The organism is Hymenobacter oligotrophus (assembly GCF_003574965.1).
Lineage (GTDB): Bacteria > Bacteroidota > Bacteroidia > Cytophagales > Hymenobacteraceae > Solirubrum > Solirubrum oligotrophum.
In genome coordinates, this window is record NZ_CP032317.1 from 4055110 (window position 1) to 4103907 (window position 48798).

Below are 48798 nucleotides of genomic sequence, written 5' to 3' on the forward strand. Positions count from 1 at the left end.
TGGTAGTGGAAAATGATGTGGAAAAGCCCTGAACGCCTTAACACGTCCAAGGCCGTTTGGTTCAAGCCAGTGCGCAAACGTACGACAGCAACGGGGGCCAACGAAAACTGACTTTTGTCAGGAAGTGGCGGCGGTGTGCGGCTGCTCGGGTGTTGCCCTAGGTGAAAAACGTTCGCTAAGCCATTACCAGTTCGCGCACTGGGTTCCAGGCTTCGGCTTCGGGCAGGGGCGCCGCAATGTCCATTTCCTGCTGCGTAACGGGGTGCTTAAAGCGAAGGCGCCGCGCGTGCAGCGCAATGCTGAGGTCGGGCAGGGGGGCCATGGCGCCGTACTTCACGTCGCCGGTAATGGGCGTGCCCAAGCCGGTAGAGAGCTGCACCCGAATTTGGTGCGGCCGGCCCGTAATGGGATTTACTTCTATCAGGTAGCGGTGGCCCACCTGCGCCAGCACTTTATAATGCAACTCGGCCCGCTGGCCTTGCGTGTGCTTTTGTGGATACGCCTTGGTTACGTTGCGCATAGGGTCTTTCACCAGCCAATGCACCAAGGTGCCCTCGGGCTGCTGCGGTGCCTTGCCTACCAATGCCCAATAGGTTTTGTGCATGTAGTTGTCGCGAAACATCTCGTTCAGGCGGCTCAGGGCTTTGCTGGTTTTGGCCAACACCACCACGCCCGTTACGGGCCGATCGAGGCGGTGACACACGCCCACAAAGGCGTTGCCGGGCTTTTTGTACTTCAGGCGCAGGTATTCGGCAGCTTTCGACGAGAGCGGTTCGTCGCCCGTTTCGTCGCCTTGCACCAGTGTGCCGGCGGTTTTGTTGAGCACCAGCAGGTGGTTGTCTTCGAACAGAATTTCCTTCTGCTCCGACCAAATGGCGGGTCTATTCACAAGTGGAATCCAAGAAATGTAAGTAAGCGTTGGGGCGGGCTCGGAATAATTCAACACGCTGCAAATACCGCTCCGCAAAACAAGAGCCGGCTGCCGCGCCTACCAACGATCTGCACAAATAAACGACAGAGTTTGGAAACGGATGCGGTATTGTAAATTAAAAGAGAAGCTAAACGCCGCTACCGCGGCGCGGCGGGCAGTGCCTAGGTAGCAACGGCCCAGGCACCCCGCGGCAGCGGCGCCGAAGTTTGGGTTAGTAGGCTTCTTTCTCGTTCGGGAAGTCGCGGCTTTTTACATCGCCGATGTACTGCGTAACGGCTTGGTGCATCAGGTCGCCGAGCTCGGCGTAGCGGCGCAAAAAGCGCGGCTTAAATTCTTGCGTAATGCCCAGCATATCGTGCACCACCAGCACTTGGCCATCTACCTCGGGGCCGGCGCCAATGCCAATAACCGGAATGGTGAGTTGCTCGGCTACTTGCTTAGCTAGGGCCGACGGAATTTTCTCAAGCACCAAGGCAAAGCAACCCAACTCCTCGAGCAGCTTAGCGTCGTCGAGCAGTTTCTGGGCTTCGGCTTCTTCTTTGGCGCGCACGGTGTAGGTGCCAAACTTGTAAATGCTTTGCGGCGTGAGCCCTAGGTGCCCCATCACCGGAATGCCGGCCGTGAGGATGCGGATGATGCTGTCCTTGATTTCGGCGCCGCCTTCGAGCTTTACGCCGTGCCCGCCCGACTCCTTCATGATGCGGATGGCCGAGCGCAGCGCTTCCGAAGAGTTGCCTTGGTACGAGCCGAACGGCATATCTACCACCACAAACGCGCGGCCCACCGCCCGCACCACCGAGGCCGCGTGGTAAATCATTTGGTCGAGTGTAATGGGCAGCGTGGTTTCGTGGCCCGCCATTACGTTGGAAGCCGAGTCGCCCACGAGCAGCACATCGATGCCGGCGCCATCGAGTATTTTGGCCATCGAGTAATCGTACGCCGTGAGCATCGAAATTCGCTCGCCGCGCTGCTTCATGGCCAGCAGCTGGTGCGTGGTTACGCGTTTGATTTCCTTGTGCTGCGACATGGTTTTTGGGTCTTGGGAGCTTAGGGTCTTGGGGGCTTGGGCCGGGGCAAAAAAAGCCGGCAGCTCTACGCCTGTGGGTGAGGACGCAAAGCTGCCGATTTTATTTCAACCAATTCCGAATGTCCAATCCCAACTCCTGAGTCTTTAGAACAATCCAAGCCACTAAGACCCCAAGACCCCAGAACCTACCGATTCAGGAAGGTGCGGTTGCGGTTCAGTTTCAAATCCTGCAGCAAGGCCGATTTGGCCCCGATGGTGACGCTAAAGCCCTGGATTTGCCCCACCGGCGTCCAGGTGCCCGTAATCTGCCAGCAGTGCAAATCGCGGAAGAAGTTGAGCTGCGTGAGGGTGATTTTGTTTGATACAAAATCGTAGCCCGAGTTGTAGCTAAAGCGCATTTTGTCGGTGAGCTTGATTTCGCCGCTCACCGTCATGGCCACGGTGGCCCACGCGCGGGGCCGGGGTTGGTCGGGGCGGCTCAGCCTAGGTCCGGGGTCTTGGTACAAGGCACCCAGCGAGGCATTCAGCGTCCACGGAATCGAGAAATCGAGGTAATCGATGTAAGAATCGGGCTGGTTGGGGTTGCCCAGCACGGGGTCGTTGGTGGGGGCCATGCGCTGCTGGCGGTTGCCGGGCTGGCCCGGCCGGCGGTTGCTGTCGAACTGGTACGTGAGCTGCACCGCGGCATTATCGAGGCGGGCCAGGCGCTTGGTTTCAAACAAATACCGGTCGATGAGGCGGCCGGTGGAGTCGCGCTGATAGAAATTGAACGACGACGACACGAGCAAGTTCAGCTTTTGGGCTACCTGCGTGCGGAAGCTGGCCGAAAGCGGAGCCAGCCGCAGCGAGTCGGCCGCGAAGTTGTAACCCGAGTTCAAATCGAAGCCGTCGATCAGGCTTACTTTCTTGTAAGGCTGGTTGCCGGTGGTATCCTGCTTGTTGCGCACCTTCATTTCAACCTGGTTTTGCACTCCAAAGCTGATTTGGCTGACGCGCCCGCCCGACGGCACCGCAAACGGGAAACCCGCGTAGCGCGAGAAATTGCGCGTCCCAAACAACTGGCCCGAGGAATTGCGCAAATCGCCAAGCGTAACCTCGTTGAACAGCCGCTTGCTGCCCTGGTAGTTGGGCGAACCGGTAAAGTTGATGCTCGGCGCCAACCGGTGCCGGATGGCCTGAATTTTACCGCCCGGCTTAAAGTTGACCGTGCCGTAGAGGTTGGTCGAAAGCGAAGCCCCATACGAGAGGTTGTGCACCACGTTGAACCCGCGTACCGTGTCGATGCGGACGGCCCGGGCTGCGGGCACGTACTTGTACTCCAGCTGCTTGTTGAACCAAGTTTGGCCGTAGTTGACGGTGGGGGTGAAGGAGAAATGCTTCAGCACCGAAAACTGACCTAGGGTGACGTCGAAGCGGTGTTGCACGGCCGTTTGCGCGTTGCGCAAAAAAGGCCGCAGGTTGTCGAAGCGCACCGGAATGGTGCGCGACTGCGCCTCGCCGCCCAGCAGCGGAATGCCAGCTTCGAGCACCCGGGCCTGCTCCACGTTGGTCAGGCGGTTTTGCCCCGTCATTTGGTAGGCCACCGCAAACTGCTCGTAAACGGCGCCGCGCGTGGGCAAGCCAAACAAGCGGTACAGGTTTTGGCGCTGCACGCCCACCGTTACGTCGGGCAGTGTTAGGTTAACGGTGCCGGTAATGGTGTTCAGGTCCTGCGCTGCCTGCACCGCGTAATTGATGGGCAGGTTGCGCAGCTGTTTCTGGTAGCTGACGGTGGAGTTGAAGGCCGGCGTTAGGTAATTACGCACGTCCAGCGTATTCTGCTGGTTAAACTCGGGGCTGCCCGTGCGCACGTTGGCCGAAAAACGGCCGCCGCCTGGGCGTGGGGTAGGCGTATGCGTCCAGGACAACCAAAACGTGCGCGGCTTAAAGTTGCGCCGAATGTTGGGGTCGGTATTCACCGATTCGGAGCGGAGCAACTGCCCGGCCGGCCGGCGCGAGTAGCTGAAGTCGAGGCGGCCGTCGTAGCGGTAGCGCTTGCGGTAGGTGAGGTCGGTGTTTACGCCCCAACCGCCAAACGCCACGCCGCTGCCCGAGTACACGTTGCCCGTTACGCGCAGCCCTAGGTACTGGTTGATGGCCCAATAATAACCACCGTTTGTGAGGTAAAAGCCGCGGTCGACGGCCTGCCCGAAAGTGGGAATGATGAAACCCGAAGCCCGGCTTTTGCCCGGGCTGGGGAAGTAGCCGAATAAGAAACCTAGGGGCGTGGGTATGTCGCCGATAACCAGGTTGAACGGGCCGGTAACCACCTGCTTGCGCGGCACCACCTTCATCTTGCTGGCGTTGATGAAGAAGTGCGGATGCTCGAGGTTGCAGGTGGTGTAGCGGCCACGCAGGCCGTAAATCTCGTTCAGCTCGTTTTTCTTCACCACATCGGCATGGATGTAGCCTTCGCCCTGCTGGGTTATGGCTTCCGATATCTTGCCTTTGCGGGTTTTGAAGTTGTAAGCAATGCGCCCGGCCTGGTAGGTTTCGGCCGCGTCTTTAAACACGGGTTTGTCGCGCACGCGGCCCGTCGAGTCCTTCAGCCCCTCGGCTGTCAGAATGTTCTGGTTGTAATCGACGGTGATGACGCCGGCTTTCAACGACATGTCGCCGTAATCGACGTTGGCCTTGTCGTAGAGCGTGGCCTTTTTCTCCTGTACGTTGAAGCGGATGGAGTCTTTGGCCTGGTACTTTACGGTCGTTTCGATGTCGCCCTTACGGGTTACCACGCGCACCGTATCGAGCGTGCGGCGAATGGTATCGGGCCGAACGGCCGCGGGCGTGGTGCGGCCGGGCCGCTGCTGCGCCCACGCCGCCGGCAAGCTCAGCGAGCAAAGCAGCAACAGCAAACCCAACAACAGCAGCCAGGGCTGCGCGCGGCGGTTGCGGCATAGCGTTTGATAATGCGCCCCAATAAGAGTCACGTAGAGCAGAATTGCTTTATTTTGTGGCTTAAGTGTGCAAAAGTAGCGGGTAGCTGCCCCATCTAACGAACTCTGTGCGGAATATTGTCCTTCTCGGTACGGCGCTGCTGGCGCTATTAGCCGGTCCGGCGGCCAGCGTGCAGCAGGTGCCTGGCCAGCCAACTGATACGACGCGGGCCACAACTACGGCCAACGTTTTTCGGCTGCGCACGGTGGTGCTCGATGCCGGCCACGGCGGCAAAGACCGGGGCTGCGCCGGGCAATCGGCGCGCGAAGCCGATGTCTCCCTGAAAATTGTGCTGGAGCTAGGTCGGCAGATCGAAGAAAACATGCCGGAGGTGCGGGTGATTTACACGCGCAAAACCGACGAGTTTGTGGAGCTGGCCGACCGCGCGGGCATTGCCAACAAGCACAACGCCGACCTGTTCATCTCGGTGCACTGCAACGCCGGCCCCTCCGCCGCCCGCGGCACCGAGGTCTGGACAATGGGCGCGCACAAAACGGAAGCCAACCTGGCCACGGCCAAACGCGAAAACGCCGTAATTCTGCAAGAAGACAATTATAAGGAGCGCTACGCTGGCTTCGACCCCAGCTCACCGCAAAGCCACATTTTGTTTTCCCTTTACCAAAGCGCCCACATCGACAACAGCCTGCGTTTCGCGGCCAAGGTCGATCATGAGTTTCGCACTTCGGTGGGGCGGCCTTCGCGCGGGGTAAAGCAGGCCGGGTTTCTGGTGCTCTGGAAAAGCACCATGCCGTCGGTGCTCATCGAGGCCGGCTTTCTTACCAATCCCACCGAGGAACGATATCTGAACGATAAAGCCGGCCAAACGTATATGGCTTCGGGTATCTACCGGGCGTTCCGCAAGTACAAGCAAGAGCTGGAAGCCGGCAGTGCCGGCAATTAAATGGCCGCTGCTTGCCATCTTGCGCCGCCGGCGCGCCGGCAGTCCGCATTATCTCTCTTCCTTCCCGCCATCTCCGTGTCCAAAGAAGCCAAAGTTGCACTGTTGGCCGTCGTTGCCCTCGTGGCACTATTCATCGGCTTTCGATTTCTGAAAGGCAGCAACGTATTCTCTAACGACCGCACTTTCTACGCCACCTACGACAACGTCGATGGTTTGCACCTGTCGGCGCCCGTCATGCTCAACGGCATCCAGGTGGGCCAGGTAAAAAACCTGGAGTTACAACCCGAGAAGAACAACCGGATTCGGGTGGCCATCGAAATTCAGCAGCGCGTCGAGGTGGGCGACTCCACCGTGGCCAGCCTGTCGGGCTCGCTCCTAGGTTCGAAAACCATTACGCTGCTGCAGGGCCGCAACACCAAGGTGTACGAGGGCGGCCAGGAGCTGCGCTCGTACCACGCGGCCAGCCTCACCGATGCGTTTCAGGCCAAAGCCCTGCCGGTGCTGGGCACCGTGGACAGCACGCTCATCAAGGTAAACCAGTTTTTGAGCAAAGAAGCCCGCCTGAGCTTGCAGCAAACCCTGCAAAACACGCAGGCCTCGACGGAGGCCATGAAGAACCTGCTGGTGATGAACCAGCGCAACATCAACCAGATTACCGCCAACATGGCCGAGCTTACCCGTTCGCTGAACGTGACGGAGCGCAAGTTCGACCGGCTGGCTACCAACCTGGCCCTGATTACCGACACGCTGAAAAACGCGCCCATGGCCGGCACGGTGCGCAAGCTGAACACCACCGTAACGGAGGCGCAAGCCGCCATGAAGCAGCTGAACCAGTCGCTTACCAGCACCAAAGGCTCCCTGGGTAAGCTGATGAACGACGACTCGCTCTACACCAACCTCAACAAAACGGCCGCCAGCTCCAACGCCTTGCTGGTCGATCTGAAAGCCAATCCCAAGCGCTACGTGCATTTCTCGGTGTTTGGCGGAGGCGGTAAGGAGAAAAAGACCAAGCAAAAAACCGAAACCGAGCAAAAGCCCGACGGCACCGTGGAGCGCGAAACCAAAACCGTAACGCAGCAGCAAGTTGCTCCGGTTGACACGGCCGTGAAGCCCTAGGTGCCGCTGGCCCATGGCCACCCTTGGAGGCAGCCCTTGCGCCAGCCGTTGCTTGATGCCACAAACAAAAAACCTAACGGGCTACGAACGCTCGTTAGGTTTTTTGTTTTCCTACCTTTGAAAGCGGCCTGCGCAAACGGCCCATTCGCCCCATCTGCATTCCCACTTACCGCCCGTGAATCAACCCGCTACTCCCCAGCCCGACCAGAAGATCAACCTGGAGTTCAACAAGAACGAAGACAGCAACAAGCAACTCGTGTTTCAGCTAAGCCAGCGCCTGAAAAAGGTGCACCTTGGCGGCGGCGAAAAGCGCATTGCAGCCCACAAAGCCAAAGGCAAGCTAACGGCCCGCGAACGTATTGAGTACCTCATCGACGAAGGCTCGGCTACGGTAGAGATTGGCGCGTTTGCCGGCGAAGGCATGTACCCCGAAGAGGGCGGCTGCCCCTCGGGCGGCGTGGTGGTGGTAATAGGCTACGTGCAAGGCCGCCAGTGCGTGATTGTGGCCAACGACGCCACCGTGAAAGCTGGCGCGTGGTTTCCCATCACGGCTAAGAAAAACCTGCGCGCCCAGGAAATTAGCATTGAGAACAAGCTACCGATCATTTACCTCGTCGACTCGGCGGGCGTGTACCTGCCCATGCAGGACGAAATTTTCCCCGATAAAGAGCACTTCGGCCGCATCTTCCGCAACAACGCCGTGATGAGCTCCATGGGCATCGTGCAGATTGCCGCCATCATGGGCCCGTGCGTGGCCGGTGGTGCCTACCTGCCCATCATGTCCGACGAGGCCATGATTGTAGATGGCACCGGCTCGGTGTTCCTAGCGGGTTCGTACCTCGTGAAATCGGCCATCGGCGAGAGCATCGACAACGAAACCTTAGGTGGCGCTACTACCCACTCCGAGATTTCGGGCGTGACGGACTACAAGTTCGCCAACGACCAGGAGTGCCTCGACCACATCCGCAACATCTTCGACAAAATGGGCGCCACGCCCACGGCCGGCTTCGACCGCAAAGCTCCCGCCGTGCCGGCCGAGAACCCCAAGGAGATTTACGGCCTGCTGCCCTCCGACCGCGTGAAGCCCTACGACATGATGGACATCATCAAGCGTTTGGTGGATAACTCGGAGTTCGAGCCCTACAAAGACCTATACGGCCAGTCGCTCATCTGCGGGCTGGCGCGCATCGATGGTTGGGCTGTGGGCATTGTGGCCAACCAGCGCAAAATCGTGAAGACGAAAAAGGGCGCCATGCAAATGGGCGGCGTTATCTACTCCGACTCGGCCGACAAAGCAGCGCGCTTCATCATGAACTGCAACCAGAAGCGCATTCCGTTGGTGTTCCTGCACGATGTGTCGGGCTTCATGGTGGGCTCGCAGTCGGAGCACGGCGGCATTATCAAGGACGGCGCCAAGATGGTGAATGCCATGTCGAATTCGGTGGTGCCCAAGTTTTCCGTCATCCTGGGCAACAGCTACGGCGCCGGCAACTACGCCATGTGCGGCAAAGCCTACGACCCGCGCCTGATTGTGGCCTGGCCCACCGCCCAGCTAGCCGTAATGAGCGGTGCCGCTGCGGCCAACACGCTGCTGCAAATTCAGGTAGCCGCCGCCGAAGGCAAAGGCGAAAAGCTGACCGAAGAGGCCAAGAAGGAAATGTTCGACAAGATCAAGGCTCGCTACGACGAGCAGCTCTCGCCGTACTATGCCGCCGCCCGCCTGTGGGTTGATGCCGTGATTGACCCATTGGAAACCCGTAAAGTGATTTCGGAAGGTATCCGGATGGCCAACCACGCGCCCGTTGAGAAACCCTACAACGTGGGTGTGATTCAGGTGTGATGTGGAGCCATTTCTTATTGGTTCTATCGATTCCTGTTTGGCTGGGCTCATGCTCTGTCAAGCAGGAATCGACCGTTAAAGAGGTATCGGAACCTAGTATAAAGCCGCCTTTGCCTCCGCCGCCGCCAGATGGCATCTGGGATCGAGTAGATTCTGTAGCGAGCAGGGAGGCTGGATACGTCTACCCAGCATACCAATTGATGCGTAGTGGAGATTACCCTCGGCTAACACTGCCTTGTGGTTTGCGCTTTCGGAGCACATTCAATGATGTCACTACTATTGGGATGCGCGCGCACAAGAACAAGCAGGTCTTTTACTTTTCCCGCGATAATGACCCACGGCACTTTGATGAGAAGCAAAAGAAGATGGTCGACATCGTCATTGACGACGAGTGGCAGGACATAGTGTTTTTCGAAGTTCCTGTAGGTAAGCCGCACTTTCGGTACGTGGATAAGCAACTTCTGAGTGCTAAGCTTATAGATGGCACGAGTTGCTTCTGCGCTGCTGAGGATATGATTACAGCTAATATCCGTAAGGGCGTACTAGAAGGTTGGCGTTTGAATGATACAACTTGGCAAATCAGGATCGATGCCTCCTATCGTAAATCCGATCAGGATTCGACTTGGACAGTTAAGATAAAAGTGAACCAACGCTTCTCTGTGGCTAAGCCGGATACTAGCATCTGGCACTATAGATGCAAAGAGGATAGGTGATACTCTTCGCTTAGGGTTGCTCCTCCAACCTTAGTGCGTCCGCTAACCTAGGGCGCGCGTATAGCCATCTTCAAACCCTTGAAGAAGATGGCGAAGAAAAGCGTAGCCGAATGGCTGGTTGATGCCTTGGAAGCCGCAGGCGTGCGGCGCGTTGTGCGTTGCGGAAATTGCTGTGCGCCCGATGACCAAGTGCTGCGGGTAGCTGGCTTCTAACCCGACTGAAGTTACGTTGAGGGCCCTAGGTGTGGCACGTTGACAATAGCCACACCAGGCTACGCGTGCTGCGCGGCGCGAGGCAGCAACCACCTAGGCGCGCCTAGCCACTGCAAGCGGCTAACTTTTCGCCTAATTCGCCGTCTATTTCTACATTATCTTTACCGACCGTAAACCGCCGCGCTAAGCGGGCCAGGGTTGGTTTAGCGCCCCGATTTGGATGACGAATAAAGAAATCAAAGCCCTTATCTCGCTGCTCGACGACGCCGAAATCCGGCCCCAGATTGAAGAGCGCATCCACGAGCTGGGGGAGAGCGTGATACCGTTTCTGGAGGAGGCCTGGGAGGAAAGCCTCGATTCGCAGCAGCAAACGCGGCTGGAGGAGCTCATCCACGACCTGCAATTTTCGGGTTTGCAGGAGCGCCTGCGCGTGTGGCGCGACTCGGGCGGCGAAAACCTGCTCGAGGGCATGTGGCTCATCAACTCGTACCAATATCCCGATGCCGACCTGCAGGCGCTGAACCGCGCCATTGAGCAGCTGCGCTACGAAACCTGGACGATGCTGCGGGCCGAAATGACGGCTATTGAGCAGGCGCGGGCCCTCAACCATGTGCTGTTTCGGGTGCACCGGTTTGCGGCCAATACCCAAAACTTTCATGCGCCGGCCAACTCCATGCTGCATTTGGTGCTGGAGTCGAGGCGGGGCAACCCGCTTACGCTGTGCGTGATTTACCTGCTGGTGGCGCAGCGCTTGGGGCTGCCCGTGTTCGGCGTGAACTTGCCCAACCTGTTCATCCTCACGTTTCGGCCTGAGCAAGCCGAAGAGCAGCCGTTTTACATCAACTGCTATAACCGCGGCTTAATCCTGACGCGCACCGACATTGAGCATTACGTGGCGCAGCTCAACCTGCCGCCCAACGAAATCTTCTTCGAGCCCTGCTCGCACCTCGATATTGTGCGCCGCGCCCTGCGCAACCTCGCCGTGAGCTTCGAGAAGATGCAGGAGCCGCACAAAGCCAACGAGGTAAACAAGCTGCTGGCTATCCTGACCGGCGACGACACGCCTACGGCCTCGCCCAACGAGGAAGCCGACGACGAATCGGGCCAAGAATAGACGTTTGATGAACTCAACAAAAAGGCCCGCCGCGGTATTGTCCGAGGCGGGCCTTTTGGTGTTGCGGGCCAGCAGCACCTAGGGCGCCGGTGCTTAGTTCTTCTTGATTAGGCAACCCGAAGCGCGCTTTTCGGCGATGGGCGCGTTGTGGCCGGCCAGTACCGCGTCGAGGGCGTTTTTGAGGTAACGGTCTTTGGCATACGATTCCATCTGCGGGTTGTCGTCGATGGCGCCGCGGTAGCGCACCACAAACCCACCAGCAGCCGGCTGCAGCACCACCGCCTCGGGCGTCTTGCTGACGCCGAGCAAAGCGGCGGTTTTCAGGCCTTCGTCGGTGAGGTACTGCAATTCGGGGCCGGCCGAGGTTTTCACCTTCAGCTTGTCCGCGTCGAGAGCCTCGGCCGTTTGCTCGATGTTGATAGGCGCTGTTACGAACAAGAACTCTACGCCCCGGCTGGCATAGCTGCTGCTCAGGGCACCTAGGCGGTTTTGATACAGGCGCGAGAAAGGGCAGGCCGGGTTGGTGAACACCACCACCACGGCTTTGCTGCTGGCCAGGGAGCTAAGGTTGAGGCTGGTGTTGTTGGCCTTCGTGAGGGAGAAGTCGGTAACCAGCGCCGTTTGGGCGCGGGCCGTGGTGGCCAGTGCGGCCGCGGTAAGCAGCAGGGCGGCAGTTAGCAGGGTAAGGCGTCGGAACGACATATGACAGAGGGAAGGATTCGAGAGGTTTTACAAAGCCACGCACCACGTCAGTACGCAATCATTAGCAAGGCGCTCGTAGCGGAGCAGGTGTTGCGAGGGGGCCTCGTGGGGCGGGAGCAAGTGCCCAGTAAGCGTGCCCTGCGCTTGCAAGGCAAAGGGCTCGAGCTGAATGTGCTCCTTGAATAAAAGGCGGCGGCGGCTGTGCAGTTTGTAAAGGGTTTCTTTGGCGCTCCAGTATAGGCTGTGCTTGGTTTCGTCGGGGCCGGCATCGAGGCGCTCGGCTTCGCTCAAAAACTTGGTAGCCAGTTGGCGTGCTTTGGGCCGCACTTGTTCAACATCTATGCCAACTCGTCCCTGGGGCGTGAGCAGGGCTGCCACCCACTCGCCCGAGTGCGACAGTGATATGCCCGCGCCGGGTAGCCCCGCTACCAGCGGCTGGCCCGTGCCGGCGTCGGTACGCACCAGGGTGGGGGCGTCGGTAAGCTCGCGCAGCAGCTCGTGGGCCAGGGCGCGGCCGGCCAGCCACTGGCGCGGGCGCTCCGGGTCGCGGCCCGCAGGCAGCCAGGCCGCGTATTCGCCGGGCAGGCGCGTTAGCAGCTCGTCGGCGGGCTCGGTAAGGCGCCACAAGCCCAGCAAAGCAGCATCGGGGGTGGCGGTGAGGCTATGAAGCGGCACAGGTGGTAGGGTAGGAGCGCACGAAAGCAAGCGAATTCGGAGGCAATTACGGTGTAGGCGGGCACTTGGCCGTACTTTCGCGCTGCCAAATTGTGCCGCCCTAGGTGGCAACCCGCTTGCTCATGAACATCACCCAGCGCCCCCAGGTGCAGAAACTGGCCCAGCTTACCGGCCACCGCGACTGTGTGTACGCCCTGGCCGGGCACGCGGCCGAGCGCACGTTTTTCTCGTCGGGCGCCGATGGCATGGTGGCCAGCTGGAGCATCGACGCGCCCGAGCAGGACGGCCAGCTAATTGCCAAGGTAGAAAACTCGGTGTACGCCCTGCACCATGAACCCAGCCGGCAACTGCTCATTGTGGGCCACAACTACCAAGGCGTGCAGGTGATTAACCTGGCCGATAAAGCCCTGCTGCACGCCACGGCGCTGCCCCCGGCGCCCATCTTCGATTTTGCTTACTCGGCCCAGCGGCAACGGCTGTTTGTGGCCCTCGGCGATGGTACGCTGGCCGTGCTGCGCACCACCGATTTTGGCCTGGAGCACCTCGTGCGCCTTTCCGACAAAAGCCTGCGTTGCCTGAGCCTTAACGAAACCCTCGGTGAGCTGGCAGTGGGCGGCTCCGACCACCGCCTGCGCATCCTCGATGCCGATACGCTGCAGCTTAAGCATACCCTCACGGCCGCTACCAACTCGGTATTTACAGCGGCTTATCACCCCACAAGCAGCCTGCTGTACTCGGCCGGGCGCGATGCCCACTTGCGCGTGTACGATGCCACTCAAGGCTACGCCGAAGTGCACACGGTGGTAGCGCATTTGTTTGCCATCAACCACCTCACCTTCAGCCCCGATGCCCGCATGCTGGCCACCTGCAGTATGGATAAAAGCATTAAGCTGTGGGACGCCGATACCTGCCGCTTGCTGCGCGTATTGGATAAAGCCCGCCACGCCGGGCACGGCACCTCGGTAAACCGGCTGTTTTGGTCGGGGCGGCAGAATAGGTTAGTTTCGTGTAGCGACGACCGCAGCCTGGCCGTGTGGCAGGTTGAAATGAGTAGCCAGTGAGCAGAAGTGGGGTTGAACAGGCAATAAACGCCCTAGGTAGTCAGCCCGCAATCAGCATCCGCAACCACGCAATACCAACTACTCAGTACCCAGTACCTAGTACCTTTTCATGAAAATTACCGCTCTCGATATCCGCCAGAAAACGTTTGAGCGCGCCTTTCGGGGTGTTGATAAAGACGAGGTAGAAGGCTTCCTGCTCACGCTTTCGCAGCAGTGGGAGCGGATGACCGACGAAAACCGCGAGCTGCGCCGCCAGCTTGAGCAAGCCCAGCACGATGTGCAGCGCATGCGCGAAGTGGAAACCTCGCTGTACCGCACCCTCAAAACCGCCGAAGACACCAGCACCAACATGGTGGAACAGGCGCAAAAATCGGCCGACCAAAAGCTGCGCGAAGCCCAGGGCATGGCCGAACAGATTTTGGCCGAAGCCCGGCAAAAGGCCCGCTCGGTGGTAGACGACGCCTACCAGCAGGCCGAGCAGGCCCTGGCCGACATGCAGGGCGAGGTAAACCACCTAGGGCAGGAGCACCAACGCCTCGAGGGCTTGTACGATACCCTCGTGCGTGACTTGCAGCAACTCACCGGCAGCGTGCAGGAAAAGGTAGACCAAGCCAAGCAGCGCCCCCGCGGTGCCGTGGCCGCTATCCTTTCGAAGGCCGCAAGCGTAAAGGTTAAACGCGAGGAACCCACCTCGCCCGCAACCGAACCTGCCATGTACGTGTCCGCCCCTTCCGCTTCATCTGCCGCCTACATTCCGTCGGCTGCCCCCGCCACGGGTGGCAGCGCGTTCGACGGCGGCGGCGCACCCACCAGCCGCCCCATTGGCCCGCAGCCCGGCCGCCAAAACCAGCCCGGCGAGCCGGCCCACGCGCCCGGCCCCGAAATCGATCCGATGCGCCCGAGCGAAAACCCGGGCATCTCGGAGCCTTCGCGCATCAGCGTGCCCGATCCGGTGCGCGTGCCCTCGCCCGATGCGCCGCGCATCGAGCCCACCGCCCCCGACATTCAGCCCATCGGCCCCGGCAGCCCCGAAATCACGCAGCCTTCGCCGGCTACGCACCCGGGCATGGCCGCCGTTGCCGAAACCGAGAAGTCGTTTTTCGATGAAATTTAGCGCGCAAAGCCGCTAGCAGAAGGCCTGCCTCACGGGGCAGGCTTTTTTGTTTCCTTTGCGGCAGCACGCGGCACCTAGGGGCGGGCCTTGCGGACGTTTAATTAACCCTAGGTACCAAGGCGGGCGGGAGCCAAAACACCCCAACCCGCCAACTCACCAACTGAAACCGCCGAACCCATGGGCCTTATTGCGCTTGAAGGACTGGAGTTTTTTGCCTTCCACGGCTACTACGACGAAGAACAGAAAATCGGAAACAAGTACGGGGTAGACCTGCGCGTGCGCACCAACTTGTACCGCGCCGGCAGCACCGACCACCTTTCCGAAACCGTGAACTACGAGGTACTCTACCGCATGGTGGCCGAAGAAATGCAAGCCCCGGCCCGCCTGCTCGAGCACCTGGCCCACCGCATCATCGACCGCATTTTGCACGAGTTTGGCCACGTACGCTGGGTTGAGGTCAGCGTATCCAAGTTCAACCCACCGGTGGGCGGCATTTGCCAGCGCGCCCGCGTTACGCTCAAGCGCAAGCGCCCCGCTCCAGCTCTGTAAGCTCGGGTATGCCCAAGTAAGTATTGCCCGGCTGGCCACTTCGGCCGGCCGGGCTTTTTTGTGCGGCACAAGTTGCACTGCAAGCAGTCGGTTTCATTTTGCCGAAAATACCGCCGTACCGGCTTGGCGCTCAAGCATCCTGCGGTGGTAATTAGCGTCTGTCGGCAAGACGAACGAAATAATTCGTAGCATTTGCTTGACTTCTACGATGTGTTTCGTATATGTTTGTTACGAAACGTTTCGTAACGACGCACCCGAGCAATGAGTAAGAAGAACATACCGCGCCCGACGGAATCGGAGCTGGAAATTTTGCAGGTGCTGTGGCAGCATGGCCCCAACACCGTGCGCTTTGTAAACGACGAACTGAGCAAGCGCCGCGACGTGGGCTACACCACCACGCTGAAGCTGCTGCAGCTGATGCACGAAAAAGGCATCGTAACCCGCGACGACTCGAGCCGCACCCACGTGTACCGCGCCGCCTTGCGCGAGCAAGAAACCCAAGGCATGCTCATCGACCGCCTGCTCGATGCCGCCTTTGGTGGCTCGGCCCTGAAGCTGGTGCAGCAGGCCCTCGGCAACCGCCAAACCAGCCGCGAGGAGCTCGATCAAATCCGCAACTTGCTCGACAGCATCGACAACCAAACCCCAACCACCGACCCCGATGAATTGGCTTGAGAACTTGCTAACGCCTGCGTTGGTGCGGGCTGTGGGCTACACCATTCTGCACTCGTTGTGGCAGGGAGCGGTGGTGGCCATTGCGCTGGCCGGCTTGCTGCTGCTGCTGCGCCGCCACTCGCCGCAGGTGCGCTACGGTGCCACGGCCGCCGCCCTCGGGCTGGTGGTGCTGCTGGCCGCCGTTACGTTTGTGCGCTACTACCTCACCGCCCTGCCCGGGGCTAGCACCGGCCCCGTTACGGCCGTGGTAATGGTATCGGATGCAGTGGGGGCGCAAAGCAACGCCAACGGCGCCGCCATACTGGCGCAGGAGGGCCCGCTAAGCGCCAAAGTGGTGCTGCGCTACCTCGAGCAACACCTGCCGCTGCTGGTAACGCTGTGGTTTATGGGCTTGCTCACGATGACCCTGCGCATGCTCGGCGGCCTAGCCTACGTGCAGCGCCTGCGCCACTACGGCACGCAGCCCCTAGGTCTGGCCTGGCAAAACCGCCTGGCCAACCTGGCCGAGCGCGCCGGTCTGAAGCGCCCGGTAGCCCTCATGGAGTCGTCGATGGTGCGCGTGCCGATGGTTATTGGCCACCTGCGCCCGGTAATTCTGCTGCCCCTAGGTGCCGTGGCCGGGGTATCGACGCTGCAGCTCGAAGCTATTTTGGCCCACGAGCTGGCCCACGTAGTGCGCCGCGACTACCTCGTGAACCTGCTGCAATCGGTGGCCGAAATCTTGTTGTTCTACCATCCGGCGGTGTGGTTCCTGACGGCCACGCTGCGCTCGGAGCGCGAAAACTGCTGCGACGACGTGGCCGCCTCGCTTTGCGGCGACCCGCTGGTGCTGGCCCGCGCCCTGGCTGCGCTGGCCGAGCTGGGTCTTGAACGGGCCGTAGCCCCGCGCCTGACGATGGCAGCCGTGGGGCCCAAGGGCTCGTTGCTGGGCCGGGTGCGCCGCCTGGTGCAAGGCCGCACGGCGCCCACTTTCTCCGAAGGTTTCATGGCTGCCTGCGTGGTAATGGCGGGCTTGGTATTGCTGTCGGTTACGGCGGCTGCCGCCCTGGCCAACCCGCGCTTAGCTGCTGAGGCGCCGCGCCTGCTGCGCTCAGCCGTGCTCAAGCCCTTTATGCCTGCCGCCCAGGTTGCGTTGCCCCCCGTGGAGGCATGCCCCGACGACGCTGCTTTGCCCGCCGTGACGGCTGTAAACGACGACGATGACGACGACAAACGCAAGCGCAAAAACAAACGCCGCGCCGACACGCGCGTGGTGGTGGTTGATCGTAACCTCGAAACCCGCGGCCGCCGCGGCGAGCCGGGCACCGTGGTGATTGAGAAAGACAAAAAAGGCCGCCTGAAAGAGCTTTACGTGAACGGACAGCGTGTGGAAACCGGCGACGACGACCGCCGCGGGGGCAAAGCCAAGCCCAACGAAGAGGTGCGCGTAATTCAGCTACCGGCCACCGCCCACGGCCGCCACTTTACGCCGGGTACCTACGAGTTCCGCTTCGAAAACGGCTTCGACGAGAAGAAGCTCCGCACCCAGCTGCGCCACCTCGAGCTAAGCAACCTGCCCTCCGAGGGCGAACTGCGCGTGATTTCGCGCGATGCGCTGGTATCGGCCGAGCGTGCCCTGGCCAAAGCCCGCCTGAGCGGCGACCTGAGCGACGAGGAGCGCGACCGGATTGAGGACGAACTTGACCGCCTGCGCGAGCACCGCGACGAGCTGCGCGAACGCGACGCCGAGCAGCGCGCCCGCGAAGCCGAAGTGCACGCCCGCTACAACGAGGAGCGCGTACGCATCAGCGAAGAACGCGTGCGGGTAAACGAAGAGCGCGCCCGCGAGCGGGAAGCCCGTGCTCGGGAGCGAGAGGCCGAAGCCCGCGAACGGGAACGGAAGTACCGCGAGGGCGAAGAGGCATTCATCAAGGAGCTCAGCAAAGAAGGCCTGATCAGCGACGCTAACTCGTTTCAGCTGCTGCTGAACAACACGCGCATGGTGGTAAACGGCAAGGAGCAGTCCGAGAGCGTGCGCCGCAAGTTTCTGGACTTGTGGGCCAAGCACACCGGTCGCACCATGACGGGTTCTACCTCGCTGTCTATCAACCGAAGCGCGGGCAACTCCAATATCTGGATTTCATCGAGCGACGGCGGCGCAACGCCGCCGGTGCCGCCCGCACCGCCTGCCCCGCCGCGTGCACCCCGGCCCCCCCGGGCCGGCGTGGTAGCCCCGCGGCCGCCGCAGCCTCCTTTGGCACCTAGGGCGCCGCGCGGCCCGCGCCGCAGCACAATGGTAAACGGCGTCGATCTGGGCCAAGAGCTCCGCAAAGACAACCTGATTGCCGATGCCGACCGCAGCTACGAGTTTCGCTTGAACAACAACGAAATGGTGGTGAACGGCAAAAAACAATCGGCCGACACCGCCACCAAATACCGCAAACTGCTGGGCGGCGACAAAGGCGGCAAAGTCGACATTAACATTGTGTTGAAAGAAGACTGATTTGCCGGAGCTTTGGTTGTGCCTTTTGGGCGCACAGGCCGAGCCTTAAAGGCCAAAACCGGGCGGGGTAGCTACCCCGCCCGGTTTGTTTGTAGCCCTGGCACCAAGGGTGCGCCAAGCGGCCCAGGTGGCATCACATAAATATGTGGGTGGGTGCAGGCAACTGTACGGGCCAAAAACGCATCTATTAGCCCAATCTGCCATTTACCGTTTCCCTTCTGTGCTGCCGTTGCCTATGCTTACTCGTACGCTATTGCTTTGTTTATTGGCTTTGTGGATGCAGTCGGCGAGGGCGCAAACGCCGGCCCCAGCGGCGCCCGCAGCAGCCAAGCCCGGCAAGCAGTTGCAGGCACTGCGCATTGCCGAGCCCGTGAAGCTCGACGGCCTGCTCGACGAGCCGGCTTGGCAGCAAGCTCCGGTGGCCTCTGATTTCGTGGAAAACCAACCCACACCCGGCCGCCCCGAAAAGCACAAAACCGAGGTGCGCGTGCTCTACGACGACCAGCACTTGTACATCGGCGCCGTGATGCACGACATCTCGCCCGACTCGATTTTGCGCGAGCTCAGCCAGCGCGACGACATCAACAACTCCGACTGGTTTGGGGTATTTCTCGACACGTACCACGACAAGCAGAACGGCTACGGCTTTATCGTAACCTCGGGCGGGGTGCAGCTCGATGCGCGCTACTCGCCCGCCAACGGCGAAGACGGCAACTGGAACGCCGTGTGGGACTCGCGCACCGCCATTCGGGGCACCGATTGGGTAGCCGAGCTGCGCATTCCGTACTCGGCCATCCGGTTCGCGCCCGCTACGGGCGGCGTGGCGCCGGTGTGGGGCCTCAACTTTGCGCGCCAACGCCAGATAACGCGCCAAAAGTTTTTCTGGAACGAGCTGCGGCCCGAAGTAGACGGCTTCGTGAACCAGTGGGGCACCCTGCACGACCTGCGCGACATCAAGCCGCCCCTGCGCCTCTCGCTCACGCCCTACGTGTCGGGCTACGTGAACGACAACCCCCTGAACGCGGAGGGGCAACGGCGCACCACGACTTCGTTCAACGGCGGGGCCGACGTGAAGTGGGGCATCAACGAGAGCTTCACCTTGGACGCGACGTTGGTGCCGGACTTCGGGCAGGTGCAGAGCGACAACCAGGTGCTGAACCTGTCGCCCTTCGAGGTACAATTCGCCGAAAACCGGCAGTTTTTCACTGAAGGTACCGAGCTCTTCAACAAAGGCAACTTGTTTTACTCGCGCCGGGTGGGGGCCACGCCCATCGGCTTTTACCAGGTGCAAGCGGGCGAGAACGAGAAGATCATCCGCAACCCGGCCGAGACGCGCCTGCTCAACGCCACCAAGGTGTCGGGGCGCACGCGCAAGGGCCTGGGCGTCGGCGTGTTCAACGCCCTAAGCAACGACGTGTACGCCACGCTGCGCCACGAGGAAACCGGTGCCGAGCGTACCGTGAAAACCCAGCCCTTCAGCAACTACAACATTACGGTGCTGGATCAGTCGCTGAAAAACAACTCCTACGTTTCGCTCATCAACACCAACGTTACGCGCTGGGGCCAAACCTACGACGCCAACGTCACGGGCGGGCTGTTCCGCTTCGCCAACAAAAGCAACTCGTACGCCGTGGATGGCCGCGTGGTGTACTCGCGGCGCCGCGGCAACCGCTTCGGCTCCGACGAACAAATCGACGACCGCGACGGATTTAAATACGCGCTGAGCGTAGGCAAAATCAGCGGCGCCTTTACCTGGAATCTAAGCCACGGCATCGAGTCGGACCGCTATAACCCCAACGACCTGGGCATTTTGTTCGGCAACAACAAAATCTCGCAGGAGCTGCAGCTGCGCTACAACAAGTTTAAGCCCTTCTGGAAGGTCAACAACCTCTCGACTTACCTGGGCACCTACTACGGGTTGTTGTTTTCGCCGACCCGTTATCAGGCCGTAAACGTGTATGGCGGCGCCAATACCACCTTCACCAAGCACTTCATCAGCACGGGCTTTTACTTCGAGCTGTACCCCGTCACGCGCGATTACTTCGAGCCCCGCCAGTACCCGCTGGGCCGCTACTTCGTGAGACGGCCGGCTAACGCAGTGGTGGGGGGCTACGTTTCGTCGGACTACCGGAAAAAGCTGGCGCTGGACCTGAATGCCAACCTGGTGCCCTATGCCGAAGACGACCGGTTGCCGCGTCCGCGGCGGTTCGATGTCAGTTTTGGCCTCTCGCCGCGCTACCGCGTCAACAACCAACTGAACTTCCGCTACAGCCTCGACTGGAACCTGAACCACAACCAGATCGGCTACGTGAACGGCGGCATGAGCACCAGCGAGCCGCTCGATCAGCCTTTCCTGGGGCAGGTAATCCTGGGCCGACGGAATGTGGTAACGGTATCGAACGTGCTGCAAACGGCCTACACCTTCACCAACCGCATGTCGCTGACAGTGCGTACGCGCCACTACATCAGCAACGTGCGCTACCGCGACTTTGCCCGCCTCTCGCCCGGCGGCGACGAGGAGCTGGTGGACTACCGCCGCAACCGCGACAACACGTACAACGCCTTCAACATCGATGCGGTGTACTCGTGGTGGTTTGCGCCCGGCTCGCAGGTGAGCGTGGTGTGGAAGAACGCCGGCTCCACCTTCCTGCAGGCCGAGAAAGCCACCCCGCTGTACTTCGACAACCTCAGCAACACCATCAACACCCCGCACAACAACTCCATTTCCATCAAGGTGTTGTACTTCCTCGACTACTTGGCCCTGCGCCCCAGGCGCGGTTAGCGCTTGCCCTTGCCGATGAAAGCCCAACGCCTAGGTGCCGTGGCCTTGCTCGTGCGCGACTACGACGAAGCCATTGCGTTTTACACCCAAGTCCTAGGTTTCGAGCTGATCGAAGACACCGACCAGGGCAACGGCAAGCGCTGGGTGCTGGTAGCCCCGCCCAACGCTGCGCCGGGCACCTGCCTGCTGCTGGCCAAGGCCGAAGGCGAAGCGCAACTGCAAGCCGTAGGCAACCAGAGCGGCGGCCGGGTGTTCCTGTTTCTGTACACCGATGACTTTTGGCGCGACTACCGCGCCATGCGCGAGCGGGGCGTGCATTTTTTGGAGGAGCCGCGCACCGAAGCCTACGGCACCGTGGCCGTATTCCGCGACTATTACGGCAACAAGTGGGACTTGCTGGAGCCCCGCGCTGCCCAGTAGCCCTAGGTCGTTACAGGTCCAACAGCTCGTCGGCAGCAGCAAAGGCCGATTTTTCGCCGCGCATTACTTGCTCGCGAATTGCGCCTAGGTGCTGCTGCACCGCGGGGCGGGCATAGAAGCGTTCTTCCAAGGCCTCGCGGATGCTGTGGTGCAGCCACTGCAGGTTTTGCTCCTGGCGGCGGCGCTCGAAGTAGCCGTTGCCGCGCGCATGCTCGAGGTACCTCTGAAGCTCCTCCCACACGCCGGGCACGCCTTCGCCGGTGAGGGCCGAGCAGGTGCGCACCACCGGCGCCCAGCCCGAGCTACCCAGCGGAAACAGGTGCAACGCGCCTTGGTATTCGCGGCGGGCGCGCTTGGCGGCCAGCTCGTTGCCCGAGTCGGCTTTGGTGATGACGACGGCATCGGCCATTTCCATGATGCCGCGCTTTACGCCCTGCAGCTCGTCGCCGGCGCCGGCCAGCATCAGCAGCAAAAAGAAATCGACCATGCCGTGCACAGCCGTTTCGCTCTGGCCCACGCCCACGGTTTCAACGAAAATGACATCGTAGCCGGCGGCTTCGCACAGCAGCAGGGCCTCGCGAGTAGCCCGTGCCACGCCACCTAGGGAACGGCCCGCCGGCGAAGGGCGGATGTACGCATTGGCGTGTGCCGAGAGGTGCTGCATGCGGGTTTTGTCGCCCAGAATGCTGCCGCCGCTGCGCTGGCTGGTGGGGTCGATGGCCAGCACGGCCAGGCGCAAACCCAGCTGCTCTACCACGTACATGCCCAGCGCCTCGATGAAGGTGCTTTTGCCCACGCCCGGCACGCCCGTAATGCCGATGCGCACCGAGCGGCCCGTGCGCGGCAGCACGGCCCCAAGTACTTGCTGGGCCAGCGCGTGGTCGGAGGCCAAGGTGCTTTCGACGAGCGTAATGGCGCGGCTAAGCACGAGCCGGTCGCCGGCAAGCAGGCCTTCGGTGTATTGTTCGGCGGTAAGGCGTCGGGCCAAAGCGGAAGGGCTAGGTAGGCAGTCAGGAAAACCAAAGCCGCAGCACGAAGCAGCGGCTTTGGGTGGCTAAAAATACTTACTCGTAGGCTACGGCAAGGGGGCGCTTGGTTAGCTTGTAAACAAACCGGGCCGAGCGTTGTGTGCTCGGCCCGGTGCGTTAAGGCTTTTGGAAGTAAATCTGCATGAAGTTGGGCAGCCCCAGCTTGCCGCGCCGGCCGCCGAGCTTGATGCCATCGTCGGTGTACTTGCTGGCTTTGCCCATGGCGTTGGGGTTCTCAATTACACCTAGGAAAGGGTTGTCTTCGCGGGCCACGTAAATGCGGCCATCGGGGCCGAGCTGCAGCGAGCCGATTTTGCGGTTGGCCGAGTTGCCCACGGCGGTTTTGGTGCCGCTGGCCAAATCTACCTGCCACACTTGGGCGTTGCCGCCGCCGTTGCCGTTGCTGGTGGCGTACACCTTGGAGCCATCGGGCGAAAACTCCACGCCGTAAGCTTCCTCGAAGGGGCCATACGACTTGGGGTTGCTCACCTTGCCGGTAGCATTGTCAAAATCGAACACCTGCACGCGGTTGGCCTCGCGCCAAATAGCCACGGCCAGTTTGCGGCCGTCCGGCGAAAACTTCATGCAGCCAATGGCATTTCGGCCGGGGCCGGCGTGCATGGCCCCCACGTTGCTGAGGTTGGGCTTGGTAATCACGCCATCGGGCGTAACGAGGTAGCTCACGAAGGCATTGGAGTTCCAGCGGTGGCCCACCACCCAAATGTCGCGGCCGTTGCGGTGGCGCACGGCGGCCAGCTTTTCGGCCACCGGCGAAATCAGCAGCATGTTGCTGCGCTTCACGTCGCCGAGGCCGCCTTCGGCCGTCATATCAACCACGGAGTAGCGCATGCCGTTGGAGCTGCCCTCGGCGCCGGTGGTGAAGATGTAGAACACGTTGCCGCTGCCGGGGTCGGGCACGATGAGCGCGCTCTGGCTGCTCGATTTGCTGCCCATCAGGTTTTTGCCGTTCAGCATGGGCTCGTGCTGGCGGTTCCAGACGGTAACGCCGTTGGTGTAGAACAGCAGTTGTCCGCGCGAGGTAGTGGCCACCGACGAGCCCTCGTAGGTGCTCAGCTTGCCATCGAGCAGGGGAGTGGGTGCTCCCTGCCGGAAATCGAGGCCGGCCTCTTGACCAAAGTACCAGATAGAAGATTGCTGTTGGGCCTGCGCACTCAAGGCCCCAAGCAGTAGTAAGAAGAGCGGAAACAGTCGAAAACGCATGTGCATTTGCCACGGCCCAACCGGATTGTTAGCGGTTGGGCTTGGCCGGCTAATAACGCAAAAGCGTGCCAAACTGATGCGTCACAGGACCTCTGTGAGGCAAGGCCCTCTCCCGTGCAGAGGGAGTACCAACGCGGCGCAACAGTCAGCAACGATTCCGTTCAACGATTGCGGCGGCTGCGGCTCGCGCCTTCGCCGCCGCGCCCTAGGTGTGTAGCGCGGAAATCCGTTCTGCGACGCGCCCCGGGCGCGTATGTGGGCTTGCGCGGTTACGGATACGCGCCCGGGGCGCGTCGCGGAACGGATTTCCGCGCTACTGCTTTGTGGCCGCTTCTGCCTAGTTCGTCTGGATCTTCGGCACGCTTAAGAAAGGGGGTATGCCCCGTGGGGGGCTTGTGAGGCCACTTACACCGCCCAATCTCCTGCCAGCAACCTAGGGAGCAGCGGCCGCACAATGCGGTAGCTCAGGCCCCAAAGTTTATGCTCGCCGATGCGGATAAACGAGATGGGCATGGGGCGTGGCCAACCTTCGAGCTGCCAATGCTCGGTGGCGTGGTGGGCCGGGTTGGCAAGGTCGGCTACGCGTACTTCCAGTACCTCTTCTACTTCGCGCTCTAGCCAGCGCCACACCGCGGGGCGCGTAATGCGGGCCAAGAAAGGCGCCACCTGGTAGCCCGTGGTAATGGTGCTGATGACGGGCAATTCGGCCAGTACCTCAATGGCCGAAGCGGGCAGGTGCACTTCCTCTTCGGTTTCGCGCAGGGCGGTGTGCAGCAGCGAGGTATCGGTGGGGTCGTGCTTGCCGCCCGGAAAGGCCAGCTGTCCGCCGTGCACGCCGTAGTTGCTACGGCGCACCAGCACCAGGTGCAGTTCGCCTTCGGCGTCGCGGTACACGGGCACGAGCACGGCAGCGGGGCACAAGGTGGCGGTTGAGGTGGGTTCGGGCATGAGGCAATTGGCGGCTGAGTAATCTAGGGCAGCGCGCTAAATACGCTCCAGGTTTTCCACGGTTCGGTCGCCCTGCACGTTGCCGGTGTTCAGGGTGCCGGCGGGTTCAAACAACAGCAGGTGCACTTCTTCGTCGGCTACGGGGCGGTGCTCCACGCCGCGCGGCACCACCAAAAACTCGCCCGGTTCCAGCCAAATGGGCGCTTGCCCCTGCAGCTCCATGCACAACCGGCCTTTAATCACCAGAAACAACTCGTCTTCGTGCTCGTGGTGGTGCCACACAAAGGGGCCCTGCAGCTTGGCCAGCTTTACGTGTTGGCCGTTTAGCTCGCCCACAATTTTGGGGCGCCATTGCTCCTGAAACAAGCTAAGTTTCTCTTGCAGGTTTACTTTTTGCAGCGTCATGCGGTGTCAAACGATATGGTACGACGGTGGAATGGTTGGCGCCCGTTGGACACACGCCAACGGTTGCACGGGTTTGTGGGGCGTTTGCCGGCTGGCGTACCTAGGGCAATTGCCGTAGTTTACAGCCTAAACGGTTTGCCCAATCCTCCGTTCCGCTGCCATGCAAGTTCCCGCTTTAGCCCACGGGCCCGATCCGGCCGCAATCTATCCGATGCCCGGCCAGCAGCGATTGGTGTTTCTGAAAAACATCATCAACGACCCGCGCATCGAGGTAGGCGAGTACACGTACTACGACGACTTCCGCGACCCGCACCGTTTCCTGGAAAACGTGCTTTACCACTTCCCCTTCAGCCAGGACAAGCTGCGCATTGGGCGGTTTTGCATGATAGCCAGCGGGGCGAAGTTTGTGATGAACGGCGGCAACCACCGCACCGATGTGTTCACCGCGTATCCGTTCCCGATTTTCGGGCAGGGCTGGGAGCAGGCATTCGGGCCCGATAAATGGCCCAGCAAAGGCGACCTGGTAGTGGGCCACGACGTGTGGATTGGCCACGACGCCCTGCTGATGCCCGGCGTGCAGGTGGGCAACGGGGCCATAATTGCCACGCGCGCCGTGGTAACGCGCGATGTGCCGCCCTACGCCGTGGTGGCGGGCAACCCAGCTGCCGTAGTACGCATGCGTTTTGATGCCGACACCATTGCCCGGCTGGAGCAAGTGGCGTGGTGGAACTGGGATGCCGCCAAAATAACCCGCAACCTAGCCGCCATTTGCTCGCGCGACCTAGCTGCGCTGGAACGCGCCGCGTAACCCGGTTAGCGCAGCACGTAGCTGCCTTGCTCCGTTACCGCCACCGCGGGCACCGTACGGTTGGCCTCGAAATAGCGGTAGGCGGGCGCCAGGCTCTGCCAAAAAGCGTAGTGCGGGCTGTTGCGCCGCGTTTGCAGGGCCTCGTCGGTCAGCTCGAAGGGAAAGATGTGCACCGGCAGCTCGGCCTGCCCGGCGGCGCGCGCCTCCACGGCCAGCACGTACAGCTCCTCCACCAGCGCATCGGTAATGGGCAGGCAGCCGATGGTAACATCGGAGCCGTGGATGAAGATGTCGCCGCCGGGGTTGGGGGCGGCGTGGGCGAGGTCGGCGGCGTTGGGGTAGTCTAAGCCGAGCGAGAGGTGGTACAGGCTCTGCGGGTTGAACCGATCGACGGTGTAAAAGCCTTCGGGCACCTGCCCGTCGCCGGCGCGGCGCTTAGGACCTAGGGTGCCCGAGGTGCCGGCTAAGTAGTAGCTCCGCAGCATCTGAAAGCGGCCTTCGCCCTGGTTGCGGGCCCACACCTCCAGGCGGCGTCCAATTTTAAACGCGCGCAAGTACAACTCGAGCCGCTCGGGTTGCAGGTGCAAGCGGTGCAAATCGGCCTGCAGCCTGGGCCAGCAGTTGGTGTAGGCGGTGCGCACCCGCGGGTAGCGGTTTTGCTCGGTCCGGAACGTAGGAGCGGTAGAAGGCACAAAGCCGAGTATCGGCAAGAGCAGCAGGCACAGCAATAAGCGCATTGGTGGGAGCGGAGAGGCAGATTCGGAACCTCAACGTTACCACGCTTGCGCTTAGTATTCAAATATTGTAATGTACCTAGACTGATTGCGGCTGCCGCCTGACATTGCCCAAAAGCTACCTGGGGCCGGGCAGGGTTTGCCACGTTACCTCCGCTACGGCATCGGTTTTGGTGGAGAGATACTTGTTGTAAAGTGCCTCGGCCTGGCCGTGGTCGAGCACGGCGTCGCCTTCGGAGCGCAGCACCAGCAGCGGGGCGTTGGCGCCCAGGCCCAAGCCCTGCGACAGCGCCTGGTGCAGCTCGGGCGGGGTGGCGGCGTCGTGAAGTTTTACAACGGTAATGGTTTGGCCGTCTTGCTCAATTTGCGTGTACACGCCGGTTGGGCTGGTCGAGAACGTGCCGCCGGGGCCTACTGGGTAGTCTTGATCTGATTGCATAAACGTGCGGTGCGGGTAACTACTGCGCTGTACGCAGAACCGCCGTTGCGCGGCCGAACTGCCCTAGGTGGCAACGGCCGAGGTAAAGTATCTGTGGGCCGCGCGGCTGCGTAAAGGTTTTGGGTTTGCCGGGTGCCCGTAGCACCTAGGCGAGCTTGTGCGCACCCAACCATCTGCCCGCTATGAAAACCCTTTTGTTTGCGCTGCTGCTGAGCTTGTCGGCCTGCACCGCTACCAACGTCGAGTCGGTAAACGAAGCGCCCGGCGTAAACTTTGCGGCCTACCGTACCTACAACTTCTTGGATGTATCGGCCCGCAACGAAGCGGCTTTTCAGAGCCCGCTTAACGGGGTGGAGGAGCTTAAAAGCGCCATTGCCGCGCAGCTGGAGCGCCGCGGCTACCAACGCGCCGAGCAACCCGATGTGTGGGTGAACATTGGTATTGTAACCCAACAGCGCGTGCAAACCCGCGAAACCACCATCCGCGACGCGCCCGTGTACTTGGGACAGCGGCGCTACGCGTGGCGCAGCCAAGAGGTGCCCGTGCGCGAGTACACGGAAGGCACCGCCACCGTAGAGCTGGTTGACGCCGCCCGCAACGAGCAGGTGTGGGAAGGCGCCGTTGCCGGCGTGCTCACCGACAAACCCGAAACCCTCAGCAAGCGCATCGACGAGGCCATTGCCGAGTTGTTTGAGCGCTACCCCGTGAAACCGCAGCAGCCCTAGGTCGCCGCGTAGGCCCGCCGCCATTGCCTACGTCGTTTTCGGGGCCCGGCGCGCGCGTGGAGTGTAGCGCGCAATGTTTGGGTGGGAGGCCACGGTGCCAGAGTTACCGCTCCCCGGCTAGCGCTGTGGTGGGCAAGCTCGGCTACATCGCAATTGGGCAGGGTGCGTATGTGAGCAAACCGGCCCATTGGCCCTAGGTGCCAGCAGCCCGGCAGGGCAGGGGCAGCCTAGGCAGGGCGCGTATCCACGGCAAACGATCCTTCCCGATGAACGTTAAGCTTAAACCGCTCGATCAGCAAACCATTGTGATTACCGGCGCCAGCAGCGGCATTGGCCGCGCTACGGCCTTGCAGGCCGCCGCCAAAGGCGCCAAAGTGGTGCTAGCCGCCCGCAGCGAGGACGAGTTGCGCAAAGTGGAGCAAGAAATTACCAGCAAAGGCGGCCAGGCGCTGGTGGTGCCGACCGACGTAGCCAACCGCGGCGATATTTGCCGGCTGGCCGACCGCGCCATCGACTACTTCGGCGGCTTCGATACGTGGGTGAACGACGCGGGCATTTCTATCTGGGGCCGCCTCGACGAAGTGAGCGACTACGACCACCGCCGCCTGTTCGAAACCAACTTTTGGGGCGTCAGCAACGGTTCGCTCGAGGCCGTCAAGTACCTGCGGCGGCACGGCGGGGCGCTCATCAACGTGGGCAGCGTGGCCTCCGATGTAGCCATACCGCTGCAAGGCATGTACTGCGCCAGCAAGCACGCCATCAAGGGTTTTACCGATGCCCTGCGCATGGAGCTGGAAGAAGTAGGCGCCCCCGTGTCGGTAACGCTTATCAAGCCAGCGGCCATCAACACGCCGTTTCCGCAGCACGCCCGCAACTACATGGAGAAAGAGCCCAAGCTGCCCCCGCCCGTGTACGAGCCCGAAGAAGTGGCCGCCGCCATTTTGCACGCCGCTACGCACTCCGAGCGCGACATTTACGTGGGCGGCGGAGGCAAGCTGATGAGCACCCTCAACAAGCACCTGCCCCGCGCCATGGACCGCCTCAGCGAAACCCTGATGGTGGAGCAGCAAAAACGCAACGAGCGGCCGCGCAAGCCGCAAGGCTCGTTGCACCAGCCCAGCCACGGCGGCCCCGTGCGCGGCGACCACCCCGGCTACGTAATGAAAACCAGCCTGTACACCCGCGCCACCATGCACCCCTGGGCTGCGGGTGCCCTTATGGCATTGGTAGGCGCCGCCACGGTGGCGCTGCTGGGTGGCAAGCGCAGCAAAAGCACCGCAGCAACAACCCCAACCACTGCCCGCGCCGGCCTAGCGCCTAGCCTCTTTAATCACCCACCCGTGCCGGCAGCCCAAAGCCCAGGGCCAAGCACAGTGGGCACAACTAACCAAGCCGGCGGAGGCATATAACGGGTAGGTGTTGCCGAGGGCGGATGCGCTGGAACATGTGTTGAGCTGAACGCGTGCCACCAATTTGTGCGCTGCCACAGCCGGGCCGCACCTGCTAAAGCAACAGTTCCGGCGCGCAGGCCAGCATCATTCTGCCGCGGGCGCCGTATGGTGGGCTACTCCGTTCAACCCACACCTGCCGCTATGTCCTTTACCTCTGCCCAACCCGAAGACCTTCTTATCGATGCTGCCCGCCGCGGCGACGTAGCCCAAATTCGGGAGCTGTTGGCCACCGGCCTCGATGTCAACCTGCAAAACGGCAAGGGTTTCACGCCGCTGATTGTAGCCTCGTACGACGGCCACCTCGAGGCCACCCAAGTACTGCTCGAGGCCGGCGCCAACCCCAACGTGCAGGATGTAAGCGGCAACACCGCCCTCATGGGCGTGTCGTTTAAGGGCTACCCCGAAATTGCCCACTTGCTAATTGCCAACGGCGCCGACCTAAACCAGCAAAACGGCAACGGCGGTACGGCCCTGATGTTTGCCACTTTGTTTGGCCGGCACAACATCGTGCCGGTGCTGCTGGAAGCCGGTGCCGACACCCACATCCGCGACGTGCGCGGCCTTTCGGCCCGCGACTTAGCCGTGCAGCAAGGCAACGAGCAAGCCCTGCAACTGCTGCCCGAGTAGGCGCCTCTAGGTGCCCGCCGCTGCCGGTAGCAAACCAGCCCCCGGCACCCACCCTGCAGGGTGGGTGCCGGGGGCTGGCCCTAGGTGCGCCTGCGCAGTTTTGCGCCAAATAGGCAATGCCGCACGGTGTAAGCCTTGGGCAGTGATTTATTGCACCGAAACGGCATGGGTAAGCACCTGCCGGCCGTGCTCCACGCGCAGGATATACATGCCCACCGGCAGTTGCGCCGTGCTGAAGGTGGTTTCGGTAATTGCCCCGGCCGGCAGCAATGTTTGCTCGGCCACCTGCCGGCCCACCAGGTTCAGCAGCACAGCGCGTGCGGCCGGGCCGGTGTGGCCCTCGAGGCGCAACGTAAACTGCTCGCGAGTGGGGTTGGGGTACACGCTGCACGCCCTGATGGGCGCCGCAGGAGTTTCGGCAACGGGCGGCGTGCTGCGGTCGTCGTGGTGGCCGTAGCGGGCCAAGTAACCGCTGGTAAAGGTGCTCTGGAGCGTGGTGTTGCCGAACTGGCACGTGCCCGTGAACACGCCCGTCATGTACACATTCTCGCGGGCATCGAGGGCGAGCATACCAGTCGAGCTGGTGCCGGGGCCGCCCACCAGCACCGGGCGCATGGGTTGGCCGCTGGGTTGCAGCTGCACCCAAAACGCCTGGTTGGTGCCTTCCGACGACAGGTTCAGGATACCCGATACAAATACTTTGCCCGTGCGCGGGCTCACGGCCAGGTCGCCGTCGTAGTCGTCGGAGGGGCCACCTAGGGCGGTGGCCCAAGCCACGCGCCCGTCGCGGTTGTAGCGCACCACGGCCACATCGGTGCCGCCGTGGCTGGTGGCGGTTTTGTTGCCGAAAGTGCGGCTTCCCGAAAACCAGCCCGTTAGGTACACGTTGCCTTGGCGGTCGGCGGCCAGGCTGTTGCCGTCGCCGAAGGCGGCCGGCGCCTGCAACCATTGCAACTGGCCGCGGCGGGTATCAAATTTGGCCAAAAACAACGATTGGCTATTGTTGGCCGGAATGCTTTGCCCGGCTAGCTGCATGCCGCCGATGTGGTTACCGCTCACGTAACAGTTACCAAAGTTGTCAAGCGCTATGGCCCGGCCTACGTTACCGCCAAAGTCGGCCGCGCTCTGCCACATGTGCGCCCAGCGCACAGTGCCCTGGGGCGTGTAGCTGGCCAGGTAGGTTTGGCGCTGGCGGTTGGCAAACGTAAAATTGCCAATGTGCACTTGGCTGCCGCTGGCAGTGCCCGTGAGGTAAGCGTTGCCCATCACGTCGAGGGCCACGGCCCAGGCCGAGCAAGTGCTGTACAGCTCCGTACCCGAAGCACTGATTTGCTGCACCCATTGCACCTGCCCTGCAGCGTTGCATTTCAATAAAAAACCTGCCTCGCCGCTTGCAGGTGTTTGCGAGGTAATTTGCTGGTTGCGGCCGTAGCTGAGCGTGCCCTGAAAACTACCGGCCACGTAGCTGTTGCCCCGGGCATCGACTTGCACGCGGTAACCTAGGGCAAGGGCGCTGCTGGGCAGCTGCGTGGCCCACACCACCTCGCCCGAAGGTCGGCACTTGGCCACGTACAGGCTTAGCCCGCCCGGCGCGGTAAGCTGGGTGCTGCCGAGGCGCAGCGTGCCGCTCACGCGGCCGGTTAGGTACACGTCGCCGTTAACGTCGGTCGCCACGTCCATCACGGCGTTTATGTCGGAAAAGGCTTGCACCCATTGCAGGTTGCCGTTGGGTTGGGCCTGAGCTCCAACCCCAACCAATAAGCACAAGGCGAGTAGCAGTTGTTTCATACTTGAAATAGGATAACGAGATGAAAAATGGATGGCGCAAAGCCTGCGGTGCGGGCAACTTAGCTCCCCTGTACCCGCACGGAAACGAGCCCTAGAAATGCGGCTCCGTATTAATTGAAACACACTCAGCCAACCAATGCAGCCTCGGCTTCAATAGCCCGCTGCCCACTAACCGCTGCGCACACCGTATAGAGCAGCTAGTAACACAATTCGCATACTAAAGCTAACAGCAGTTGGCATCAATGCAAGAAAAAATTGAAACGCTGTACCGCGCTAAGTTTCATTGTTGCGTAATAGATTTATAATTGGGTGGCTTAATATTCTGTAAATAAGTAGTTTAATCGGTTATATGCAGGATTTTAAGTATTCATGAGCTGGTGCGTGTATAAAGCAACTTGCTTCAACAGCCAGCATTGGGCAACTAGCGCCACCGGCAACCAGCAATGCGAACTGAGTAGCATACTGCGCTGAATTTTCTGGCTGTGGGGCTTACCTCAGGTAGCGCTTTTGCGAGCGGAAGGCCGAGCCGCTGATGCTGCCTTCGCAAACATGCCTTTACTACCCCCGCACCATGCCCAGGTGGTATTCTGGGTAGCGCAGCCGCATGCATTGCTGGCTGGTTTGCTACGGGCGTTAAGCAACAACAGCTCCTGTTTCCTAGGTGGTTGGGGCGGCCGTTGCGCTTGGGAGTCGGCGTGGTGCAGAGTTTCGCTTGCTTTGCCAAAGCACACCTTTTAAGCATAACATGCTGACAATTAATGCGAATGCAGCCGTTTGCATGAGGCTCTGCCTGTGCCTTGCAGCCTAGGTGCACCTAGGGGTTAAATAACCACTCCACCACTTGCCAGAAAAAATTTTTACTGAATCACAAACAAAGGACGCGTACTATCGTTTGTGATAGTAAAGCTATCATACACAACACAACTGCTTTCATGATGTAACAATCCCCAGCCCAAACCTTGCAGCCAACGAGTGCCCGGCGCGGGGCGGACCGCGCAGCTTATTCGTTCACCTCAACCCTTTCCACAGTCATGAAAATCTTGTTGTTGCTTCGTTCGATGCTCACGCGCCAACGCCTGCAGGCTGCCAACCCGTTGCTGCCTCGTAGCGCCCAAGCCACTCGCCACCACTTGCTGCAGCGCCGCGTGGTGGGGCTGCGCACGCGGCTCCGCCGCCCGGGCGGGCCGGCCTTTCTGGCGGGCCGCCTGCTGCTGATGTTGCCGCTGCTGGCCACGTTGCTGAGCAGCTGCACCGTGGTGCGGCAGGGCGAAGTGGGCGTACGCCGCCGCCTAGGCAAAGTCGACGAGCAAGTGGTGTACGCAGGCCCCAAGGTGTTCAACCCGTTTATCAGCACCATCATTAAGGTGCCCACCACCACCCAAAACCTCGAAATCCGCTCGAATCTGCCCTCAAAGGAAGGCCTCACGGTGGGCTCCGAAATTTCCATTCTGTACCGCGTGCAGGGTGCCGAGGTGCCCAACATGCTCGAAAACGTAGGCCTGCAGTACGCCGATGTGCTCTTGCTGCCGGTGTTTCGCTCGGCGGCGGCCGACGTGTGCGCCCGCTACTACGCCAAGGACATGCACAGCGCCGAGCGGGCTACCATCGAGCGGGCCATTCGGGAGCAAATGAGCGCCACGCTCGAAAAACGCGGCTTTGTAATTGAAAACGTGCTGCTGAAAAACATTACGCTGCCCGGCGGCCTGGCCAAAGCCATTGAAGATAAGCTGGAAGCCGAGCAAGACGCCCAGCGCATGGATTTCCTGAAGCAACGCGAAACCAAGGACGCCGAGCGCCGCGTGATTGAAGCCGAGGGGCAGCAGCGCATTGCCATTGTGCGGGCCGAGGGCGAGCGGCAGGCGGCCATCATCCGGGCGCAGGGCCAGGCCGATGCCATGCGCATCGAGGCCGAAGCCGTGCGCACCACCAACCGCCTCATCAACCAGGGCCTTACCAAGGAAGTGCTGCGCTACAAAGGCATCGAGGCATTTCGCGAACTGTCGAAGTCGCAGAACGCCAAAACCATCATTTCGGGCAACGACCTGCCCGTGATTAACACCCTTGCACAGTAGTGACGACCCGCAATTTGACCGCCGCTACCCTATTAGGCCGCCCAGCGCGTAGGCTGGCCGCCTGCCTGTTGGGCCTGCTGCTCCCGGTGCTGGGGGCGCAGGCCCAGCAGAACCTATTCAACATTCCGGCCGGCGACCTGACGCCGCGCGGCAAGGTGTTTTTTCAGCACCAAACCAATGTGTACGACCTCCACACCTTCGAGTCGAAAAACCACTTTGTGTACGGCTTGGGCAGCGGCTTTGAGGTGGGCCTGAACGCGGTGAACATCAAGTTTAACCTGGCCCGGCGCAACGCCCCGCTTACCCTGCGCGACGGCCGCGACCCGAACTACCCGCTTAAGCCCTTGCTGCAGCTTACCGGGCAAAAGTTCTTTTACCTCACCGAGCACCTCAAAACCAGCATCGGCACGCAAGTGGGCCTCAACCCGGTGCGGTTTCGGCCGCGGCGCCAGCTTACGCACTTCAGCTACAACACGTGGGTGTACGAGCCGCGCCGCCACTGGAAGCTGGTGGCCGGGCCCTACCTCACCGACGTGGGCAGCGTGGGCCCCGGCAACCGCGTGGGTGTGTTGGCTGGTTTCGAGGTACCCGTGCACCGGCGCCTGCTCGTGATGGGCGACTTTGTTTCGGGCCGCCACGCGGCGGCCGTGTCGGTGCTGGGCGTTAATTTTTTGGCTACCCAGCGCCTGCAGCTGTGCGCCGGCGCGCTGCTGCCCAACCCCGGCAGCGGCAACCGCGCCGGCGTTGTGTTCGAGCTGAACCTGCTCGGCTACGACGAACCCTTTGGCGACGACCATTAACCCCGCCCTTTTTCAGCCCCATGCCCCATGAAACCTTTGCTCTTGCTGCTGGGCGCGGCGGCCCAACCGGGGGCCGCCGCGCCCAGCCCGGCGCCCTCCGCCGCTGCCACCGACCCCGTGCCCGTGCGCACGCGGCAGGTTAAGTTTCGGGCGCCGGCGGGCTGGGCCGAGCTGCACCATGCCCTGCCCGACACCGCCCGCCTGGTGGCCTACCGCCACCCGCAGCAGGCCGAGCTGCTGCTGGCCGGCCAATGGCTGCAGCCCACGCCCCGCCCCGAGGCCGCCGTGCACCGCCTGCTGCGCTACGCCGGCCTGGTGCCGGCCGGGGCGCCGCGTGTGGCAGTTAGCGGCCCCGGCGCCACGCACCTCAGCGGGCAGGGGCGATACCGCGGCCGCACGGCCCACTACGAGGCCGTGCTGTACCAGCCGCCCGGCCCCGAGCCCGCCGTAGTGCACCTGTACCTGGCCACCACGCCCTGGGGCGCGGCCGAGTCGCCGTTGCGCCAGCTGTTGCTTGCCTGTACCCTCCAACCCTTGCCCGTTTTGCCATGAAAACCCTGCTACTGTTTTGCCTGAGCTGCTTACTGACCACGGCAGCGGCCCGCGCCCAAACGGCCCCGGCCCTGGAGTGGGTGCGCAACCCCGATTACCACGTGCAGTACCAAGTGCCCAGCGCGTGGCGCGTGCAAATGGAAGCCCACGACAGCGCCGCCGTGGTTACCCACCTCGACCCCTCGGGGCAGATTTTGCTGGTGGTGGCCAAGCTGCGCAACGGCGCCCAACGCCAATCGCCGCACGAGGCCCTCGACGGGCTGCTGCGCCAATTTGGGGTGCAGGGCAACAAGCGTTACCGCACCGTGTACAACGGCATCGAGTTCGTCGAAACCACGGGCTCGGGGCAGCTGCACGGGCGCGCCTTGCGCTACGATGCCCTGGCCGGCCACCACCGCGGCCACGTGCTGCTCGTGTACGTGTACGCTACGCCCGAGGCCTTTGCCACCCACGATGCCCTGCTAACCCAGGTGGTGCACAGCATTGCCCCGTACGGCTCGCGGCGGGCCCGGCCCTAGGTGGCCGGCCCGCCGCAAGCCGGCTGCGGCCGCGCTTTGGCCCAGCCGGCGTAGCTTTGCCCGACCAACGCCCCAGCCCTCATGTTCAAGCCCGAGGTTCGCATCCAGCAAACCGAGTTACTCTCCGACGACTGGTACACGCTGCACAAGTACACGTTTGCACTGCAGCAGGCCGATGGCGAATGGTGCCACCAAAGCCGCGAGGTGTACGACCGCGGCAACGGCGCCGTAATCCTGCTTTACCACCCCGAGCGGCACACGGTGGTGCTTACGCGGCAGTTCCGGCTGCCCACCTACCTCAACGGCAACCCCACGGGCATGCTCATTGAGGCACCGGCCGGCCTGCTCGACGACGACCACCCCGAGGACTGCGTGCGGCGCGAAGCCGAAGAAGAAACCGGCTACCGCGTGCACCACGTGCAAAAGGTGTTCGAGGCGTACATGTCGCCGGGCTCGGTTACCGAAATCGTGTACTTCTTCGTGGCCGAGTACCTCGACGACCACCGCATGCACGCCGGTGGCGGCGTGGTGCACGAGCAAGAAAACATAGAGGTACTGGAGTTGCCCTTTGCCGAAGCCCTGCGCCTGATGCACGCCGGCGAAATCAAAGACGCCAAAACCATTATGCTGCTGCAGTACGCCCAGTTGCACGGCTTGGTGCAGCCCTAGGTGCCTTTAGGCAAACCGCGCCCATGTGCCCCGTTTAGGCCAAACCCGCGCTGTTAGTTGCCCCACGTTGCTGAGAGCCCAAAGTAGCGCTGAGTGGCACTCGGCGCTGGCGCCGCGGGCGCCAATCCGGGGCCGCGCCGTATGGCGTAAATCCGCGCAGTACCGCACGGCGGCCGTTGGCCGCCACGCCGAGTGCCACTCAGCGCTACACGCGGGCGCCTCGCAGCGTGGGTTACCTAGTGCCTGGCGGGCGGCTTGGGCACCGCCAAGGATGCTGAGATGAGATTGAATTTGCTGGTCTGGGTTGCTTGGGCAGAGTAATGCTCACGCGCCCAGGCATCTGGTTTATTTGCCTTATTACACGTTTGCTGCATGCCCAATGTCCTCGCCTATTCCCGCGTGTACTTCGAAAATGCCTCCGGAAGCGTAGCCGAGCACCCCGAGGGTTTTGCGGTGCTTAGCTGGCACAAAGGCCCGCGGCACCTCAACGATTTCAAGGCCGTGCTCAACCACCTCGACCGCCTGCTGCGCCTGCGCAACTGGAGCAAGCTGTTGGCCGATCAGCAATTGATGACGCCCTTTACGCCCGAAGAAACGGCCTGGGTAATGCAAGATTGGCTGCCCCGGGCCGTGGGCGAAGGCCCGTACCGCTACGCTGCTGTCATTCTACCGCTCGATGTATTTGCCCGCTTAGCGAGCCAAAGCGTGCTGTCGGAGTCGCAGAAAAAGTTTGTGGCCTACCAGCACTGCGCCACCGAGGCCGAGGCCGTGCAGTGGCTGCGGCAGCTCGGGTAGCCGCCTAAGCCGTGGGCAGGCTGCTGTTCCAGATGTCGCGGTGCAGCTTCCACTCGTTGCCTTCGTGCTTCCATACGGCCAGGTACTTGCCGCGGTCGACGAGCTGGCGCGCCTCGCCGAACAGCCTGTAGGTACCCATTTCAATGGCCGTTTCGTCGTCGAGCTGTTCCACTTCCACCGGATGCAATGCCGCCTCCCGAATACCGCTTTGCATGGCCGAGTGCCAGTACGCGGCAATGTTTTGATGGCCCGATACCGGCTCGTGGCCCGAGGGCAGCACCGTGCCGCCCTCCGAGTAAAGTCGTGCCAACCCAGCCGCATCGGCGCGCGCAAAGGTGCGCTCGAAAGCGTGGTTGGCCTGCTGTATTTCATCCATAATCGTTACCGACAGCGCATCCATGGGCTACAGGGTTAGGTGATGATCGACAAATACTTACCTGGCAGGATAAGGTATAGCATTCGGCCGATACTTCGTACCTCTTCGGCCACAAACCGGTAAAGTGCCGGCCGCCCTAGGTGCCGCGGGCTGCGGCTGCGGGCGGCACCTAGGGCGGCCCGGGCTTAGCGGGCCGCGCTGGCCGGGGCCTTGCCCGGACGCAGCCGCACGCGGTACAGGTTGCTTTGGCCGTTCAGTATCCCGTTGGGGGCGGCTTCGGACACAGAGCGCATACTGCCGAAATACAGCCATTGCCCATCGGCCGAAAGGGTAGGCGTAAGCTCGAATTGCGGGGAGTTGCAGCTGCCGGGCAGGTGCACCGGCGTGCCCCAGCCCGTTGCGGTGCGGGGGGCGGCGTATAAGTCGCCGGCGCCCAGGCCAGTGCTACGGTCGCTCCAAAACAGCAGCCAGCGGCCGTCGGGGGTTATTTCCAGGTCGCTTTCCGAGGCTTTGGTGTTGAGCTCGGGCCCGAGGTTTTCGGGCGCTCCAAAGCGGCCTTGCGCTAGGCGCGAGCGGTACCCATCGAGGCCGCCGTGGCCGCTGCGCCGCGCCGAGCTAAAATACAGGTAGCCCTCGTGGAAGGAGGGCCCCAGCTCCATGCCCTTGCCGTTGATATCGGACCCTAGGTGTTGGGGCTGGCCCCAGGTGCGGCCATCCCAGCTTACCTGCCACAAATCCAGGTCGCGGCGGGTCGAGTCGCGGCTGGGCGCGGGGCGGTCGGAGGCGAAGTACAGCGTGCGGCCGTCGGGGCTGAAAGTGGGGTCGGAGTCGGCGTAGCGCGCATCGGCAAACGGCACCGGCTGCGGCGCCTGCCACTGCCCGCGCTCCAGGCGGCTGATGAAAATGTGCGCCTCCTGAAAATCGGGCTTGCTGCGAGCAAACACCAGCGTGCGGCCATCGGGCGCGAGGCTGGGGTTGTACTCGTTGGCCTCGGTGGAGAGCGTGCCCGGCCCAACCAGCTCGGCCGGCGCCGCGGCTAGGTTGCCCAAATCGAGCACAGGCGGCAGCTTTAGCGAGGTGGTTGCCGGGCGGGTGCAGCTCAGCCCAACGGCGCCCAGCAGGCCAAAAACAGCGGGCCAAGCCATGAGGTGTTCAAAAGCAAATCGACGCATAAATCAGTAGCCCAAAAGCATGTGCGCTACTGACTGCCAAGGCTAAGGGCGGTTGCAGCAACGCGCCCACATGATGATGTGAGCACGGCAGTTGCTGCGTACCGGGGCTGCTTTTGCTACCAACGCCTAGGTGCTGCCCGGCCGAACAGGCTAAGCCACACCGGCAATATCGAGTTGGGCAAGCTGCGGCACCGCCACGGGTAGTTGCGTGCGCAGCAGCAGGGCGGCAACGGCGCCCGGCAACTCAGCAAGGGTAAGCGGCTGCGCCGGCCGGGCCACCAAGTGGTAGTGCGTGTCGCGGTGCGCGTGCAGGTTGGTTTTGTCGAAGGAGTACAGGCCGCGGCGGGCGTAGCGCACAAAGCCTTCGGCGTTGCGCCCACTCCGGGCGGCGTGGGCTTCGGCTTGCACCAGCGCGGCGGCTTCGGTTTCGGGCAGCGCCAGAAAGTACTGGTGCAACTGCAGCAAATCTTCCTCCGACGCGGCTACCGACCCGGGCAGCACCCCACCGCCCGAGGCCACGTGCACCACGTAGCCCTCGTTGTCCACGGCAAACCAGTCGATGTCAGAGTCCTGCTGTTCAAGTTCGGAGATGCGCATGGCGGAGTGAGGTAAGCCGTTGATTCGGGCGCAAAGCTACCGCGCGCCGACTCAACGGCCCCAGTTGCCGAAACCTAGGCCAGCCCAAGTCGCCTTGGCCACCGTGCCCCTAAGAAATCTGTACCACGCCCTCAATGTGCTTCATGGCCCATTGGTCGAGGCGGTGCAGAATGGGGGCTAGCTCGGCGCCTTTGGGACTGAGCTCGTAAGTAACCTCCGGCGGAAAGCCGTTGTGCACCGTGCGCTCCACCAAACCGCCGTTTTCGAGCTGGCGCAGTTGCTCCAACAGCACTTTCTTCGATACCCGCGGAATAGCGCGCCACAGCTCCGTAAAGCGCATCGCCCCCGCCGACAAGTGGAAGAAGATAATCGGCTTCCATTTGCCCGAAATCAGGTTGAGGGCCACTTTGGTAGCGCACTGCTCAACATCGCGGTAGGTATGGCGCATACGCGGGGTAAACCAAAAGGTAACTGGGTAACCAGCAGGTAAACTTCTTGAGGCGGTAGGGCAGGGGCGCAACCTTTGTTTAACCAAGGCTGGCAGCGGCTGCCACGCCGACCCAAGATAGTACTCAACCTGCTTACCCTTATGCAAGTTCAACTCATTCGCCACGCCACGCTGCTGCTGAAAGTAGCCGGCAAAACCCTGCTCGTTGACCCTATGCTGGCCCCGCGCGGCCACGACGAGCCCGTGCCCATGTCGGCCAACCAGGTGCGCATTCCGCTGGTCGATCTGCCATTCCCCGCCGACGAGCTGCCCCAGCTGCTGGCCTCCGTTGATGCCGTGCTGCTCACCCACACCCACCGCGACCATTGGGACAGCGTAGCCCAAGAGCTGCTCGCCAAGCACCTACCCATTTTGTGCCAGCCTGCCGATACCGAAACCCTGCGCGGGCAAGGCTTCACGGAAGTACTGCCCGTGGAGGCGCAGCTCGATTGGGAAGGCATCCGCATCTACCGCACGGGCGGCCAGCACGGCACCGGCGAAATAGGCCAGATGATGGGCACTGTATCGGGCTTTGTGGTAGAGGCCGAGCAGCAGCGCCTCTACATTGCCGGCGACACCATTTGGTGCGATGAAGTAACCCAAGCCCTCGACCAGTACCGCCCCAACTACATCGTGCTGAACGCCGGCGGCGCCCAGTTCCTGAAAGGCGACCCGATCGTGATGACGGCCGCCGAAGTAGCGCAAGTAGCCCGCTACGCCTCGCAAGCCACCGTGTACGCCGTGCATTTAGAAACCGTCAACCACAGCACCGAAGACCGCGCTATAACCAAGGCTTACCTAGAGCAACAGGGCATAGGTTCGCAAGTTCACGTGCCGGCTGATGGCGAGTTACTGCCTCTCACGTCGCGACAGATAGAGAAACAGTTGAAACACTAGAGGGAAGAAATGAAACCGGCCCGCTGTCATAGCGAGGCCGGTATCTATAAGGAGGCGGGTCTATTACGGGGCACAGCCTCGCGCGAAGATCAGCACCAGCGACAAGCTCCCGCTAGAAAGGGATAGATGATTTGTATTCGAAAAACGGTATTTAGTATTTTATCTAACTTTAGCCGCTGTCAACGCCCTGCAATTATGAATGAACAACTGATAATCAAAAATTTTGGTCCGATTAAGGAGGCTGCTGTGAATTTCAAAAAAGTCACAGTGTTTATTGGCCCTACTGGCGGTGGTAAGAGTACTTTAGCTAAGCTAGTATCCATATTTCGCGATGTGGATTTTTATATTTCAGAATACGGGCCGCTAGATTTACTTCAGTTTTACGGAATTGAAAGTTATTTTGAAAAGAATAGTGAGATTAAGTTTAATAGAGATAGGTATGGATTGAAGTTAAAGCGCAATTCAGTCACATATGACAAAGTTACAAGGCAAATAATAAATAGTTATACAAAGTTGACTACAAAGGCATTTAATGAACGTTCAAAAGAACGAGTGCCAAGCCTAGTTGATTCTATTCATAGCGCTGCTAAACAAGCAGGCCTAGATAATAGTGGAGTGGACGATATAATGAATAATATATATCCTATAGTAGAGCAAGTAATACAAGATACAAGTCGGGAAATGATGAAGATCATATTTTCGAAAATGTTCTTGTATACTCATCCTGCCTATATACCTTCTGAGAGAATGTTTGTATCGGCTCTAAACAACTCGTGGGCAGGTTTAATGCGTGATGATATTGGTCTTCCTCAATCTTTGCTGGCTTTTGTTAATAACTTTTCTCAGTTTAGGTCGTCTATAGGTAAGTTAGAGTTGCCGATGTTTAATGTTAATTATATTCATAAAGACGGAGAGGATCTGATAGAAATTAAAGGGAGTGAAAAAAAGTTAAGTTTACACGAAACTGCTAGTGGAATTCAAGCCACAGCACCGTTGTTAGTTTTGATTGAATATCTCAGTCGCAATGTTGAAGAAGTACAGAGTTTTATTGTTGAAGAACCAGAGTTGAACTTGTATCCGGTAGCGCAACACGATTTTATAAAATGGCTGGTGCAAAAATGCTGTTTAGGTAATAATGACCTAACCATCACAACTCATAGTCCATACATATTGGCAAGCTGTAATTTGCTTATGGAAGCTTATAAGGTTTGGCAACAGCGTCCTGAACTCGAGATGGAAATAGATAAAATTGTTCCACGTGCTTCGTGGATTAATCCGGATAACTTTGCGGCTTATTATGTTGATAAAGAAGTCGTGTCTATTAAAGACGATCGTACAAATTTGATAGGTGGAAATCATCTGGATGATGTCTCTGGTAGTATTTCAGATGCGTTTAGAAAATTATTGCGTCTTAAAAAGCAGCGGGACAATGCGTGAAATTATTGAAAATAGGTTTACTCATTGTCGACAAAAAGGCTGTATTAATATATATCCTGAGCCGGTTTCTTATTATGCTGATCCGCCTGGAGAAGGTTGGGTTTGCCGAGTTCCTGATGAGGACTTTGATCCAGAAAGACACTTCACGGTTTATAATTCAGGTGAAAGGAATATTCATTTAGTGGCTATAGATAAATGTCTAATTGGTCGCAATAAACAAATTCGTAAGCGCTGTGATTGTGTGTTCTTCGAGGAGCGTGATGTTTGTTTTGTTGAATTCAAACTTCGCGCAGAAGGGCGGGAACATGAAGATGACCGCAATCAACAAACTAGGTTAGAAGAGGCCGCAGAACAGTTGCTACAGACGATTCAGCTTTTTGAAGAGGAAGGCCTCCTTACTAACGAGCATAGAGTTAGAGCTTATGCATTTGTGGGTTACGGCCCTTTATATCCGGCCCCTACCACAACGTTGGTGTATTTGGCAGAATATCTTGATAGTAACATTAGATCAGCTATTGATTTTGATGCAAAGGATAGCGTGATATTCTAATTTTAATCGGTTTCTTATTGTATGCAGCTTGAACATTCCGATCTTAAAAACAACACCGCCGGGCTAAATAGGCCCGGCGGTGTTGTTTTCTCTTTATGAAGTTTTACTCTACTCCCCCAGCTTCTCCAAAATCTGCTGTGCCGCCACAGCAATGACAGTACCGGGTCCATAAATGCCCGTCACGCCAGCGTCGTAGAGGAACTGGTAATCCTGCGAGGGGATAACACCACCGGCAATAACAAGTATGTCTTCGCGGCCGAGCTTGGCCAGCTCCCCGATGAGCTGCGGCACGAGGGTTTTGTGGCCGGCGGCCAGCGACGACACGCCTACCACGTGCACATCGTTTTCGGCGGCCTGGCGGGCTACCTCCTCGGGCGTCTGGAACAAGGGGGCAATGTCCACGTCGAAGCCTACGTCGGCGAAGGAAGTGGCAATTACCTTGGCGCCGCGGTCGTGGCCGTCCTGGCCCATTTTGGCCACCATCATGCGGGGGCGGCGGCCTTCTTTCTGGCTGAACTCGTCGGCCAGCTGGCGGGCCTTGGCAAATTCCTGGTCGTAGTCCATTTCGGCAGAGTACACACCCGACACGGTGCGGATGGCGGCCTGGTGGCGGCCGTACACCTTCTCGAGCGCGTCGGAAATTTCACCTAGGGTAGCGCGCAGGCGGGCGGCCTCCACGGCCAACTCCAACAAGTTCTGCTGGCCCGAGCGCGCGGCATCGGTCAGGGCATCGAGGGCGCGCAGCACGGCGGCCGAGTCGCGCTCCGAGCGAATGCGGTTGAGGCGGGCAATCTGCGAGTCGCGCACGGCGGCGTTGTCGATGTCGAGAATCTCGATGTCGGTTTTCTCCTCCACGCGGTACTTGTTCACGCCCACAATCACCTCCTTGCCAGAGTCGATGCGCGCCTGCTTGCGGGCGGCAGCCTCCTCGATGCGCAGCTTGGGCAGGCCCGTTTCAATGGCCTTGGCCATGCCACCTAGGGCTTCAACCTCCTGAATGAGGGCCCAGGCTTTGTCGGCCAGCTCGTGCGTGAGCGTTTCTACGTAGTACGAGCCGCCCCAGGGGTCCACCACTTTCGTGATGTCGGTTTCGTGCTGCAGGTACAGCTGGGTGTTGCGCGCAATGCGAGCCGAGAAATCGGTGGGCAGGGCAATGGCCTCGTCGAGGGCATTGGTGTGCAGGCTTTGCGTACCACCTAGGGCGGCGGCCAGCGCCTCCACGCAGGTGCGCGTTACGTTGTTGAAGGGGTCTTGCTCGGTGAGCGAGTAGCCTGAGGTTTGGCAGTGCGTGCGCAAAGCCAACGACTTCGGGTTTTCGGCCCCAAACTGCTTGATGAGCTTGGCCCACAGCAAACGGCCGGCGCGCATCTTGGCAATTTCCATGAAGTGGTTCATGCCGATAGCCCAGAAGAAGGACAGGCGCGGCGCAAACTGATCGATGGTCATGCCCGCCCGCAGGCCGGCGCGCACGTACTCCACGCCGTCGGCCAGGGTGTAGGCCAGCTCCAGGTCGGCGGTGGCGCCGGCTTCCTGCATGTGGTAGCCCGAGATGCTGATGGAGTTGAAGCGCGGCATCTTCTGCGCGGTGTAGGCGAAGATGTCGGCAATGATGCGCATCGACGGCTCGGGCGGGTAGATGTAGGTGTTGCGCACCATGAACTCCTTCAGAATGTCGTTCTGAATGGTACCCGACAGCTTCTCGGGTGCTACGCCCTGCTCCTCGGCGGCCACAATGTAGAAGGCCATAACCGGCAGCACAGCGCCATTCATGGTCATCGACACCGACATCTGATCCAGGGGAATCTGGTCGAAGAGTACCTTCATGTCCTCCACCGAGTCGATGGCCACGCCGGCCTTGCCCACGTCGCCCACCACGCGCGGGTGGTCGGAGTCGTAGCCGCGGTGCGTAGCCAGGTCAAAGGCTACCGACAAGCCCTTTTGCCCACCCGCCAGGTTGCGGCGGTAAAAGGCGTTCGATTCTTCGGCCGTCGAGAAGCCCGCGTACTGCCGAATGGTCCAGGGGTTCTGCACGTACATGGTGCTGTACGGCCCGCGCAGGTACGGCGCTTGGCCCGCGCCAAACCCTAGGTGGTCGAGTGAGGCTACGTCGTTGGCCGTGTAAAACGCCTTCAGCTCGATGCCCTCCGGCGTAGCAGAGGTTTTGGTGGAGGTAGGGCTGGCAGGCAGCGGAGCTGCGTTGTAAGGTATATGGGCGAAATCGGGTTTCATAAGGAAATGCTCTTCTGCTCGTTGGGGGCGGCTTGCTCGATCTGTCATCCTGAGCAAAGCGAAGGACCTTCTCTCGCCAGATAGAAATTACTATCCCGCGTGGTAAGGTCCTTCGCTTTGCGGACGCTAGATATAGGATGACAGGACTTCAGAATGATACAATACGGTTACTACCTACCTTGCAGGCGCGCCAGCACATCCTCGGTGGTGTGGCCGTGCACGGTAAACTCCTTGAAGCCGAAGTGTTTCACGGCGTCCTGCATGGTAGCCAGGTCGGCAGTGAGGAGCAAGGGCGGCTCCAGCTCCAGCTCGGGCGCGTTTTCCTCGTCGAGCTTCATGATGAACTGCGCGAACTCGCGGAACTGCGGCTCCTGGGCGTACATCAGCGTGGCTGCATCGGGCGAGGAGAACAGCACCGACAGCGTGCCCACGGGCGGCAAATCGTTGGCGGCGGGGCGCTCGTCGGGCGGCAGCATGTTGGTGTACAAATCGTGCACGAAATGAATGGTATCGGCCCCCAGCAGCACCACCGCGGCCGACTTCTTCTGCAGCTCCTTGCGCACAAAGTGCATGGCCGTGGCCAGGCGCAGCACCTCCGAAGGGTATGCAGCCCGCGTGGTATCAAAGTGGCGGCTGCGTAGCAGTTTCTTCGGGTCAAAGTCGAACTGCTCCGTAGGGTTCTGGAAGCGGTTGGTGCCCACAATCACCTGCTCGCCGGTGGCAATGCCGTGAAACTTCTCCAGCGCCAGCTTGCGGATGTCCTCCATGATGCGGCCGCGGTTCATCAGGAACCCGCCCTTGGCGTCGATGTCCTGGAACATGGCCCAGGCCTCTTGCGCCAACTGGTCGGTTAGCGTTTCGATGAAGTACGAGCCAGCAGCGGGGTCGGCTACGCGGTCGAGGTGGGCCTCTTCGCGCAGAATAATGGGCACGTTGCGGGCAATGCGCGCCGAAAACTCGTTGGGTTCGGCGTACAGGCTGTCGTAGGGCGTTACCGAAATAGAATCGGCGCCGCCCAGCACCGCGCTCATGGCCTCGGTGGTAACGCGCAGCATGTTGGTATAGGGGTCGAGGGTGGTCTGCGTCCACGACGACGTGGCCGCGTGGATGCGCAGCGCCGACGCTACCTCGGTGGGCAAACCGTAGGCGTGCAGCAGCGTGGCCCACAAGCGGCGCAGGGCGCGCAGCTTGGCCATTTCCATAAAGTAGCTCGGGCCAATGCTCACGTGCACGTGCATGGCCGACGCCACCGTGGCGGCGTCCACGTCGAGGTCGTCGGAAATGAAGTTCTCGAAGTACACCGCCGCCAGGCCCAGAATGCACGCCAGCTCCTGCGTGGCCGAGGCGCCGCGGTTGCTGAAAAAGCTGCCGTTGAGGGGCAGCGTGAAGAAGTTGGGCAAGTGGCGCGTAAGCTGCACGCAGCGGCGCAAGGCGTGCACCAGCACGGCGTAGTCGTCGGGTTGGCTAATGGCGCCGGGCGAGTACCGCAAAAAACCTTGCAGCTGCGCCCCGCCCGCGGCCTCGAGCAGGCGGGCCGTAAACTCCTCGGGCTGGCGCGATACCGTGAAGCCTAGGTAGGCCGTGCCGAGCGGCAGGTTGGCAGCGAGGTATCCCAGGTCGAACCGATCGGGCGCATCCAGGTCGAAGTGGATGCCGTCGGCACCGTTCTGCAGGGCTTTGGCCGCGAAGTTGACGACGGCGTGGCCGTCGTCGGTGGCGGTTACGCGCAGTGTGGGCACGTTGCGCCACGCGTTGGGCGCCGCATTGGGCGTGTGGCGCACCTGCGGCGTGGGTTGCTGACCTAGGGCGGCCAGGGCTTCGCGGTGGTAAAAGGGTTCGATTGCCAAGCCCTCGGGCGTGTGCCACTGCAGTTTGGCGGGGTCGGCCCCTTTCAGGTCGCGCCGGATGCGCTCCTGCCAGGCTTCGGTGCTAAGCGAATCGAACTCAGTAAATGTAATGGGCGCAGAACGGGGCGTATCGGACATAAAACGCAGGGGAAACTAGCGGTGGGCAACGCGGGCCAGCTTTAGCGGCGGAAAGATACCGTGTTTGGTGGCAAAAAAGCGGCTGGCAATCGGCTATGCCTGCCAAGCTGCGCTTTCGGCCGCGGCATTGCACCTAATACGGCGGCCCGGCGTTGGAGTGGCGCCCGTAGCCGTGGCTTGCTTATTGTACCTTTGCTGTTATGACTGCACTCCTGAATCGGAGCCTGGGATTGTTGTTGGCCGCTGTGGTAGCCCTGCCGGCTTGCCAGCGCGCTGCTTACCAGCCCCAAGCCCAATTGCCGGCCACCACGGCCGTTACCGTAACGGCCGCCCAAGCCGCCGACCCCAAGGTAGAAGCCGTTGTGGCGCCTTACCGCCAAAAAGTAAAAGAGCAGATGGACGAGGTAATCGGTACCGCGCCCACGGCCATCCGGAAAAACAACGGCGAGTCGCCGCTGGCCAATTTCACGGCCGATATCCTGCGCGAGCGGGCTGCCACGGCCCTAGGTCAGCCCATCGACCTAGGCGTGATGACCAACGGCGGCTTGCGCGCCGAGCTGCCCGCCGGCAACATCACGGTGGGATCGGTGTTCGAGCTGATGCCCTTTGAAAACGAGCTGGTGGTGCTGGATGCGCCCGGCCCCGTGGTGCAGCAGATGTTCGACTACGCCGCCCGTGTGAAGATGGCGCTGGCCGGGGCTACCTACACCGCCACCCCCGACGGCAAGCCCGCCGACATCCAAATTGGCGGCAAGCCGTTCGATGCCTCGCGCACCTACACCATTGCCATTTCCGATTACCTGGCCGGCGGCGGCGACCAACTCACGTTTTTCCGGCCAATTAAGCCCCGCACCACCGGTGTGCTGGTGCGCTCAGCCATCAACGACCACATTCGGCAGCTTACCAAGGCCGGCAAACCCGTAGAGGCCAAGGTAGAAGGCCGGGTAAAGCTCATCAATTAACAATGATCAATGAACAATGAGCAATGATCAATTAGCAGTGCGTACTGACCAAAAGAGTTGCGGGCAACAGTGGGCACTCCGGTATCATTGTCAGCTCCTTACCATGCACTGCTCATTGTTCATTAATAATTGTTCATTGCTCATTGCTAACTGCTCATTGAATACATGAATCGTCGCAACTTTATTAAATCATCGGCATGGGGCGTGGCAGGCCTAGGTCTGCTGGGTCCGGGCCTCATCAGCTCGGCCGAAGCAGCCGGCGGCCAGGTGCGCCTCACCATTCTGCACACCAACGACATGCACTCGCGCATCGACCCGTTTCCGGCGGGTAGCGCGCAGTTTGCCGACCAAGGCGGCATGGCCCGCCGGGCCGCCTTGGTGGCCAGCATCCGCAAGGAGCAGCCCAATGTGCTGTTGCTCGACGCCGGCGACATTTGGCAGGGCACGCCCTACTTCAACTTCTTCGGTGGCGAGGTGGAGTACAAGCTGATGAGCCAAATGGCCTACGATGCCGCTACCCTAGGTAACCACGACTTCGACAACGGCCTGCAGGGCCTGGAGAAGCAGCTGCCCAATGCGCAATTCCCGTTCATCAACGCCAACTACGACTTCTCGCAAACCGCGCTAAAAGGCCGTTTTCAGCCTTACAAAGTATTCGAGAAGCAGGGCGTGCGCATTGGTGTGTTTGGCGTGGGCATTGAGCTGGCCGGCCTGGTAGGCGACCGAAACTACGGCAACACCAAGTACCTCGACCCGATTGCCGTGGCCAAGGAGCAAGTGCAGCACCTGCGCGGCCACGAAAAGTGCGACCTGGTAATTTGCCTTTCGCACCTCGGCTACAAGTACGAAAGCGCCAAAGTCGACGACCACAAGCTGGCCGCGGCCGTACCGGGCATCGATCTGATTTTGGGGGGGCACACGCATACTTTCCTCGATACCCCCACCGTTGTGGAGGGCGGGCAAGGCCACCGCACGCTCATCAACCAAGTGGGTTGGGCAGGCATCAAGCTCGGGCGTATCGATTACGTGTTCGACCGCAAAACGCGCGCAGCGGGCGTGGCAGCGGCTGGGGCGTTGAGTATCAGCGCCTCGGCCCTCGGTTAGCGCGAAAGCGTTTGGCAGCCTGCCGATTTTTCCACAATTTTGTCTCCCTTTCGCCGAAACCGGGCCCGCGCGCCCGGTTCTCGGTCTACTTAGTCTCCACCTCTCCGCACAACGATTGCGCCGCCTAACTG

General features: G+C 60.9%; 44 protein-coding genes. 26 read left to right on the forward strand and 18 right to left on the reverse strand.

The features are described 5' to 3' along the window. Positions 1-175: 175 nt before the first annotated feature. The 3 genes from D3Y59_RS17455 to D3Y59_RS17465 form a co-directional block, all read right to left on the reverse strand. Positions 176-889, reverse strand: coding sequence for an RluA family pseudouridine synthase (locus D3Y59_RS17455; RefSeq protein ID WP_119446209.1), 714 nt, complete (start codon positions 887-889; stop codon positions 176-178). A gap of 253 nt (positions 890-1142) precedes the next feature. Then, the gene (panB, locus tag D3Y59_RS17460) at positions 1143-1958 is read right to left on the reverse strand and encodes a 3-methyl-2-oxobutanoate hydroxymethyltransferase (RefSeq protein ID WP_119446210.1); all 816 of its coding nucleotides are present in this window, start codon (positions 1956-1958) and stop codon (positions 1143-1145) included. A gap of 185 nt (positions 1959-2143) precedes the next feature. Next, positions 2144-4927 carry a putative LPS assembly protein LptD gene (locus D3Y59_RS17465; RefSeq protein WP_119446211.1) on the reverse strand — a complete coding sequence of 928 codons (2784 nt, stop codon included), beginning with the start codon at positions 4925-4927 and terminating at the stop codon, positions 2144-2146. A 74-nt stretch (positions 4928-5001) separates the two neighbouring features. Between D3Y59_RS17465 and D3Y59_RS17470 the strand changes: the two genes are divergently transcribed. The 4 genes from D3Y59_RS17470 (at position 5002) to D3Y59_RS17490 (ending at position 10831) form a co-directional block, all read left to right on the forward strand. Continuing rightward, positions 5002-5835 (forward strand): N-acetylmuramoyl-L-alanine amidase family protein, encoded by an 834-nt coding sequence (locus tag D3Y59_RS17470; protein ID WP_394340466.1) that lies wholly within the window; start codon positions 5002-5004, stop codon positions 5833-5835. Between the two features lie 75 nt (positions 5836-5910). Next, complete coding sequence (locus D3Y59_RS17475; RefSeq protein ID WP_162910878.1) at positions 5911-6951, forward strand: MlaD family protein; 1041 nt, start codon at positions 5911-5913, stop codon at positions 6949-6951. 211 nt (positions 6952-7162) lie between these two features. Next, the gene (locus tag D3Y59_RS17480) at positions 7163-8791 is read left to right on the forward strand and encodes an acyl-CoA carboxylase subunit beta (RefSeq protein WP_119446537.1); all 1629 of its coding nucleotides are present in this window, start codon (positions 7163-7165) and stop codon (positions 8789-8791) included. Between the two features lie 1146 nt (positions 8792-9937). After that, positions 9938-10831 carry a transglutaminase-like domain-containing protein gene (locus tag D3Y59_RS17490; RefSeq protein WP_119446215.1) on the forward strand — a complete coding sequence of 298 codons (894 nt, stop codon included), beginning with the start codon at positions 9938-9940 and terminating at the stop codon, positions 10829-10831. A 93-nt stretch (positions 10832-10924) separates the two neighbouring features. On the opposite strand, the gene D3Y59_RS17495 is transcribed toward D3Y59_RS17490, so the two are convergent. Both D3Y59_RS17495 and D3Y59_RS17500 read right to left on the reverse strand, forming a co-directional pair. Then, positions 10925-11533, reverse strand: a complete 609-nt coding sequence (locus tag D3Y59_RS17495; RefSeq protein WP_119446216.1) for a redoxin family protein — start codon at positions 11531-11533, stop codon at positions 10925-10927. 27 nt (positions 11534-11560) lie between these two features. Further along, positions 11561-12208, reverse strand: a complete 648-nt coding sequence (locus D3Y59_RS17500; RefSeq protein WP_162910879.1) for a 4'-phosphopantetheinyl transferase superfamily protein — start codon at positions 12206-12208, stop codon at positions 11561-11563. Between the two features lie 122 nt (positions 12209-12330). On the opposite strand from D3Y59_RS17500, the gene D3Y59_RS17505 reads away from it, so the two are divergent. From D3Y59_RS17505 to D3Y59_RS17535, 7 genes are all read left to right on the forward strand, one after another. Then, positions 12331-13269: a WD40 repeat domain-containing protein gene (locus D3Y59_RS17505; RefSeq protein ID WP_119446218.1), complete on the forward strand. Its 939-nt coding sequence runs from the start codon at positions 12331-12333 to the stop codon at positions 13267-13269. A 109-nt stretch (positions 13270-13378) separates the two neighbouring features. Next, positions 13379-14383, forward strand: coding sequence for a DivIVA domain-containing protein (locus D3Y59_RS17510; protein WP_119446219.1), 1005 nt, complete (start codon positions 13379-13381; stop codon positions 14381-14383). Between the two features lie 177 nt (positions 14384-14560). Then, positions 14561-14932: a dihydroneopterin aldolase gene (gene folB, locus D3Y59_RS17515; RefSeq protein WP_119446220.1), complete on the forward strand. Its 372-nt coding sequence runs from the start codon at positions 14561-14563 to the stop codon at positions 14930-14932. Positions 14933-15193: 261 nt separating this feature from the next. After that, the gene (locus tag D3Y59_RS17520; protein ID WP_119446221.1) at positions 15194-15607 is read left to right on the forward strand and encodes a BlaI/MecI/CopY family transcriptional regulator; all 414 of its coding nucleotides are present in this window, start codon (positions 15194-15196) and stop codon (positions 15605-15607) included. Beyond that, positions 15594-18089: a M56 family metallopeptidase gene (locus D3Y59_RS17525; RefSeq protein ID WP_119446222.1), complete on the forward strand. Its 2496-nt coding sequence runs from the start codon at positions 15594-15596 to the stop codon at positions 18087-18089. The genes D3Y59_RS17520 and D3Y59_RS17525 overlap by 14 nt, the downstream gene beginning before the upstream one ends. Positions 18090-18324: 235 nt before the next feature. Further along, positions 18325-20871 carry a DUF5916 domain-containing protein gene (locus tag D3Y59_RS17530; RefSeq protein WP_119446223.1) on the forward strand — a complete coding sequence of 849 codons (2547 nt, stop codon included), beginning with the start codon at positions 18325-18327 and terminating at the stop codon, positions 20869-20871. A gap of 15 nt (positions 20872-20886) precedes the next feature. Further along, positions 20887-21291 (forward strand): VOC family protein, encoded by a 405-nt coding sequence (locus tag D3Y59_RS17535; RefSeq protein ID WP_119446224.1) that lies wholly within the window; start codon positions 20887-20889, stop codon positions 21289-21291. Positions 21292-21301: 10 nt separating this feature from the next. Here the strand turns inward: D3Y59_RS17535 and meaB are convergent, their stop codons facing one another. The 4 genes from meaB to D3Y59_RS17555 form a co-directional block, all read right to left on the reverse strand. Next, positions 21302-22279, reverse strand: a complete 978-nt coding sequence (meaB, locus tag D3Y59_RS17540) for a methylmalonyl Co-A mutase-associated GTPase MeaB (RefSeq protein WP_119446225.1) — start codon at positions 22277-22279, stop codon at positions 21302-21304. 157 nt (positions 22280-22436) lie between these two features. Further along, positions 22437-23540: a YncE family protein gene (locus D3Y59_RS17545; RefSeq protein WP_240410420.1), complete on the reverse strand. Its 1104-nt coding sequence runs from the start codon at positions 23538-23540 to the stop codon at positions 22437-22439. Positions 23541-23945: 405 nt separating this feature from the next. After that, on the reverse strand, positions 23946-24488 hold the full coding sequence (locus tag D3Y59_RS17550) for an NUDIX hydrolase (RefSeq protein ID WP_119446227.1): 543 nt from the start codon (positions 24486-24488) through the stop codon (positions 23946-23948). A 36-nt stretch (positions 24489-24524) separates the two neighbouring features. Beyond that, the gene (locus tag D3Y59_RS17555; protein ID WP_205590853.1) at positions 24525-24893 is read right to left on the reverse strand and encodes a cupin domain-containing protein; all 369 of its coding nucleotides are present in this window, start codon (positions 24891-24893) and stop codon (positions 24525-24527) included. A 160-nt stretch (positions 24894-25053) separates the two neighbouring features. On the opposite strand from D3Y59_RS17555, the gene D3Y59_RS17560 reads away from it, so the two are divergent. Then, positions 25054-25701, forward strand: a complete 648-nt coding sequence (locus tag D3Y59_RS17560; RefSeq protein ID WP_119446228.1) for a CatB-related O-acetyltransferase — start codon at positions 25054-25056, stop codon at positions 25699-25701. Between the two features lie 5 nt (positions 25702-25706). Here D3Y59_RS17560 and D3Y59_RS17565 read toward each other — a convergent pair whose 3' ends face one another. Both D3Y59_RS17565 and D3Y59_RS17570 read right to left on the reverse strand, forming a co-directional pair. Continuing rightward, positions 25707-26438, reverse strand: a complete 732-nt coding sequence (locus D3Y59_RS17565; RefSeq protein WP_119446229.1) for a L,D-transpeptidase family protein — start codon at positions 26436-26438, stop codon at positions 25707-25709. Between the two features lie 115 nt (positions 26439-26553). Beyond that, positions 26554-26874, reverse strand: coding sequence for a hypothetical protein (locus tag D3Y59_RS17570; protein ID WP_119446230.1), 321 nt, complete (start codon positions 26872-26874; stop codon positions 26554-26556). A 182-nt stretch (positions 26875-27056) separates the two neighbouring features. On the opposite strand from D3Y59_RS17570, the gene D3Y59_RS17575 reads away from it, so the two are divergent. From D3Y59_RS17575 to D3Y59_RS17585, 3 genes are all read left to right on the forward strand, one after another. Continuing rightward, on the forward strand, positions 27057-27599 hold the full coding sequence (locus D3Y59_RS17575) for a DUF4136 domain-containing protein (RefSeq protein WP_119446231.1): 543 nt from the start codon (positions 27057-27059) through the stop codon (positions 27597-27599). Positions 27600-27865: 266 nt separating this feature from the next. Continuing rightward, the gene (locus D3Y59_RS17580) at positions 27866-29008 is read left to right on the forward strand and encodes an SDR family oxidoreductase (protein WP_119446232.1); all 1143 of its coding nucleotides are present in this window, start codon (positions 27866-27868) and stop codon (positions 29006-29008) included. A gap of 183 nt (positions 29009-29191) precedes the next feature. Next, positions 29192-29677 carry an ankyrin repeat domain-containing protein gene (locus tag D3Y59_RS17585; RefSeq protein WP_119446539.1) on the forward strand — a complete coding sequence of 162 codons (486 nt, stop codon included), beginning with the start codon at positions 29192-29194 and terminating at the stop codon, positions 29675-29677. Between the two features lie 147 nt (positions 29678-29824). Here D3Y59_RS17585 and D3Y59_RS17590 read toward each other — a convergent pair whose 3' ends face one another. Next, entirely contained in the window at positions 29825-31465 is a 1641-nt protein-coding gene (locus tag D3Y59_RS17590) for a T9SS type A sorting domain-containing protein (RefSeq protein WP_119446233.1), read from the reverse strand. A gap of 1031 nt (positions 31466-32496) precedes the next feature. Between D3Y59_RS17590 and D3Y59_RS17595 the strand changes: the two genes are divergently transcribed. From D3Y59_RS17595 to D3Y59_RS17620, 6 genes are all read left to right on the forward strand, one after another. Then, positions 32497-33537, forward strand: coding sequence for a prohibitin family protein (locus D3Y59_RS17595; RefSeq protein WP_240410422.1), 1041 nt, complete (start codon positions 32497-32499; stop codon positions 33535-33537). A gap of 68 nt (positions 33538-33605) precedes the next feature. After that, entirely contained in the window at positions 33606-34337 is a 732-nt protein-coding gene (locus tag D3Y59_RS17600) for a hypothetical protein (RefSeq protein ID WP_119446234.1), read from the forward strand. Positions 34338-34364: 27 nt separating this feature from the next. Then, positions 34365-34889 carry a hypothetical protein gene (locus D3Y59_RS17605; RefSeq protein WP_119446235.1) on the forward strand — a complete coding sequence of 175 codons (525 nt, stop codon included), beginning with the start codon at positions 34365-34367 and terminating at the stop codon, positions 34887-34889. Beyond that, entirely contained in the window at positions 34886-35407 is a 522-nt protein-coding gene (locus D3Y59_RS17610; RefSeq protein WP_119446236.1) for a hypothetical protein, read from the forward strand. The genes D3Y59_RS17605 and D3Y59_RS17610 overlap by 4 nt, the downstream gene beginning before the upstream one ends. An 81-nt stretch (positions 35408-35488) precedes the next feature. After that, positions 35489-36076, forward strand: coding sequence for a GDP-mannose pyrophosphatase NudK (gene nudK / locus D3Y59_RS17615; protein WP_119446237.1), 588 nt, complete (start codon positions 35489-35491; stop codon positions 36074-36076). 372 nt (positions 36077-36448) lie between these two features. Then, the gene (locus D3Y59_RS17620; protein WP_119446238.1) at positions 36449-36871 is read left to right on the forward strand and encodes a hypothetical protein; all 423 of its coding nucleotides are present in this window, start codon (positions 36449-36451) and stop codon (positions 36869-36871) included. Between the two features lie 4 nt (positions 36872-36875). Here the strand turns inward: D3Y59_RS17620 and D3Y59_RS17625 are convergent, their stop codons facing one another. The 4 genes from D3Y59_RS17625 to D3Y59_RS17640 all read right to left on the reverse strand — a co-directional run bounded on the left by D3Y59_RS17625 (position 36876) and on the right by D3Y59_RS17640 (position 39464). Continuing rightward, entirely contained in the window at positions 36876-37271 is a 396-nt protein-coding gene (locus D3Y59_RS17625) for a YybH family protein (RefSeq protein WP_119446239.1), read from the reverse strand. A gap of 161 nt (positions 37272-37432) precedes the next feature. Further along, positions 37433-38419: a TolB-like translocation protein gene (locus D3Y59_RS17630; protein ID WP_119446240.1), complete on the reverse strand. Its 987-nt coding sequence runs from the start codon at positions 38417-38419 to the stop codon at positions 37433-37435. Positions 38420-38569: 150 nt separating this feature from the next. Continuing rightward, a complete protein-coding gene (locus D3Y59_RS17635; RefSeq protein ID WP_119446241.1) occupies positions 38570-39016 on the reverse strand; it encodes a hypothetical protein in 447 nt (148 codons plus the stop codon). Between the two features lie 109 nt (positions 39017-39125). Further along, complete coding sequence (locus D3Y59_RS17640; RefSeq protein ID WP_119446242.1) at positions 39126-39464, reverse strand: winged helix-turn-helix transcriptional regulator; 339 nt, start codon at positions 39462-39464, stop codon at positions 39126-39128. 141 nt (positions 39465-39605) lie between these two features. Here D3Y59_RS17640 and D3Y59_RS17645 point away from each other — a divergent pair, with 141 nt between their 5' ends. The 3 genes from D3Y59_RS17645 to D3Y59_RS18415 all read left to right on the forward strand — a co-directional run bounded on the left by D3Y59_RS17645 (position 39606) and on the right by D3Y59_RS18415 (position 42387). Beyond that, positions 39606-40400: an MBL fold metallo-hydrolase gene (locus D3Y59_RS17645; RefSeq protein WP_119446541.1), complete on the forward strand. Its 795-nt coding sequence runs from the start codon at positions 39606-39608 to the stop codon at positions 40398-40400. 195 nt (positions 40401-40595) lie between these two features. After that, complete coding sequence (locus tag D3Y59_RS17650) at positions 40596-41837, forward strand: AAA family ATPase (protein ID WP_162910880.1); 1242 nt, start codon at positions 40596-40598, stop codon at positions 41835-41837. Beyond that, positions 41830-42387 carry a hypothetical protein gene (locus tag D3Y59_RS18415; protein ID WP_162910881.1) on the forward strand — a complete coding sequence of 186 codons (558 nt, stop codon included), beginning with the start codon at positions 41830-41832 and terminating at the stop codon, positions 42385-42387. Before D3Y59_RS17650 ends, D3Y59_RS18415 begins: the two co-directional genes overlap by 8 nt. Before the next feature lie 108 nt (positions 42388-42495). Here the strand turns inward: D3Y59_RS18415 and scpA are convergent, their stop codons facing one another. After that, positions 42496-44616: a methylmalonyl-CoA mutase gene (gene scpA / locus D3Y59_RS17660; protein ID WP_119446245.1), complete on the reverse strand. Its 2121-nt coding sequence runs from the start codon at positions 44614-44616 to the stop codon at positions 42496-42498. A gap of 170 nt (positions 44617-44786) precedes the next feature. Next, positions 44787-46601, reverse strand: a complete 1815-nt coding sequence (locus D3Y59_RS17665) for a methylmalonyl-CoA mutase family protein (protein WP_119446246.1) — start codon at positions 46599-46601, stop codon at positions 44787-44789. A 200-nt stretch (positions 46602-46801) separates the two neighbouring features. Between D3Y59_RS17665 and D3Y59_RS17670 the strand changes: the two genes are divergently transcribed. Together D3Y59_RS17670 and D3Y59_RS17675 are read left to right on the forward strand one after the other, a co-directional pair. Then, a complete protein-coding gene (locus tag D3Y59_RS17670; RefSeq protein ID WP_240410424.1) occupies positions 46802-47563 on the forward strand; it encodes a 5'-nucleotidase C-terminal domain-containing protein in 762 nt (253 codons plus the stop codon). Positions 47564-47728: 165 nt separating this feature from the next. Next, positions 47729-48667, forward strand: coding sequence for a bifunctional metallophosphatase/5'-nucleotidase (locus D3Y59_RS17675; RefSeq protein ID WP_119446247.1), 939 nt, complete (start codon positions 47729-47731; stop codon positions 48665-48667). The last annotated feature ends 131 nt before the right edge of the window (positions 48668-48798 follow it).

Coding starts and splice junctions, on each gene's coding strand:
- panB (WP_119446210.1), bottom strand. CDS start 1,958: ATGTCGCAGCACAAGGAAATCAAACGCGTAACCACGCACCAGCTGCTG.
- D3Y59_RS17490 (WP_119446215.1), top strand. CDS start 9,938: ATGACGAATAAAGAAATCAAAGCCCTTATCTCGCTGCTCGACGACGCC.
- D3Y59_RS17495 (WP_119446216.1), bottom strand. CDS start 11,533: ATGTCGTTCCGACGCCTTACCCTGCTAACTGCCGCCCTGCTGCTTACC.
- D3Y59_RS17505 (WP_119446218.1), top strand. CDS start 12,331: ATGAACATCACCCAGCGCCCCCAGGTGCAGAAACTGGCCCAGCTTACC.
- D3Y59_RS17510 (WP_119446219.1), top strand. CDS start 13,379: ATGAAAATTACCGCTCTCGATATCCGCCAGAAAACGTTTGAGCGCGCC.
- folB (WP_119446220.1), top strand. CDS start 14,561: ATGGGCCTTATTGCGCTTGAAGGACTGGAGTTTTTTGCCTTCCACGGC.
- D3Y59_RS17520 (WP_119446221.1), top strand. CDS start 15,194: ATGAGTAAGAAGAACATACCGCGCCCGACGGAATCGGAGCTGGAAATT.
- D3Y59_RS17525 (WP_119446222.1), top strand. CDS start 15,594: ATGAATTGGCTTGAGAACTTGCTAACGCCTGCGTTGGTGCGGGCTGTG.
- D3Y59_RS17530 (WP_119446223.1), top strand. CDS start 18,325: ATGCTTACTCGTACGCTATTGCTTTGTTTATTGGCTTTGTGGATGCAG.
- D3Y59_RS17535 (WP_119446224.1), top strand. CDS start 20,887: ATGAAAGCCCAACGCCTAGGTGCCGTGGCCTTGCTCGTGCGCGACTAC.
- D3Y59_RS17545 (WP_240410420.1), bottom strand. CDS start 23,540: ATGCGTTTTCGACTGTTTCCGCTCTTCTTACTACTGCTTGGGGCCTTG.
- D3Y59_RS17550 (WP_119446227.1), bottom strand. CDS start 24,488: ATGCCCGAACCCACCTCAACCGCCACCTTGTGCCCCGCTGCCGTGCTC.
- D3Y59_RS17555 (WP_205590853.1), bottom strand. CDS start 24,893: ATGACGCTGCAAAAAGTAAACCTGCAAGAGAAACTTAGCTTGTTTCAG.
- D3Y59_RS17560 (WP_119446228.1), top strand. CDS start 25,054: ATGCAAGTTCCCGCTTTAGCCCACGGGCCCGATCCGGCCGCAATCTAT.
- D3Y59_RS17565 (WP_119446229.1), bottom strand. CDS start 26,438: ATGCGCTTATTGCTGTGCCTGCTGCTCTTGCCGATACTCGGCTTTGTG.
- D3Y59_RS17570 (WP_119446230.1), bottom strand. CDS start 26,874: ATGCAATCAGATCAAGACTACCCAGTAGGCCCCGGCGGCACGTTCTCG.
- D3Y59_RS17575 (WP_119446231.1), top strand. CDS start 27,057: ATGAAAACCCTTTTGTTTGCGCTGCTGCTGAGCTTGTCGGCCTGCACC.
- D3Y59_RS17580 (WP_119446232.1), top strand. CDS start 27,866: ATGAACGTTAAGCTTAAACCGCTCGATCAGCAAACCATTGTGATTACC.
- D3Y59_RS17585 (WP_119446539.1), top strand. CDS start 29,192: ATGTCCTTTACCTCTGCCCAACCCGAAGACCTTCTTATCGATGCTGCC.
- D3Y59_RS17590 (WP_119446233.1), bottom strand. CDS start 31,465: ATGAAACAACTGCTACTCGCCTTGTGCTTATTGGTTGGGGTTGGAGCT.
- D3Y59_RS17595 (WP_240410422.1), top strand. CDS start 32,497: ATGAAAATCTTGTTGTTGCTTCGTTCGATGCTCACGCGCCAACGCCTG.
- D3Y59_RS17605 (WP_119446235.1), top strand. CDS start 34,365: ATGAAACCTTTGCTCTTGCTGCTGGGCGCGGCGGCCCAACCGGGGGCC.
- D3Y59_RS17610 (WP_119446236.1), top strand. CDS start 34,886: ATGAAAACCCTGCTACTGTTTTGCCTGAGCTGCTTACTGACCACGGCA.
- nudK (WP_119446237.1), top strand. CDS start 35,489: ATGTTCAAGCCCGAGGTTCGCATCCAGCAAACCGAGTTACTCTCCGAC.
- D3Y59_RS17620 (WP_119446238.1), top strand. CDS start 36,449: ATGCCCAATGTCCTCGCCTATTCCCGCGTGTACTTCGAAAATGCCTCC.
- D3Y59_RS17625 (WP_119446239.1), bottom strand. CDS start 37,271: ATGGATGCGCTGTCGGTAACGATTATGGATGAAATACAGCAGGCCAAC.
- D3Y59_RS17630 (WP_119446240.1), bottom strand. CDS start 38,419: ATGCGTCGATTTGCTTTTGAACACCTCATGGCTTGGCCCGCTGTTTTT.
- D3Y59_RS17635 (WP_119446241.1), bottom strand. CDS start 39,016: ATGCGCATCTCCGAACTTGAACAGCAGGACTCTGACATCGACTGGTTT.
- D3Y59_RS17640 (WP_119446242.1), bottom strand. CDS start 39,464: ATGCGCCATACCTACCGCGATGTTGAGCAGTGCGCTACCAAAGTGGCC.
- D3Y59_RS17645 (WP_119446541.1), top strand. CDS start 39,606: ATGCAAGTTCAACTCATTCGCCACGCCACGCTGCTGCTGAAAGTAGCC.
- D3Y59_RS17650 (WP_162910880.1), top strand. CDS start 40,596: ATGAATGAACAACTGATAATCAAAAATTTTGGTCCGATTAAGGAGGCT.
- D3Y59_RS18415 (WP_162910881.1), top strand. CDS start 41,830: ATGCGTGAAATTATTGAAAATAGGTTTACTCATTGTCGACAAAAAGGC.
- scpA (WP_119446245.1), bottom strand. CDS start 44,616: ATGAAACCCGATTTCGCCCATATACCTTACAACGCAGCTCCGCTGCCT.
- D3Y59_RS17665 (WP_119446246.1), bottom strand. CDS start 46,601: ATGTCCGATACGCCCCGTTCTGCGCCCATTACATTTACTGAGTTCGAT.
- D3Y59_RS17670 (WP_240410424.1), top strand. CDS start 46,802: ATGACTGCACTCCTGAATCGGAGCCTGGGATTGTTGTTGGCCGCTGTG.
- D3Y59_RS17675 (WP_119446247.1), top strand. CDS start 47,729: ATGAATCGTCGCAACTTTATTAAATCATCGGCATGGGGCGTGGCAGGC.